The organism is Rheinheimera texasensis (assembly GCF_964031785.1).
GTDB lineage: Bacteria > Pseudomonadota > Gammaproteobacteria > Enterobacterales > Alteromonadaceae > Pararheinheimera > Pararheinheimera texasensis_A.
In genome coordinates, this window is the sequence record NZ_CAXIRE010000024.1 from 1 (window position 1) to 57,671 (window position 57,671).

At 50.3% G+C, this 57,671-nt stretch carries 53 protein-coding genes (1 of these 53 running past the window's edge); 40 read left to right on the forward strand and 13 right to left on the reverse strand.

From position 1 onward, the window contains the following. The 17 genes from ABNT34_RS18555 to rffA all read left to right on the forward strand — a co-directional run. The coding region (locus ABNT34_RS18555) for a flagellin (protein WP_348734322.1) at positions 1-220 on the forward strand (220 nt) is incomplete at its 5' end. 220 nt (positions 221-440) lie between these two features. After that, positions 441-1,271, forward strand: a complete 831-nt coding sequence (locus ABNT34_RS18560; RefSeq protein WP_348734324.1) for a flagellin — start codon at positions 441-443, stop codon at positions 1,269-1,271. A gap of 185 nt (positions 1,272-1,456) precedes the next feature. Beyond that, on the forward strand, positions 1,457-2,281 hold the full coding sequence (locus ABNT34_RS18565) for a flagellin (protein ID WP_348734326.1): 825 nt from the start codon (positions 1,457-1,459) through the stop codon (positions 2,279-2,281). A 483-nt stretch (positions 2,282-2,764) separates the two neighbouring features. Next, the gene (locus ABNT34_RS18570) at positions 2,765-3,589 is read left to right on the forward strand and encodes a flagellin (protein ID WP_348734327.1); all 825 of its coding nucleotides are present in this window, start codon (positions 2,765-2,767) and stop codon (positions 3,587-3,589) included. 73 nt (positions 3,590-3,662) lie between these two features. Next, a complete protein-coding gene (locus ABNT34_RS18575; protein WP_348734329.1) occupies positions 3,663-4,073 on the forward strand; it encodes a flagellar protein FlaG in 411 nt (136 codons plus the stop codon). Between the two features lie 18 nt (positions 4,074-4,091). Further along, positions 4,092-5,537, forward strand: coding sequence for a flagellar filament capping protein FliD (gene fliD / locus ABNT34_RS18580; protein WP_348734331.1), 1,446 nt, complete (start codon positions 4,092-4,094; stop codon positions 5,535-5,537). Between the two features lie 15 nt (positions 5,538-5,552). Continuing rightward, positions 5,553-5,993, forward strand: a complete 441-nt coding sequence (fliS, locus tag ABNT34_RS18585; protein ID WP_348734333.1) for a flagellar export chaperone FliS — start codon at positions 5,553-5,555, stop codon at positions 5,991-5,993. Then, a complete protein-coding gene (locus tag ABNT34_RS18590) occupies positions 5,990-6,280 on the forward strand; it encodes a hypothetical protein (protein WP_348734335.1) in 291 nt (96 codons plus the stop codon). The genes fliS and ABNT34_RS18590 overlap by 4 nt, the downstream gene beginning before the upstream one ends. Positions 6,281-6,371: 91 nt before the next feature. After that, complete coding sequence (locus tag ABNT34_RS18595; protein ID WP_348734337.1) at positions 6,372-7,328, forward strand: glycosyltransferase family 2 protein; 957 nt, start codon at positions 6,372-6,374, stop codon at positions 7,326-7,328. Beyond that, positions 7,288-8,478: a UDP-galactopyranose mutase gene (glf, locus tag ABNT34_RS18600; RefSeq protein WP_348734339.1), complete on the forward strand. Its 1,191-nt coding sequence runs from the start codon at positions 7,288-7,290 to the stop codon at positions 8,476-8,478. The genes ABNT34_RS18595 and glf overlap by 41 nt, the downstream gene beginning before the upstream one ends. Before the next feature lie 139 nt (positions 8,479-8,617). After that, positions 8,618-9,376: a class I SAM-dependent methyltransferase gene (locus ABNT34_RS18605; protein WP_348734341.1), complete on the forward strand. Its 759-nt coding sequence runs from the start codon at positions 8,618-8,620 to the stop codon at positions 9,374-9,376. A 76-nt stretch (positions 9,377-9,452) separates the two neighbouring features. Continuing rightward, the gene (locus ABNT34_RS18610) at positions 9,453-12,275 is read left to right on the forward strand and encodes a 6-hydroxymethylpterin diphosphokinase MptE-like protein (protein ID WP_348734343.1); all 2,823 of its coding nucleotides are present in this window, start codon (positions 9,453-9,455) and stop codon (positions 12,273-12,275) included. Positions 12,276-12,294: 19 nt separating this feature from the next. After that, on the forward strand, positions 12,295-14,109 hold the full coding sequence (gene asnB / locus ABNT34_RS18615) for an asparagine synthase (glutamine-hydrolyzing) (protein WP_348734345.1): 1,815 nt from the start codon (positions 12,295-12,297) through the stop codon (positions 14,107-14,109). A gap of 16 nt (positions 14,110-14,125) precedes the next feature. After that, entirely contained in the window at positions 14,126-15,718 is a 1,593-nt protein-coding gene (locus ABNT34_RS18620; protein ID WP_348734347.1) for a hypothetical protein, read from the forward strand. 13 nt (positions 15,719-15,731) lie between these two features. Beyond that, on the forward strand, positions 15,732-16,457 hold the full coding sequence (locus tag ABNT34_RS18625; protein WP_348734349.1) for a WbqC family protein: 726 nt from the start codon (positions 15,732-15,734) through the stop codon (positions 16,455-16,457). Then, entirely contained in the window at positions 16,444-17,397 is a 954-nt protein-coding gene (locus ABNT34_RS18630; RefSeq protein WP_348734351.1) for a radical SAM/SPASM domain-containing protein, read from the forward strand. Before ABNT34_RS18625 ends, ABNT34_RS18630 begins: the two co-directional genes overlap by 14 nt. A gap of 29 nt (positions 17,398-17,426) precedes the next feature. Further along, on the forward strand, positions 17,427-18,551 hold the full coding sequence (gene rffA / locus ABNT34_RS18635) for a dTDP-4-amino-4,6-dideoxygalactose transaminase (protein WP_348734778.1): 1,125 nt from the start codon (positions 17,427-17,429) through the stop codon (positions 18,549-18,551). A gap of 1 nt (position 18,552) precedes the next feature. On the opposite strand, the gene ABNT34_RS18640 is transcribed toward rffA, so the two are convergent. The 13 genes from ABNT34_RS18640 to pseB all read right to left on the reverse strand — a co-directional run bounded on the left by ABNT34_RS18640 (position 18,553) and on the right by pseB (position 34,004). Further along, positions 18,553-19,719, reverse strand: a complete 1,167-nt coding sequence (locus ABNT34_RS18640) for a class I SAM-dependent methyltransferase (RefSeq protein ID WP_348734779.1) — start codon at positions 19,717-19,719, stop codon at positions 18,553-18,555. Between the two features lie 4 nt (positions 19,720-19,723). Continuing rightward, positions 19,724-21,025, reverse strand: coding sequence for a glycosyltransferase (locus ABNT34_RS18645; protein ID WP_348734353.1), 1,302 nt, complete (start codon positions 21,023-21,025; stop codon positions 19,724-19,726). A gap of 319 nt (positions 21,026-21,344) precedes the next feature. Further along, positions 21,345-22,610, reverse strand: coding sequence for a glycosyltransferase (locus ABNT34_RS18650; protein WP_348734355.1), 1,266 nt, complete (start codon positions 22,608-22,610; stop codon positions 21,345-21,347). A 25-nt stretch (positions 22,611-22,635) separates the two neighbouring features. Beyond that, positions 22,636-24,927: an HAD family hydrolase gene (locus tag ABNT34_RS18655; protein ID WP_348734357.1), complete on the reverse strand. Its 2,292-nt coding sequence runs from the start codon at positions 24,925-24,927 to the stop codon at positions 22,636-22,638. Then, positions 24,920-26,320: a glycosyltransferase family 2 protein gene (locus ABNT34_RS18660; protein WP_348734359.1), complete on the reverse strand. Its 1,401-nt coding sequence runs from the start codon at positions 26,318-26,320 to the stop codon at positions 24,920-24,922. The genes ABNT34_RS18655 and ABNT34_RS18660 overlap by 8 nt, the downstream gene beginning before the upstream one ends. A gap of 292 nt (positions 26,321-26,612) precedes the next feature. After that, positions 26,613-28,043 carry an AMP-binding protein gene (locus tag ABNT34_RS18665; protein ID WP_348734361.1) on the reverse strand — a complete coding sequence of 477 codons (1,431 nt, stop codon included), beginning with the start codon at positions 28,041-28,043 and terminating at the stop codon, positions 26,613-26,615. Beyond that, a complete protein-coding gene (locus tag ABNT34_RS18670; protein ID WP_348734363.1) occupies positions 28,040-28,237 on the reverse strand; it encodes a hypothetical protein in 198 nt (65 codons plus the stop codon). Before ABNT34_RS18670 ends, ABNT34_RS18665 begins: the two co-directional genes overlap by 4 nt. Positions 28,238-28,366: 129 nt before the next feature. Further along, positions 28,367-28,936: a GNAT family N-acetyltransferase gene (locus ABNT34_RS18675; protein WP_348734365.1), complete on the reverse strand. Its 570-nt coding sequence runs from the start codon at positions 28,934-28,936 to the stop codon at positions 28,367-28,369. Further along, positions 28,933-29,994, reverse strand: a complete 1,062-nt coding sequence (pseI, locus tag ABNT34_RS18680) for a pseudaminic acid synthase (protein WP_348734367.1) — start codon at positions 29,992-29,994, stop codon at positions 28,933-28,935. The genes ABNT34_RS18675 and pseI overlap by 4 nt, the downstream gene beginning before the upstream one ends. Positions 29,995-30,028: 34 nt before the next feature. Beyond that, the gene (pseG, locus tag ABNT34_RS18685; protein WP_348734369.1) at positions 30,029-31,144 is read right to left on the reverse strand and encodes a UDP-2,4-diacetamido-2,4,6-trideoxy-beta-L-altropyranose hydrolase; all 1,116 of its coding nucleotides are present in this window, start codon (positions 31,142-31,144) and stop codon (positions 30,029-30,031) included. Continuing rightward, positions 31,144-31,848: a pseudaminic acid cytidylyltransferase gene (gene pseF / locus ABNT34_RS18690; protein WP_348734371.1), complete on the reverse strand. Its 705-nt coding sequence runs from the start codon at positions 31,846-31,848 to the stop codon at positions 31,144-31,146. Before pseF ends, pseG begins: the two co-directional genes overlap by 1 nt. A 3-nt stretch (positions 31,849-31,851) precedes the next feature. Continuing rightward, on the reverse strand, positions 31,852-33,006 hold the full coding sequence (gene pseC, locus ABNT34_RS18695; protein ID WP_348734373.1) for a UDP-4-amino-4,6-dideoxy-N-acetyl-beta-L-altrosamine transaminase: 1,155 nt from the start codon (positions 33,004-33,006) through the stop codon (positions 31,852-31,854). Then, positions 33,003-34,004 carry a UDP-N-acetylglucosamine 4,6-dehydratase (inverting) gene (gene pseB / locus ABNT34_RS18700; RefSeq protein WP_348734375.1) on the reverse strand — a complete coding sequence of 334 codons (1,002 nt, stop codon included), beginning with the start codon at positions 34,002-34,004 and terminating at the stop codon, positions 33,003-33,005. The genes pseC and pseB overlap by 4 nt, the downstream gene beginning before the upstream one ends. A gap of 233 nt (positions 34,005-34,237) precedes the next feature. On the opposite strand from pseB, the gene ABNT34_RS18705 reads away from it, so the two are divergent. The 23 genes from ABNT34_RS18705 to ABNT34_RS18815 form a co-directional block, all read left to right on the forward strand. Continuing rightward, a complete protein-coding gene (locus tag ABNT34_RS18705) occupies positions 34,238-35,038 on the forward strand; it encodes a flagellin (RefSeq protein ID WP_348734377.1) in 801 nt (266 codons plus the stop codon). A 131-nt stretch (positions 35,039-35,169) separates the two neighbouring features. Continuing rightward, entirely contained in the window at positions 35,170-36,639 is a 1,470-nt protein-coding gene (locus tag ABNT34_RS18710) for a sigma-54-dependent Fis family transcriptional regulator (RefSeq protein WP_348734378.1), read from the forward strand. 112 nt (positions 36,640-36,751) lie between these two features. Next, entirely contained in the window at positions 36,752-37,918 is a 1,167-nt protein-coding gene (locus tag ABNT34_RS18715; RefSeq protein ID WP_348734380.1) for an ATP-binding protein, read from the forward strand. After that, a complete protein-coding gene (locus tag ABNT34_RS18720) occupies positions 37,911-39,260 on the forward strand; it encodes a sigma-54 dependent transcriptional regulator (RefSeq protein WP_348734382.1) in 1,350 nt (449 codons plus the stop codon). Before ABNT34_RS18715 ends, ABNT34_RS18720 begins: the two co-directional genes overlap by 8 nt. A 281-nt stretch (positions 39,261-39,541) precedes the next feature. Continuing rightward, positions 39,542-39,877: a flagellar hook-basal body complex protein FliE gene (fliE, locus tag ABNT34_RS18725; RefSeq protein ID WP_348734384.1), complete on the forward strand. Its 336-nt coding sequence runs from the start codon at positions 39,542-39,544 to the stop codon at positions 39,875-39,877. 14 nt (positions 39,878-39,891) lie between these two features. Continuing rightward, positions 39,892-41,598 carry a flagellar basal-body MS-ring/collar protein FliF gene (gene fliF / locus ABNT34_RS18730; protein WP_348734386.1) on the forward strand — a complete coding sequence of 569 codons (1,707 nt, stop codon included), beginning with the start codon at positions 39,892-39,894 and terminating at the stop codon, positions 41,596-41,598. Further along, positions 41,591-42,628, forward strand: coding sequence for a flagellar motor switch protein FliG (gene fliG, locus ABNT34_RS18735; RefSeq protein ID WP_348734388.1), 1,038 nt, complete (start codon positions 41,591-41,593; stop codon positions 42,626-42,628). The genes fliF and fliG overlap by 8 nt, the downstream gene beginning before the upstream one ends. Positions 42,629-42,658: 30 nt before the next feature. Continuing rightward, the gene (gene fliH, locus ABNT34_RS18740) at positions 42,659-43,468 is read left to right on the forward strand and encodes a flagellar assembly protein FliH (protein ID WP_348734390.1); all 810 of its coding nucleotides are present in this window, start codon (positions 42,659-42,661) and stop codon (positions 43,466-43,468) included. Positions 43,469-43,489: 21 nt separating this feature from the next. Beyond that, complete coding sequence (gene fliI, locus ABNT34_RS18745; protein ID WP_348734392.1) at positions 43,490-44,839, forward strand: flagellar protein export ATPase FliI; 1,350 nt, start codon at positions 43,490-43,492, stop codon at positions 44,837-44,839. 2 nt (positions 44,840-44,841) lie between these two features. Continuing rightward, positions 44,842-45,294 (forward strand): flagellar export protein FliJ, encoded by a 453-nt coding sequence (gene fliJ / locus ABNT34_RS18750; protein ID WP_348734394.1) that lies wholly within the window; start codon positions 44,842-44,844, stop codon positions 45,292-45,294. 86 nt (positions 45,295-45,380) lie between these two features. Further along, entirely contained in the window at positions 45,381-47,321 is a 1,941-nt protein-coding gene (locus ABNT34_RS18755; protein WP_348734396.1) for a flagellar hook-length control protein FliK, read from the forward strand. Positions 47,322-47,425: 104 nt separating this feature from the next. Continuing rightward, positions 47,426-47,980 carry a flagellar basal body-associated protein FliL gene (fliL, locus tag ABNT34_RS18760; RefSeq protein ID WP_348734398.1) on the forward strand — a complete coding sequence of 185 codons (555 nt, stop codon included), beginning with the start codon at positions 47,426-47,428 and terminating at the stop codon, positions 47,978-47,980. A 27-nt stretch (positions 47,981-48,007) separates the two neighbouring features. Next, on the forward strand, positions 48,008-49,105 hold the full coding sequence (gene fliM, locus ABNT34_RS18765; RefSeq protein WP_348734400.1) for a flagellar motor switch protein FliM: 1,098 nt from the start codon (positions 48,008-48,010) through the stop codon (positions 49,103-49,105). After that, on the forward strand, positions 49,105-49,497 hold the full coding sequence (fliN, locus tag ABNT34_RS18770) for a flagellar motor switch protein FliN (RefSeq protein ID WP_348734402.1): 393 nt from the start codon (positions 49,105-49,107) through the stop codon (positions 49,495-49,497). Before fliM ends, fliN begins: the two co-directional genes overlap by 1 nt. A gap of 1 nt (position 49,498) precedes the next feature. After that, a complete protein-coding gene (fliO, locus tag ABNT34_RS18775; RefSeq protein WP_348734404.1) occupies positions 49,499-49,918 on the forward strand; it encodes a flagellar biosynthetic protein FliO in 420 nt (139 codons plus the stop codon). A 9-nt stretch (positions 49,919-49,927) separates the two neighbouring features. After that, entirely contained in the window at positions 49,928-50,671 is a 744-nt protein-coding gene (gene fliP, locus ABNT34_RS18780; protein ID WP_348734406.1) for a flagellar type III secretion system pore protein FliP, read from the forward strand. A gap of 1 nt (position 50,672) precedes the next feature. Continuing rightward, the gene (fliQ, locus tag ABNT34_RS18785; protein ID WP_348734408.1) at positions 50,673-50,942 is read left to right on the forward strand and encodes a flagellar biosynthesis protein FliQ; all 270 of its coding nucleotides are present in this window, start codon (positions 50,673-50,675) and stop codon (positions 50,940-50,942) included. A 1-nt stretch (position 50,943) separates the two neighbouring features. Next, positions 50,944-51,717 carry a flagellar biosynthetic protein FliR gene (gene fliR, locus ABNT34_RS18790; protein ID WP_348734410.1) on the forward strand — a complete coding sequence of 258 codons (774 nt, stop codon included), beginning with the start codon at positions 50,944-50,946 and terminating at the stop codon, positions 51,715-51,717. A gap of 12 nt (positions 51,718-51,729) precedes the next feature. Continuing rightward, positions 51,730-52,860: a flagellar biosynthesis protein FlhB gene (flhB, locus tag ABNT34_RS18795; protein ID WP_348734412.1), complete on the forward strand. Its 1,131-nt coding sequence runs from the start codon at positions 51,730-51,732 to the stop codon at positions 52,858-52,860. Positions 52,861-52,944: 84 nt separating this feature from the next. Continuing rightward, on the forward strand, positions 52,945-55,047 hold the full coding sequence (gene flhA / locus ABNT34_RS18800; protein ID WP_348734414.1) for a flagellar biosynthesis protein FlhA: 2,103 nt from the start codon (positions 52,945-52,947) through the stop codon (positions 55,045-55,047). An 11-nt stretch (positions 55,048-55,058) separates the two neighbouring features. Next, positions 55,059-56,486 carry a flagellar biosynthesis protein FlhF gene (gene flhF / locus ABNT34_RS18805; RefSeq protein WP_348734416.1) on the forward strand — a complete coding sequence of 476 codons (1,428 nt, stop codon included), beginning with the start codon at positions 55,059-55,061 and terminating at the stop codon, positions 56,484-56,486. 52 nt (positions 56,487-56,538) lie between these two features. Further along, positions 56,539-57,360, forward strand: coding sequence for a MinD/ParA family protein (locus ABNT34_RS18810; RefSeq protein WP_348734418.1), 822 nt, complete (start codon positions 56,539-56,541; stop codon positions 57,358-57,360). Beyond that, on the forward strand, positions 57,357-57,671 hold the 5' portion of the coding sequence (locus tag ABNT34_RS18815) for an RNA polymerase sigma factor FliA (RefSeq protein ID WP_348734419.1). 405 nt of this gene lie beyond the right edge of the window; the window shows 315 of its 720 coding nt (coding positions 1-315); it begins with the start codon at positions 57,357-57,359; its stop codon lies beyond the right edge, outside the window. Before ABNT34_RS18810 ends, ABNT34_RS18815 begins: the two co-directional genes overlap by 4 nt.

Consider the following 57,671-nt stretch of genomic DNA (forward strand, 5'->3'; position numbering starts at 1 on the left):
AGATTTGGGTGCGATTCAGAACCGCTTCCAGTCAACGATCCGGAACTTGTCGAATATCGTCGAAAACGTGTCATCAGCGCGCAGTCGGATCCGCGACACTGATTTTGCGAAAGAAACAGCAGAATTAACCCGTGCCCAGATTTTACAGCAGGCCAGCACAACCATTCTGGCGCAGTCGAATCAACGGCCACAATCAGCTTTATCCTTATTGCAAGGCTAATAAAAATAAGAACAATACTTTAAAGGTTTGATACAACTCCTGAGCTTTTGCTCATTGGCCATACAATATTGTATGGCCTTTTTTATTCATTACATTTTTAAATTAAAAAATTATTCAAAACAGCTAAAGAATATTTTTATTTCTCCGATAAATATAATGAGCGAGTTAAATAATATAAAGATGTCTCGCGTCATTAAATATAAGTTCAGGAGAAAGAACCATGGCATTATTTGTCAACACCAACGTATCGGCGTTAAACGCCCAACGTCAACTTATTAACTCTGGTAAGAACCTTGATGTTTCTTTCCAGCGTTTATCCTCTGGTTTCCGTATTAACAGTGCGGCTGATGACGCGGCAGGTCTGCAAATCAGTAACCGGTTAACCAGCCAAATTCAGGGTCTGGACCAGGCTATCCGCAACGCGAATGACGGTATTTCACTATCGCAGGTTGCCGAAGGTGCGATGGATGAAATTACCACAGCCCTGCAGCGTATTCGTGTGCTGTCGGTGCAATCGCAGAACGGTATCAATAGTTCTGGTGACCGTCTGGCTCTGCAAAAAGAAGTTTCTGCGTTAAAAACTGAAATCAGCCGTATCGCGACCACGACTCAGTTCGGGGGCGTGAAACTGCTGGACGGCAAATATTCTTCCACGTTCCTGGTGGGGGCGAATGCGGGTCAGAATATCAGCGTGAACATTTCCCGTCCCGGTGGTGGTTATGGAACTTCAGGTCTGAACCTGGCGAACTTATCGATTGCGACACTGGCTGGGGCTTCAGCTGCCCTGACGTCAATTGACAGTGCTATCACAGTGATCGACTCCAAACGGGCGGACCTCGGTGCTATTCAAAACCGTTTCCAGGCCACCATCCGCAACTTATCCAACATTGTGGAGAACGTCTCGTCTGCACGCAGTCGGATCAAAGATACCGATTTTGCCAAAGAAACCGCAGAACTGACCCGCTCGCAAATTCTGCAGCAGGCCAGTACCACGATTTTGTCACAGGCCAACCAGAGACCACAGTCAGCATTATCGCTGCTGCAGGGTTAAGGCTGAACTGAACCGGGGCGGTAGCGCCCCGCTGAATATCAAGCGGTCTGGAGTCTTCCAGCATTTATCGACCAGACCATGACAATGACTTATGACACTGCAGCCTGACCAGAGAACGGCGGCACCTGTCGAAGAAAAGAGGACGGCTTATATGGCTACGTATTACACAACCGGAGGATGACGCTATGTCATTATATGTAAACACTAACGTTTCAGCGTTAAATGCTCAGCGTCAGCTGATTAACTCAGGCAATTCACTGGACAGTTCGTTTAAACGTTTATCGTCAGGCTTTCGCATTAACAGTGCAGCTGACGATGCAGCGGGTTTGCAAATCAGCAACCGCTTAACCAGTCAGATCCAGGGTTTGGATCAGGCCATTCGAAACGCCAATGATGGTATTTCTCTGGCACAAACGGCTGAAGGTGCGATGGACGAAATTACCAACGGCTTGCAACGCATTCGTACGCTGGCGGTTCAATCCCAAAACGGGATTAACAACTCGGCTGACCGGGTAGCATTGCAAAAAGAAGTCTCCGCGCTGAAAACGGAAATCAGCCGGATCGCAACCACAACCCAGTTTGGTGGTGTGGCACTGTTAAATGGTAACTATTCATCCAAGTTTCTGGTGGGTGCAAATGCGAACCAAAATATCAGTGTCAATCTGTCAAGAGCAGGTGGTTTTGGTGCGTCAGGGTTAAATATCGGATCTTTGTCGATTGCGACTATTGCGAACGCCTCTGCTGCATTAGCCAGTATTGACAGTGCAATCAAAACAATCGACAGCAAGCGGGCGGATTTAGGTGCGTTGCAAAACCGCTTCCAGTCCACGATCCGTAACCTGAGTAATATCGTTGAAAACGTGTCATCTGCGCGTAGCCGGATCCGGGATACTGATTTCGCCAAAGAAACAGCTGAACTGACCCGCTCGCAGATCCTGCAACAGGCCAGTACTACTATCCTGTCACAGGCAAATCAGCGTCCACAATCTGCGTTATCGCTGCTGGGTTAATCCGGCAGCTAGCAGGAAACAGGATGCTTCAGGGACGAACGCCCCTGTCCGGTTACCGGGCAGGGGCGCTCTTATTTTAGCGCCATGCTAATTGTTCCGGCCTTTGGCCTGCCCAGTCTCCAGCACTCATTCCAACCTTCAGCCCATCCTCACTTAAGTCAATGCGGTCAGAACTGTTGACCTGACGGCAAACTTTTGCAAATCAGCGAAGCGTTAGACTCGGATGATGGCCGATAACTGCCGTTCTTGAAGATTTTTTGCTGAGAAGGCAAAAAAATGCATGATTTAAGCATTTGATAAATAAGTGAATTATTTTTATTTGATAAAAAAGGAAAAAAATTGCCTTTTTTTTCTAAAGTCCTGAAAGTTGTTGCCGATACCCCAGTTAAGCCAAATTGCAGTTTGGCGAAAATTGCGGGAATCCGCTTAATCAAGAAGTTGCTGACGGTTTGCAGACCTGACCCAACTTTTAAGGAGTGACTTATGGCTTTAGCAGTAAACACCAACGTCTCGGCGCTGAACGCGCAGCGCCAATTATTAACTTCAGGTACAGCTCTGGACACAGCCTATAAACGTCTGTCTTCAGGTTTCCGTATCAACAGCGCCGCGGACGATGCCGCAGGCTTGCAAATCAGTAACCGTTTAACTTCTCAGGTGAATGGTCTGAATCAGGCAATCAGTAACGCGAATGACGGTATCTCTGCCTCTCAGGTTGCTGAAGGTGCTTTGGATGAGATCACAACCTCTCTGCAGCGTATCCGTACACTGGCCGTTCAATCTCAAAACGGTATCAACAACTCTGCAGACCGCACAGCGCTGCAAAAAGAAGTGTCTGCGCTGAAAACAGAGATCAGCCGTATCGCACAAAACACCCAGTTTGGTGGTGTGGATATTCTGAAAGGCGGTTACTCTGCCAAATTCCTGGTTGGTGCAAACGCTGGTCAGACTATCAGTGTGAACCTGTCTCGTGCTGGTGGTTTCGGTGCGTCAGGTCTGAGCTTAGCCAGTTTATCAATTGCAACTGTCGGTGGCGCTTCAACTGCGCTAGCCACTATTGACAGCGCAATTAAGACTATCGACAGCAAACGTGCTGACCTCGGTGCTTTACAAAACCGCTTCCAGTCAACCATCCGTAACTTAAGTAACGTCGTAGAAAACGTATCCGCTGCACGTAGCCGGATCCGTGATACTGACTTCGCGAAAGAAACTGCGGAATTAACACGGGCACAGATTTTGCAACAAGCGAGTACAACAGTATTGGCGCAAGCTAACACTCGTCCGCAATCTGCATTATCTTTACTGGGTTAATTCTGATGTTGTCCGGTCGGGCGGAAACTTTATTTAAGTTACCGCCACGCCGGCCGATAAGAGGTGACAGATCATGAACTCAGTCGAACTGAACGTTGGTAGAAACCAACGGAATGTACAACCACCGCAAGGACTTGCTGTGGTCGACCAAGAGGTCAGGACTGCAACCCGACAGTCTCAGGAGGCAACAAAGCTACCTGCTGAGGATGCCGCGCAAACTAAAGCTCAGCCAGCACCGACGGCGGCAGAGCTTGGGGATGCGGTAGAAAGCATTAACCAGTTTGTGAATGCACAGATGCGTACACTGAATTTTTCAGTGGATGAGAACTCCGGAAAAGCTGTGGTAAAAGTCATCGACTTTGAAACCAAAGATGTGATCCGGCAGATCCCTGGCGAAGAAGTGCTGAAAATGGCAAGTGCAATCAAAAAGTTGCAAGATGATCTCGGGTCAGCAACAGGTTTGCTGATCAACAGTAAGGTGTAAATACAGCGAGGAGAAATCATGGCTATCCGTGCCCTAGGGTCGGCCTCTGGCTTAGATCTGGAAAGTTTGGTCACACAATTGGTGAAAGCTGAACGGATGACGAAAGAAGCCCGTTTAGATGACACTAAAAAAAGCCTGGATTCCTCCTTGTCTGGTTACGGCAAACTGAAATCTGCAATGTCTAAATTTCAGGATGCAGTCAAGGCGTTGAGTCTGGATAACCTCAACGCCCGTACTGCAACTGTCAAACAACCCACAGATACCAAAACATACCTGGAAGCGACGGCGAAAACTACAGCAGCTCCTGGTGTGTTTGATATGAAAGTCAAAACATTAGCTTCAGGCAGCAGAGTGGAAAGCGCTGACGCGGCGTACGCAAATGCCTCTGCTGTTGTCAGTACAACGGCGGGGGAGTTAACCTTCGGCGCCGGTGGTAAAAGCTTTAAGGTCAATGTCACCGCCAATATGACGCTCGACGAGCTGCGTCAGGCCATCAACAGTAATAAAGATAATTTTGGTGTCAGTGCCAACATTATCAATGCGGGTGGTGCGGTAGGGACCAAGTTGGTGCTGACCTCAAGCATTACCGGCGCTGCCAACGATTTAAGTATTACCAACAATAATGCTGCGCTGGATGCCATTTCCACTGTACCCAATAGTGGTGGAACAGCAGGATTAACTGTAACCAAAGCCGCTGCCAGTGCCGAAGTTATTATCGATGGCATCAGCACCTTTAGCAAAACCAATACCTTCACTAATGCGCTGCAGGATACTGAATTTACAGTACAAAATGTGACGCCGGACGGTAACAACGCAACTTTAACTATAGCTACTGACAAAAAAGGTACTGAAGATAAGCTGAAAGCCTTTATTGATACTTACAACGGTCTTGTCACTGAAGTCGAAGCGCTGACTAAAAATCGTGTGCTGGGTTCTGACGGCAAGACTGTCGTCAGTGAAGGTGGCGCGTTAAATAGTGATCCGACGGTCCGTAGCATGCTCAATATGGTAACTGGTGCACTAGGCAAAGCAGTGGGCTCTGCAGAGCCAGGCCTGAACAATCTCTACGCGATGGGTATTACCATGACCAACAATGGTCGGTTAGAGATTTCTTCTACTAAAATTGGCACTTCATCCGGTCGCGAGCGACTGGATGCGGCGCTGAAAGATAACTTTGATGGCATTGCCAAATTATTTGGCAACTCAGATGGCTTCAACACAACTATCACCAATTTGGTCACCCAGTTCACCCAAAAAGGCGGTTTACTGGAGAACAAAGAAACATCACTTAAAAACAGTCTGACAAAAAATACTAAAGATCGTGAAGCTTACACCCGATATATAGAAAGTTACGAGAACACATTGCGACAACGTTATGGCGCGCTGGACTCGCAGTTAGGTCAGTTGCAAAGCACGTCATCAATGTTAAGTTCGCAGCTGGCGTCTTTGTCCAGCATCCGATGATCACAGGAGTTTCAGATGAGTTACGGTATCAACGCATATAAATCGGTCGGTGTAAAAAACGACCTGGCGGTGGCAGATCCGCATCGAGTCATTCAACTGTTGATGCAGGGATCCTTGGAGAATATGGCCAAAGCCCGTGGTTGTATCGAACGGAAAGATTTTGTCGGCAAATCGCAGACTATGTCCAAAGCCATGAGCATTATCACCGCATTACAGCATTCGCTGGATATGGATGCAGGTGGCGAAGTGTCGCAGAATCTCTGGTCTTTATATGATTTTATGGTCAATCACCTGATGCTGGCCAGTCGCGAAAGCAGTGTTGAGAAAATCGATGACGTCATCGAAATCATGTTAAAAATCAAATCGGCCTGGGACCAAATCCCGGTCAGTGAACGTGAACTTGGCTTCCGGATGTTGGCCGACCGCGATTCCCGGCAAAATCTGGCGTCGGCATGAATAACCAGCTGACCAGCATTGCACAGCGTAAAGCGGTGATTGAAATGCTGCTGACCATCGAAGACTATGACCTCAGCGAGTTTGCGGATTCCTGGGCGCAATATCAGCAGGAACTGGAAGCGTTTTGTGCTAACGCGACCGCAGCTGACAAAGCTGTGCTGGAGGCTGAGCTGGCTTGGGTGCAGGCACGTCAACAGCAGGTCGCCGATGAGCGCCAACGGGTCGGCGGTGCATTACTCAATTTGCAAAACGGCCGAAAAGCTATTGATAGCTATGGTAATTTCTGACTAATTGTTGTCGCATTTCTGCTGACCGCTTATGCTGTAGCTTGTTGCGTGCTGAGGGCATGCTTAGCGTATTTTAATGCCGGAGTCACGCATGAAACTCAGTGTCATTATCCCCGCCTATAAATTTTCTGCTTATATCCATGAGTGTTTACTCAGCGTTTTAGCGCAGAAGACGACTTTTGATTTTGAAGTGCTGGTGTGTAATGACTGCTCGCCAGACAACACTCGTGATGTGATCCGTTATCTTGAACCAGCTTATCCGCAGTTAAAAGTACTGGATAATGTACAAAATACCGGTTTGACTGGCAGCATGGCGAACCTGCTGCGGGCGGCTCGTGGCGACTATATTGCTTATCTGGATGGCGACGATGTCGCACTGCCCGGCAAATTGCAGGCGCAGGTAGATTATCTGGACGCAAATCCCGGCTGCGCTATCAGTTATCACGAATCGGATATGTTTGATACTGTGACCGGGGCCCGCCTCAAGTGGTATTCCAAAGAGTTTTATAATGCCGGTTATATTCCACAACAAGCCGATATCAGCCATTTAATTCGCTATGGTACTTTCCTACAGGCGAGCAGCATTATGTTCCGCCGCCACGATTCATTGCTACAGGCATTGGATCACGGCAGTAAAGTCATTTGTGACTATCCCTGGCATATTATGAATGCCGGTTTTTTACAGGGCACACTTGACCTGATACCACAAGTACTCGGTCGTTATCGGGTGCACCCAAATAGTTTTTGTGCGATGACTCAGCAAAGTGCCGCGCGGCGCGTGCAGGTCACTGAGGAATTAGTCAGCGCTTGCCGGCTCGGTGAACGTTTTGGCGTGGACTCGGATGTAATTCAACTCGGTGTGAACCATCAATATTTTGCTGCCGCGTTGTTTTTCCTGAAAAATCTGGAAGATGATTTATTTTTGCAGATGATAGAACGTTCAGCCGGGCAGCCAATATGGTTCGACGGCCGACATCAGCAAGCGTTTGAGTTACGGGCAAATCCAGATGATGTCCGTCAATTTCTGTGGGGTGAGCATGCAGTATGACGCGATAGTTGTCGGCGCCGGTTTGTCCGGTGCTGTGATGGCTGAACAAATGGCCACAGTGCTGAACTGGCGGGTGTTGGTGCTGGACCAGCGGCCACATTTGGCTGGTAATTGCTTTGATGAACGCGATAAGTATGGCTGTCTCATCCACAAATATGGGCCGCATTTGTTTCATACCAACAAAAAGCCGGTCTGGGACTATTTGAGTCGTTTCACGACATGGCAGCCTTATGAACATAAAGTGCTGGCGAAAATCGGTGATTTACAAATCCCGCTGCCATTTAATTTGAACTCATTGTACCGCTTGTACCAACCAGAGCAGGCCAAGTTGCTGGAACAGCAATTAATAGAACGTTATGGTGTCGGTGCACGGGTGCCGATTCTGGATTTACGTCAATCCGGTGTTGCCGCTTTGCAGGAACTGGCCGACTGGATTTATGACAATATTTTTGTGCAGTACACCATGCGCCAGTGGGGCATCAGTGCAGAGCAGATAGATCCGGCGGTGTTATCCCGGGTGCCTGTGGTACTGAGTCGCGATGATCGATATTTCCACGATACTTATCAGGCGATGCCGCTTGGCGGTTATAGTCAAATGATTGGCGCTATGCTGGCGCACCCGAATATCGATGCCAAGACCGGTGTTGATGCGTTAACCCGGTTGACGCTGGCTGATGGCAAAGTCAGTTTCGACGGCGAGGTTTTTCCAGGCACTGTGATCTATACCGGTATGTTGGACCAATTGTTTGCTTATCAATGTGGTGATTTGCCATACCGTTCACTGCAGTTTGTGTTTCAAAGCTATGAATATCCGTATTACCAAACTGCAACGACGGTGAATTATCCGCTGGCGCCAGATTTGACCCGTATCACCGAATTCAAGCATATTCTGGGTGACACTGGTGCTGGCACTACCGTAGTGCTGGAGTATCCTCAGGACTACGACAAAAATGACCCGGCGAAGAATATTCCGTATTACCCGGTGTTTACCAGTGAAAACCAACAGCGATATCAGCAGTATCAGGCGTTAGCAGCTCAATATCCGCAGTTAGTGGTATTGGGCCGGCTTGCGGAGTACAAGTACTTTAATATGGATGATGCCGTTGCCAATGCACTTTCCATTTTCAGTGCCAAATTCCTGACAAGCTGAAGTTTTCTTAGTTGGCATAAAATTTGTTTAGATCATCTGCCAGACTACTAATTGCCCGTTCCTAGTCTTGATTTCTACAAAAGTCATCGGCAGTTAATCTCAAGCAGCACCAAACGCTCATTATAGAGGGGACGCTTTTATGTACTTATTTTTATCTAGTCGGCATCGGATGATGATTTCTATTCTGGACCAAATAAAATTAAATAATATCTGTGAGTTGGGAGTGCATCGCGGCGAATTTTCAGATTTTATGCTTCGCCATCTCGATTTTCAAAAGATGTTTCTGATTGATTCTTGGTCTGCAGAACAAGTTATGAAAACATATTGTAACTTTGAGTCAACTCCATATTATATCGAACCTTATGAATCTTTCTCTGAGTTCTTTGGCGGACCCACTACGCAGCAGAGCACATTCGACGCAACGCACAACTACACATTGGAAAGATTCAAAGGCAATGAAAAAATAGAAATAATAAAATCTGATTCATTTACAATTTTAGAAAAGTTTGATGATAAATCATTAGATCTAATATATATAGATGCAAATCACCAATATGAATATGTCTTAAGAGACTTGATGTATTGGTCAAATAAGGTTTCTGATGATGGATTTATCTTTTTAAATGACTGCTTGATATCTGATCTTGGCAGAAAACAAAATTTAGGGGTTTTACAGGCAGTGTTGACTTTTATGAAATACTCAGATTTTGTTCCTGTCGCTATGAATGGTCGCGATTGGGCTGATGTCGTCCTTATGAAAAGGACAAGCCGAAATTTGCAGAAAGTGACTGAAAATATCAAAAAGTATCCCAATCTGGTTGAAGTTCCAGATCATTTGTTTCCCCTGTTTACAATGAAGCAGGGACAAGATGGAAACTATCCGAGTTTTTCACTCTGACGGACAGAGGATCTGATTATTCTGAACTACACTCCCGTCTGTTCTCTGTGATATTTGTAGTGGGAATTTATTATAAATGTTGAAATTTATACAATATCAGTTGCTTGATGATCAAGATAAACAGCAAGAACTTGAGCAGAAGGTATCGAGTGATATTTCTCGTAATATAAAGAGTAATATCGCTGCGTTTAGAGATAACATACCGAACCTGGTTGATATTGTAAATGAGCATAAAGTACAACAATATTCCATTTTCTGTACAAAAACAGGTCAGCTTAATATTGTTGATTTTTCGAGTGGGCGTGCTTTTTACGGCAATGAGCCACAAGAAGAAGTTGCGCTGGAGTTTAGCCAGTATACCAAAAAAGCTAGCTATTTCAGTTTGAATAAGAAAGATGGTCTCTCCTGGAGGCACAAGCCTTTACCTGCCAAAGTTGATGTGCTGCTTGTTTTTGGCATGGGACTTGGCTATCACTTATCTGAACTGATCAACGGTTGCCGGATTAAATTCCTGGTCATTTATGAGCCTAATTTGGATATGCTGGTCGCTTCAGTGCAGGCACATGCCTGGGATTTGCTGCTGGAGAGTGCCAGAGCACTGGATACCCACATTTTTGTCCAAATCGGTTCTGATGCCTCATCAATAAACGAAGATTTGGGCGAGCTGTTACAAGTTATACCCGAGCTTGATGAGGTGTTTGTTTACAGACATCAATTTCACCCTGTAATGGATGACGTTATAAATTACCTGATGTCAAATTCCGGTGATTTACATTCACAGATTAAAACGAAACGCTATTTTGATGGATATACAGATAGTGCTGATTATGTGCCAGAGCATGCAAAAAATGTAAATAGTTATTATCAGGAAAAGTTATACAATAACGAAGAAGGCCTTTCTTTGTTTGAAAATAACATGGCTGCCCTCAGGTCATACTATCCAGAAATTTGGCAGAGCATGAACGAATATTCGCCAAAACGCTGGTTCCTTGTGGAAGACGATGATGGTCAGCCAAATCTGTACCACAAGGAAAGAAGAGCGCTCTTTTACGAAAATTTGGAAGCAGAATCACAAGAAATTGCTGATTATTTCACCGAGCATCCATTCAAAGATGATGTAGTTATTGGTATGAAATCTACCGGTAAGTTATATCAGCATCTGCATTTCAGTTGTGTTGAAGCGTTTAGTCGAAATATTCTTGACAAAACTGTCGTTAAAAAATGCAAGTTACCTCCCAAAATAAATTGTCAGATGACATTTGGTATGGCTCTGGGAAAACATGTTGAAAATATCTTGTCTCGGCACGATGTAGACAATCTATTCATTTGTGAGCCAAATCTTGATTTCTTTTATGCCAGTCTGTTTGTTGTTGATTACAGCAGTATATTCAAAAAGACTGATGAAAATAAAAGCCGATTGTATTTAAATCTTGGTGGCGACGGATCAACGTATTTTCATGATCTCATGTCTCAGTTTTATCAGGTGGGTGCCTATAAAATAGCCGATACCTACATGCTGTCAGGATACTATAATCAGAAGATGCAACGTTCAATATTTGAGCTGCGATCTGAGCTGAAGGTAGTGTTAGCGCTTGGTGAGTATTATGATCACGCAAGATTTGGCATTGCTCACACCTATAATAGTATTGCGATCGGTCATCGATTTATGAAGGAGCAGGGCATTGACAAGACGTCTAGTGCGTTTGATTTGCCTGTTTTCGTGATTGGCAATGGCCCAAGCTTAGATGAATGCTTAGAGCATATTTTACAGCATAGAAGCAAGGTAATAGTAGTCAGTTGCGGAACCGCTTTGAAAGCTCTGCATGCGAACGGGATTAAACCGGATTTTCATGCTGAAATCGAACAGAACCGAGCGACATATGATTGGGTTGAACAAGTAAATGACCCACAATATGTTGAAGATATTAGACTAGTTAGCGTAAATGGAATCCATCCAAATACCGCAGATCTTTTTAAGGAAACCTTACTCGCGTTTAAAGACGGTGAAGCGTCCTCATATATATTTAATACGCAGTTGAAACTAGATGGTTATGATTGTGCTTCACTATCTTATGCGTACCCCACAGTAACAAATCTGGTGTTGAACTATTTCACTCGCTGGGGATTTAAATATTTTTATTTGTTTGGCGTTGACCTTGGTTATGTTGATGTAAGCAAGCACCATTCATCGCATTCAGCCTATTACAAAGATGATGGTTCAGAAGTATATGACTATCAAGGTCTGCATGGTGGTGGATTGAATGTTGAGGGCAATTTTGCTCCAAGCGTTTTTTCTAAACCTGAGTTTTTAGTCTCCAAGAAGTTGCTTGAGCAAGCCATAGCAAGTAAGAATGGTGCAATTGAAGTCTATAATTGTAGTAACGGCGTTAAGCTGAAGGGCTCTTTTTCACTGCTTCCTGAAAATATTTTGATTCATGAAAATAAGGTAGACAAAGAGAGTGTTGTTTCCAAATTGATTGAACAGTCATTTTACATATTGAACCCTAGCATTGCTTTGAAAGTGTTTAGAAAGTTTGATCATGAAAAAATAAAGGCCAGTACGCAGGAATTATTGGGTATATTAGAACATGAAGTGAAAACAGAATCAGATGCAAGATTCATGCTCGAGAAACACTGGGATTTTTTCCGAGACCGGGCCATTTTGTGGGATGACATGACATTTTATATATTCCATGGAAGTTCTAACTATTTTGCCGCAGTGATGACAAAAATTGCTGCAAATTTAGTAGATGGTGATGAAGATATTTTGAAGGCATTTAATTTTGTCGTGACAACGTACAAAGATTTTATAATTGAAGCGATGGCCAGGTACATCGGTGGTCCGTTAGATTTTGATAGTGTGACTGTCAAAGAAATGTTCGATGGTTCTGTGAATTAATTCGTAGAGTGAGGGCTACATGTGTGCCATAGCCGGTATATTTAACATCAATAGTCCCTTGCCGGGTACCATTCTACTGAACGTTGTCAAAGAAATGACTTCGAAAATGATCCATCGTGGACCGGACGATGTTGGTTACTTTGTATCTACTGACGAAAGGTGTATCTTGGGACACCGTAGATTGAGCGTCATTGACACAAGTGTGAACGGTCGCCAGCCGATGTTGAGCATTGATGGAAGGCATTCGTTAGTATTCAATGGTGAGATTTATAATTATGATACGTTGCGGGCGGATTTAGAACATTCTGGTGTTTTTTTTCACACGCAGAGTGATACTGAAGTCTTATTAAATGGATTAGTTGTTCGCGGTACGGATTTTATTACTCATTTAGACGGAATGTTTGCATTTGCATTTTATGATGAAGTAAAAAAGAGCTTGCTGTTAGCAAGGGACGCTTTCGGTGAAAAACCTCTGTATTATACTTTTCAAAATGGCCTTTTTGCATTTGCTTCGGAACTAAAAGTATTAACATGTCTGCCCGGATTTGATCCGCTCATAACTCGTGGTCATATTGCTGCCTACCTGGCCTTTCAACATATTCCGGCGCCGAATACCATTTATGCCAAATGCTTCAAGGTCGAAGAGGGGAGTATGCTGCGAATTGGCAGCAGTGGAGTTTTAAACTGTTCTAAGTATTTTTTCTGGAACCCGGGTGATTTCCGCACTGACTCTATTGAAGAGCAGGCCGACCAGCTAGAACATTTGCTGGTTAAGTCCTTAAAGCGGCGCCTGGTCGCGGATGTACCGGTAGGCGCATTCTTGTCCGGAGGCGTTGATTCATCTACCGCTGTTGCACTGATTAAACGAAAAATTGGCAGGGAGATTAAAACATTTTCTCTAGGTTTTAATCATATGCCGTCAAGCGAGCATCTGGAAGCTGCGGAGATGGCTCGAGTTCTTGGAACAGAGCATTTCCAATTAATGATCGAACCTGCCGATTATCAATACCACATAAAAACAATTGCAGGGTTACTCGATGAACCTAACGCAGACAGTTCGTGCGTTCCGACTTATTTTCTTGCTCAGCTTGCAAGACAACATGTGACTGTTGCAATCACCGGTGACGGTGGTGACGAGATCTTTGGCGGCTACCCCAGATATCAAGAGGTCATTCAGCAGAGTCAGGGAAGAGAAACAGACATCGCGAATCGTAGCTGGCATGTCGGACGGGCGTACTACAGCCTGCTGTCTTTGTTGTTCCCAGATGCATATTTGCGTCGTCTTTTTGGGCAAGTACCTGATTTTTGTGCAGATCTGTTGTTAAGCCGTAGGCGAAGCATCGACATGGACCACAGACATGTTTTGCACCGGATGAGGCAAGCTGATGCCAATTGTTATCTTGCTGAAGTATTGGCAAAGGTTGATCGGATGAGTATGGCGCATAGTCTCGAATGCCGGACACCATATCTGAGTCCTGAAGTTGTACAATTTGCGGGTTCTTTACCAACTTCGTCATTATTGAACAATGATCGTGGCAAATATTTGTTACGCCAGGTAGGTTCTCGATATATTCCTCTAGATTGGCTGAATAGACCTAAAAAAGGCTTCGGCATCGACCCATTAATGGCTCAGGCATTATTTCCTTTGAAAGAAAGTATTCATCGCGAATCCCGCAATGGTTTTATTTTAGAAACTGTGTTTCGCGGAGAACGTATTGTTGATCTATTTCAGCATGTGCTGCCATCCTGGAGTCTTTATCATCTTTGGGCTGTTTGGTTATTGGAATTGTGGCTAAGAGAAAATCCATCTAGGTTTGATATTGATGAATACTAATTATAGTTGAGGGGCTATGGCCAACTATATCATTGTCGACACATCAATTGATGTCGGTGGAGCCGAGACATTTAACGCATTATTTGTTCGTTTTTTAGTCGCGCAGGAGGGTGCTGATGTTATTATTCTGACGGTAACAAACGGAATTATACGCAAAGCACTTTCCGATTTGTCTGGCAGAGTAGTGTATTTCGATGTACCAGAGGCAACTGAGTATAATGTAGATTTATTACACCGATCTGAGCTTGAAACGCTCGGCAACCGCATACTGAGTTTATATGCAGGTGATTTTTTTATTTTATCTAGCTATCTGATAAACGTCCAACTGACGAATTATATTTTTAATTCATCTACCCGAGTGAAAGTGCTTTCTGGAGTTTTACACCCTGAGGCCTGGAGCACTTGGCATCCTGATACAGGTTATGATGGACATCGTGCTTTTAAGCCAAGAGTGATCGATGATTATTGGTTTTTTCAGCGAGATTTATTCAACGCGCTGGATGCTACAAACTCGTTATGGTATCCGAATGATATATTTAGAAGGTATAACGAGTATTATTTTGATATAGAGCTTCACTGTAGATTTCTTGCAACTGTGCCTGTTAATTTGCCACAAGATGTGTTCAATTATCGCTGTAATTCGGAATCAAATCGCTTTAAATTACTCTGGATGGGGCGCTACGATTTTTTTAAAAATGAGTCTATTAAAAAGATTGTAGAGTCATTGAACATCTTGGCGAGTGATGAAATAGATATCGAGTTTCATCTGATAGGCTACGGCGATTTCGCTTATAGTTCTGAAATCAGTGCACTTCAGCAAAATACTTCATTCAGAATGATTCAGCACGGAAAGAAGAATGAGCAGGAAATTTTGCAGCTCATCCGTGACAATGGATTCGATGCTTATATTGCAATGGGCTCCTCCGCTTATTTTTTTGCTGCGCTTGGTTTACCAGTCATTGCGATTGACTCTGCAGTAAAAGGATATGGCCGCTTTGTTAAGGGCTGTTGGCTCGCGGACGCCGCTGATGAATTTGATGAAGGCTCATCATTATATCTGGACCTGATAGGACAAAAAACGGCGTTTCGCTCTGATTTACTGGAAATGTTTCGGCAGATTATGGCTGATAAAGCTCAGCTTGAAGTTCATGCCAAACGTTGTCTTGATTATGTCCGTGCGTTTCACAGCCCAGCCGTAATCTTGCCAAAGATCCAGGCATATATGCACAAAGCCGAATTTCATCAACGGATTGTTTATGAACCTGTCAATGTATTGCCGCAGTCTTTCCATTACCTGATAAAGTCGCAACAAAAATCAGTAAAAATTGCGGTTTTTGGTACTGGCGCCGGGGCCAGACGTTGGCTTCGTCTGGTCAACTGTCACAATGAACGCAATCCCGAAGCTGTGCAGGTCGATATAGTGCGCTATTTTGACAACAGTACTGCCAAACATGGCCAGTTGTATTTCGGTGTACCTATCTGCGCATTTGCTGCAGACCTTTGTAACGAAATAGATTTTATCGTACTGGCTTCTGATTATTGGGTTGAGATGCAGGAACAATTACTGTCAGCCGGTATTTCGCGCAATAAAATTTACCGGATTTATTAGAGTTGACACCGCGATGAAAAAAATTGCGATAGTTCAGTCAAATTATGTGCCCTGGTTGGGCTATTTTCAGTTGATTAAGAGCGTCGACGAATTTGTGTTTTTGGACGACGTACAGTACACGGTGCGTGATTGGCGAAACAGGAACAAGATTAAGACACAAACCGGATTGGAATGGCTGACTGTTCCGGTGGTGCATACCAGCCGCAGTCAAACCATTGCTGAAACGACTATTTCTGATAAGCAATGGACGGAAAAACACTGGCAGAAGATAAAGCAAAACTATTCTAAAGCAGTGTGTTGGCAGGAGATGTCTCCAGTTATCAAAGCTTTATTTGACGAAGTCGCTGCCTTTCCATCGTTGTCTGCAGTAAATCAACTGTTAATAAGCAGAATTTGTCAAATTTTAGCTATAGATACTCCGCTGATGGCCGATAGTGAAGTTATCGCTGAAGCTGGAACATATAGCGCATCTGAAAGATTACTTGAGTTGTGCCTGCAGCGAAAAGCTGATGTTTATGTAAGTGGACCAGCAGCTCAGGCCTACCTGGATGTTGAGTTGTTCACCCGGCATGGCATTAAGGTTGAATGGATGAGTTACGGTCCTTGGACTGCTTATTCACAATTACATGGCGATTTTACCCCAGCTGTAAGTGTGCTGGATATATTACTGGCGCTTGGACCTAATGCGTCTCAGTACCTGAATAGCGTTATGCGGGAGCAAAAACATGCCGCGATATGACTTTTATGATCGGCTCACAGCTGATTTCCCGTCGCAGATAGTGGTTGACACGACCGAGGTCTGCAATCTTAAGTGTGTGCATTGCCCTCATCCGGTATTTAAACTGTCGGAACACTACGGTGCACGGCATTTAGATCCTGAGTTAAATAAGAAACTGGTCGATGAAGTTGCCAAAGCGGGTCGGGACAGCTGCCAATACATTCGTTACACCAGTAATGGCGAACCGCTGATGCATCCGCAAGCACATGAAATGATTCAGTATGCGGTAGATCACAGTGGCACATTCGTGACATTGACGACAAACGGTACCATTTTAAACGAAAAGAAAATGGAGCAATTGATTGCGTCCGGGCTCCATATGATTGATGTCAGTATTGATGCCTTTACCGCAGAAACATACCAGAAAGTTCGCGGTGGCCGACTGGAACAGGTCGATCGCAATGTCAACCGGATGCTGGAACGTATCCGGCAGCTCGGTGCCCGGACTAAAGTTGTCGTCAGTTTTATCAATCAACCACTTAATCAGCATGAAGCATTAGATTTCAAAAAGTACTGGCTGGAATGCGGCGTCAACGAAGTGCTGATTCGCAATCTGCACACCGCTGCAGGGATGATGAACGCGAACCCGGGACAACAAGAGCCGGGACGCCGGCCCTGTGTTTATCCATGGGAACGCCTCGTATTAGATCCCAAAGGTTTCCTTGCTTTCTGTCCGGCAGATTGGGGCAATGGACCAACGGTTGGGGACTTCCGGGAGTTGAGTATCGTTGACGCCTGGCGTGGCGAGTTTATGCAGAAGTTACGTGAAGCTCATCTGAGTAATAATTTCAGTTGCCACGGGTTTTGTGGTCAATGCCCGGACTGGAAGTTGACTCAGTGGCCTGATACCGGTCGTGGTTATGCAAATTTGGTCGCTGATCTGAAGGTGGAAATGTCATGAAAACACCCGCTGAAAAAATTTTTTACAGTATGCCAACTCCTCTTTCTGCCACTTTAGGCAGCGACATTATTACCAGCCTTGGTACAGGCCCGTATAAGAAGCAATGTGAAAAATTTTTAAGCGATCATCTGGAAGGCAATAAAGTCTTACTGACGCCGTCCTGCAGCGCATCACTGGAAATGTGTGCTTTGGCTGTGAACCTGCAGCCAGGCGATGAAGTGATATTGCCGAGTTTTACTTTTGTGACTTCTGCCAGTGCATTTGCGCTGCGTGGTGCGCGTTTAGTGTTTGTTGATATCAGGCCGGATACGCTGAATATCGACGAAAACCTGCTGGAAGCTGCCATCACGGACAAGACCAAAGCTGTTGTCGTGGTCCACTATGCAGGTGTTGCCGCGGAAATGGATCGGATCCGCGATATCTGTAGCCATCGCAACATTGCGGTGATTGAAGATGCTGCACAAGGTATTGGAGCTTCTTATCGGGGCTCCCCGTTAGGCAGCATCGGTGATTTTGGTTGTTTTAGCTTCCATCATACGAAGAATATCCATGCCGGAGGCGAAGGCGGCGCTTTAGTTGTTAAAAACCAGTTGCTTTCGCAACGCGTTGAAATCCTTCAGGAAAAAGGCACGGACCGGTCAAAGTTCATTCGTGGTGAAATCGACAAATATACCTGGCAAGAATTGTCGTCGAGTTATGTGATGTCCGAAATTCAAGGCGCCTGCCTGGCGGATCAACTGCAGCGCATGCAGCAGATCAATGCGCTACGGATGACACTTTGGGAAAACTACTTTGCGGAATTAACCGGCATCGAACAGGCTGGATTGGTAACGCTGCCGAAAATCCCTGCTCATTGCCAGCATAACGCACATATTTTCTTCATGTTATTACCAGATACTGAAAGCCGGGAACAATTCGTTGCGCATATGCGCTCTCACAACATCGAAGCAACAACCCATTACGTGCCATTGCATTCGAGCCCGGCCGGTAAAAAGTATTCGACATTTTGTGGCAAAGATGTGCATACGACAGACATTGCCTCAAGGATTGTCCGGCTGCCGATTTACAACACCTTATCTGAACAGGCGCAATCCAGAGTCATCGATACCACTTTTAGTTATTTTAAAAAGTACAAGGCGCGTCGCAGCGCCTGATTTAAACATAACCCGCAAAATGTGCCCGGATCATCGGATAACTGTTAAACCAGGTGGTAATTCCCTGGTTGATCAATTGCATTGAAATTTCATCAATGGCAGCACTGGCAATAATAATCTGCCCTTGCGGATGCTGACTGAGCATGGTTTCCAGCGACATGACTGCGCTGTGCTGACTGCCCGCACTATTACTGATAAATCCGCAGATGTTATAACCGCAATCCTTCAGGTACGTCTGGATAATTTGGCCGCCCTGGCCAGCGCCAAAAATATAAATGGGCTGGTTTTTGTCTAAGCGCGCGAAATCGTGCTTAGTCCTTAAATCAATTACATTCAATATCAAGGGCTTCACTAAGGCCGGATGACTTGGCTTGGCAAACAGATATTCGGTAACGATTTCGCCCATTTTGGATTTATTGTATTGAAAGCCTAAACCGGACAATTGCTGTACCACATCAGCAAAGCGGGAATATTGCATCGGCCATCCGCCGAGCCAGTCCCGGACATCATGCATCATGTCCATGCCGCGATTCTCTTTATAGTTCACCCATTTCCTGAACAGAACTGGCAGGTTTGCCGGTGTTTTCGCCAGTTCGAAGCGCCATAGATACCAGATCTCATCCAGTCGTTTTCTTAGCGGACTATGGTCCAGATATTTTTGTTTTACCTCAAACCAAAATTCTGGTGATTCCGCCGACCAGTCTGAGTCATATAAGCCAAAATAGAAGCAGCCCCCCGGTTGTACGCATTGACTGGCAAGGTTGATAGCCGTTTCCATATCGCCGGTGTGATGTAACACGCCCCATGAGTAAACGAGGTCAAAATGGCCCAATGACGCCATAAACGCAGCGTCTAATACGGAGCCCTGTTGCACCGTCCAGTTCGCCGGACTTCCCGCCATCCGCCACAGTGCTTGTGTCGCGAGTACCGATTGATGGTCATAGTCAAAACTGACAATTTTCGCCGCACCAGCCAGAAATGCGGCATAGCTGTGTAACCCACTGCCAGAACCGATATCCAGAAAACTTTTTCCCGTCAGACTTTCTTGTCCACAAAACTGTACCAGATGCTGCTGAGCCTGCTGTAAACGTTCTTCGGATAGTTTTTTATCAATGAAACTTTGCCAGTTACGGCCAAATGCAAATCTCTTTTCCGGGGTCGTTGTCATCGGTTTATTTGCCTGTTGAAAGTGTCTGAGTTGTTTGGGGTTGCAGCAGGCTGAGCGTATGAGTCGCCAATTGTCTGCAGTTGCGTGTTGCTTTGATGTCCTGACTGACTTGCTGCATGAAGGTTTTATGTTGTGCTGGATATCGCAGATAGTCACGTAATTTTATATACATGGCATTTTCATCATTGACCGGAACCAGGCTGTCTGTCAGGAGTGGACTTAGTGCTTCAGCGGTACCGCCGGCATCGGTGCAGACGAGCGGCAGGCCGTATTGCTGCGCTTCTAAAATAACGTTGGGGAAACCTTCAATGTGGGAAGGCCCCAGTAAACAATCTGCCTGGGTTAAATAGGGGGCAGGTTCATCAATCTTACCCGGCATGATGATTCGATCTGTAATGCCCAGTAACGACACTAATTCGGTGAGCTCGCCGCGCATTTCGCCATCGCCAATCAGAATGACAAATAACGACGGAAATTCTGCAATGAGTTGCGCTGCGACCCGAATAAAACCATCGGGATTTTTCTCACGGGTAAAACGCATAATACCGAGCAGCAATAAAGATTCAGGCGGCAGCTGGTAAAGGTTTCTGATGTCAGTGTCAGATTCAATTTCGTTGTCAGCAACTGCGTTAGGTACTGCCTGTAATGTGTCTATGCCAAGCCATTGCTGGTAAGAGTCTGCGCCGAGTTTACTGTTGGTATAAAGGACGCTGTCGGGGATTTGTTGCAGAATAGCGCGATACCATGGCGACATTGCGGACAACGCACAACTTTGAAATTCTGTCGTGTATTGCTGCGCCAGCAGGTGAGGTTCAAGTGAGCGTCCCGACATCAGGACTGACGGGCAGCCTGCAACGTTAGCAGCGGCAGCAGCAGTGATGTTGCATTCGTCCAGATAGGCAATAAACAAAAACGGTTTGATAGTGCGAAGCAGACGCTGCAAAGCTAAAACGTTATGACTGCCTTTGGGTCTGAGCAAGCGGCAAAGCGGCTGTAGCCACTGTAATTCTGCAGCTGTTGGCGGCGATTGTTGCCAGAGGGTGCGGACTAAAGGGATAAATTCACGCTGCACGCCAGCGTCAGCCAGTTGCATTTGCCAGCCGGTGACACTTGTATGGTCCTGATTTTGACATATCAATGTCACTTCGTAACCAAGTTGACGCAGCCCAATCGCCAGTAAGACGATTTGCCGCTCCGCGCCGCCTTTGTCTAATGCACTGATAAACAGACATATATGATGGTTATCAGCGCCATAAAATGCTGTTTTATGTTGCGCCAGCCAAGTTTGGGCTTCGGCAAAAATCATTGCCTCTGACTGCGTATCTGCCCAAATCTGCGCTTGCATCACGGGCAGGTTTGCATAACTCTGAACTTGCCGTGTTATCGATTCGCCAAATAGAGCCATTTCAGGGTAAGCCCATATTTGATATTGATTGTCTGCCAGCTGCTGCAAAATTTCCGGCTTTACTACCGGAATGCCAAGGATTTCCTCGGTATTTGCAGCGCCAGTTCCATCGATAACAAATATCGGGCTGACAGCTGCACCATATAAATAATAAGGGGTATGACCCGAAAGCCCCCAGCCGATAATCTGTTCAGCCGGGTGATTTTGCTTCTTTTGATGACTATTGTTCATGATTATTTGCCTGAAGCTTTTGCCAGCGCCCGATGCACCGCTGGTACACATCCAGATGAGTGCTGCTCAGCTGCGTGTGGTTATGTTGTCGCTGAATATACTGCCGCGGAGTCGTCAGCAATACCGGCGGGGTTTTAAAAAAATCCTCGATCCTGGCGGCGAGTTGCTCAGGATTTTTACCGGTAACGAGCCATTGCGGGCAGATCGGCGACAAGACTTCGGCAAGACCGCCAACATCAAAGGCAATCACCGGCAGGTTCGTTGCCAGTGCTTCAAGTACCTGTAGTGGCTGGTTGTCCGCAATACTTGGATAGACCATTAAATCGGCGGCGGCGTAGATATCGTTCATCCGCTCCGCAGTGTCGATAAAACCAGTGAAACGCGGATTTAATGCGGCGTATTGCGACTGTATTTGCGACGACTCTTTGCCAACCAGTAGCAGATTAAACTGAAGGCCGCCGTGTTTGAGTTGTTGCAGCGCCTGCAACCCTAACGTGATGCCTTTGTAGGGATTATCCAACTGGGCCGCTCCCAAAAGGATCGTGGGTAGCGCCGGGTCGAGGTTTAACTGGCTTTGCAACAACGCTTTTTGTTGAATCGTCTGTGGTGCAAAAAGCGCCGTATCTACAGTGTTTGCCAGCAAATAAGCTGGTTTTAACTGCGGAACTGCCGCATGCAGACGTTCTGCCAGCCACGTTGAAGGCGCCGCCAGTTGTAGCAACGGTTCTTTTAATGTACGCCGGTTCAACCGCCATTTCAGCGCTGAATAATCAAAACGGCTATCGAGCGGTGGCAGTCCGTGTTGCGGGCATTCGCCACAACCTTTGGTATAGCGGGTGCAATCCATCGGTTGGATGCAACCGCCGGTAAAGGCTGAACAATCGTGTAAGGTCCATAACACCGGCATTCGTTTGGCCAGATAACGCACTGATAACGGCGAAGCGGCGAAGGAAATATCGTGAATATGCACCAGATCAAAATTGGCCGGCAGGTTTTGCCAGAATAGATTGGGCAGCTCAAATGGGATCACATCAGGCGCAAACCAGCTTTTAACGGCGCGGCTCCAGCGATAAAACTTACGTTGGAAACGCTCACCGTATAATCGTCTGACTCTGCTGTCATAACCCGATTTGCTCCAGCTGACCCAATGCACCACTTCGTGGCCGTCGGCCAGCAGCGTCAGGCGCAGGTCTTCTGCCATTTTACTGGCACCGCCACCGGAATGATCCGCTTTTGAAATAAGCGCTATCCGCATCTGAACTTCCCCTGATCCATTGGCGTTATTCCTGTCCCAGCACCATGATAGACAGCGGCCCGGTGATCCCGAGCGCCTCTGCTGTGGCATGAATTTGTGCCGCCATTTGCTGTCTGAATGCGTAGGAAGTCACAACAAAATGCCGCGCGCCGGCATGCAACGCCTGTTGCAAGGAAATGACCTGCCACTGCTCAAAGCGGTATGGGCCGAGCGTCTCGGCTTTTTGGTCAATCAGGTATTCAATTGCTTCGTTGCTGTACCCTGGTTGCTGTTGGAACTGGCGGAAAAAGTCACCGACACCACAGATGGAATATTTTCGCCAGCCAGCGCGTTGTAATTGCTCGAGTAAAGTTCTGCTACGCCGCGCGGTTAAGTTGCTGACTTCGCCAAATAAGCGACCGGCCAGCTCCGGGTCCGCCAGTCGGAGTAAAGCTGCGGGCCAATGCAGTTGCTGGCTTTGCCACAGCGGGTCCAATTGCCAGTTCAGCCAGGCCTGTGGCACTGTAACTTCGCGAACTGTGTTGATTTGCTTTGCATCCAGTACCGGGTAGCGCAGCTGCGCGCCGAAATTATCTTCCTGTAACAGCTGCTGATAGAGTACCGCTTCTGCCAGTTGTGGTTTGTTGATAAAACGCTGCAGTATGGTTGCCGCGACACTGTCATCCAAATCGTGGTGCTGATAGCCACGGGCAAAGGCCAGCACGCCTTGGCGAAAGGCCGCGGTTTGTGCTGAATTTAAGGCAGCAGGGCCACATTGCGGTGTACCGTCGGCGCTATAACTGAGCGTGCTGCCGGTGGCGCCCACCAGCCAGGGTTCAAACGCTTTTTCAGCACGGGCTAATTGCTGACAAAGAGCCGGATGCTGACGCAGAAAACTGCTGTAAGCGATTTTCTGGTGATATTTCAGACTGCGGTCGCTGTGATAAAACAGCAGATTCAAGGCAAAATCCTGCTGCAGAATTTGACTGAGTAAACGGTGACAGGTGCCGCCATGGCCTAAGTCCAGCAGCTCAATTTTGCTGGCTTCTGGCAATTGCAGACTTTGCCAATACTGTTGAAAGGCCTGCTGCTGCTGATAAACACTCTGTTTCAGCCGCTCCTGATGTTGTTTTGCCAGACAAACTAAATGTTGCCACAGCGTTTGCTGCTGTATTAAAACCTGGTCGGTCTCGGCCAGCAGTTGTTGTTGGTAGTGGGTAAATTCATCTGGCAAGGTCAGCTGTAAGTCATCACACAGCGATTGAACGCTGTAGCCTTTTTGCTCCCGTAATAACAGCAGCAGTTGCGCCAGCCAGTCAGATTTTTCCGTGTTCAGACTTGGCCAATAGAGGGCTTTGCGTGAGACATAAATGGGAATGACCCGCGGAGCCTCAGGAAACAGTGGAGCACGGCAGTTCAGCACGTCGGCAAACAATAAGCCTTCGCGCAGCATGCATAAAATCACTTCACAGTGCGCCCGCTGCGCCTGTTGCAACTGCCAGTCAGCAAATGCCGTCAGCACCGGGCCCCAGATAGCAGCACCCAGACTATATGCGGTTTGCCGATCTTTAGTCTCCGCGTCATCTGGTGCTAGCCACCAGTCTGGCGGAATACTCTGCAGCCGGCGCTGTAAGTAAAAATCTGCATTTTGTGCTTGCAGATGTTCCATGGTCTGTAAGCTGGCGAAATCTATCCGCGGTGAATACCAGGCGGCATTGAGCCCGGAAGCCCTGGCATTAACCACATCGGCCTGCCAATGGTCGCCGATATGCAGCCAGGATTGCGGGTCGATATTTAGCTGTTGCTGCAGAAAACTGTATGCGCGGCCATCGTGTTTCGCGACGCCGGTATCACTGGAGACATAAAGCGGCAGCGACAGTAAAAACGGCTGCTGCTGAAACAGGTATTGGCGGATTTGCTGCGCATTGAGGTACATGTCGGATAGCAACACCACCTGGATACCCGCTTGTTGCAGCTGCTGCAGCGCTGCGATTAATGCGCGGTTGGGGACACACAGTTGTTGTTCAGTCTGCAGTTCGGCACTGGCATAAGCCTGCTGTTGTTCAACGTCACCCGGCATGCCGGCCAGGATTTGTTGCAGGCTGATTTCACCGGCACCATGTTGCTGGCGGCAGGTCAGTTCGGCCTGGATGCGCAGCGGGGCATAGTCGTCTGCAGTACAACCGAGTGGTAATTGATGGGTCTGTTCCAACAGTTGGCCGGCATGCCTAAATGCATCCGTTGGCGCACCGCATCGACGCAGCAGCAAAGTGTCGAATACATCGACACTGATAAAACGAAATTGCTGTGACTGGCACCAGGTAACAAACTCATCCATAACTGCATTGGTCCTGTTGAACGGTGGCCAACATGCCAGTGACTGCTTGGCTTTGCTGATAACGTTGGCGAGCCGTTTCAAACCGTTCTTGCCAGACTGGCTGCATAATTTGCCGGAACATCCCCTGAAAACGCTGATACTGCTGTAAGAAGGCCGGCAGGTTTTGATCTGCAACTAAGTGACCGTATGGATCTGCATGATAGAGGTTCGGCATCGCATTTGGCGCAGGGCGCGCAGTGCTGATGTGGCGGTGTACTATTATTCGGGGCGCGTTTGCTGGTACTGCCGACGCAGCGATTTGTGGCAAGTCCTGCAACGCTTCGGCAAGCGATTCAGGGCCATCAGGTTGGATCAGCACGCACTGCACCTGCTGAGTGTTCAGATAGCGGATAAACGGCTGAATCAGTTCCGGTTGCTCGGTGTTCACAATGTAAACCGGCTCTGTACCAGCAAATTGATTGAATAATGAATCTTGCTCGCGCGGCAGCACATGCCCGTCCTGGCGGAACAATTGGTCAGACATCACATCTTCGTAGGCAAACAGCAGGCTCAGCGCCAGATTTGGTGTTTGTTTTAACTGACAGAAGAACAGGGTATTGCAGCAACGCTCGGCCCAGTGGCTGATAAATGCTGCGAGGCGGTCTTCTGGTAAATGCTTCAGAAAAAACAATACCCTGTTGCGTTCAAAATAATAGGAGGCAAAAGTTGTGGCCAGATTCTGCGCGCCCATTTTGTGATAAACCCGCGCCTGACTGATAGCGTGAATTTCATAACCCGCTTGTTTGACGCGCCAGCACCAGTCCATGTCGTCCCAGTAGATAAAATGGCGGCGGTCAAAGCTGCCGACTTGCTGCAAAACTTCCAATCGAGTCATCAGGCAGCAGGCTGGTACGTAATCGCAGACTGTCACTGCAGGAAAGGCGGGGCTATCCGCTGCGCCTTTGTGTTCGACCCGCACTGAAAAGTTTTCCCAGTCGATATAACTGCCAAGTTCCTGTAAATATTGTGGATTATCCATGCTGAGGATTTTACTGCCAACCACACCGACCGCCGGATTTTGCTGTAAATATGCAAATAGCGAAATTAAGGTTTCACTCTCCAGTCTGATGTCGTTATCTAACAAGGCAATATGGCTGAATTGTTGGTCGGAAGCATATTCCATGCCTCGGGCAAAGCCACCGCTGCCACCTTCATTTTGTTGATTTTCCAGCAAGACGACTTGAGGAAACTCCTGCTTAACAAGCGTGACGGATTCATCAGTAGATGCGTTGTCAACGACGATGACTTGATGTTCAAACGAAAGGCCGGTGGAGGCAAACACGGACTCAAGACACTGCCGCAAGTATGCGGCTTTGTTGAAATTACAAATGACAATAGCAAGGCGAATATGCATGTTTAATTCCTACAGCACCAGTGTTTACTGGTGCAAAATGCCTGCAGTGTGCGAGACGCGTGTCGGATGGGCGGCATCCATTCAGACTCTGCAGACATGTTCAAAAACTATGCCTTTACTATCGGCCATGGCAGCACAAACTGAAATTTGGCTGGGGAAATTCATTGCTCAAGCGCAAACCAGAATTCTGGTATGGCCGGCCTCTGGCAGATTTTGCAGCAGGCGGTACTTTGTTTTGTGCCGTTCAGCCAAAAGGACGCATCTTTAGGAACTACGCCAGTTGTAACAGACATCAATGCGAACTCCCGCCTGGGCCTTCGGTGACACTCTCACCGCTTGCGATGCGCAGCAAGGCCTGATAATGCACTTTGCCATTACTGGTATAGGGAATATCCCTAACTAACAGTACCTTAAACAAACTGGGATGGAGCAGCAGGCTTTGCTGCAAATAAGCACTGACATGGGCTGCGGCGCTGGATTCGGCATTGGCGTCTATCACGGCAACCACTAAAAAGTCATCGCGACCGGTGCAGACCGTTTGCCAGTGTTCACGCTGCAGCAGTTGTTCGAGCTGGTCGAGTTGCAGGCGTTTGCCCTGTAGTTTCAGCATCCGTTTTAACCGGCCAGTGATTTTAAACAGGCCGTTTGGTAAGCGGATAGCCAGGTCACCGGTCGCCAGTTCGCTGAGTTTGTCGGTTGCACGCAAATCGCCGGAGTTTTGCGCATAACCCAGCATCACATTCGGCCCCTGATAGCAGAGTTCGCCTTCGGTATCGGCCTCTGCAATGAGGTCGCGGTTTTGTACTTCGCGCAACATTAAATTGCCGCCAGGGATAGCTTCGCCAATGCAATCGGCGTGATCAGCCAGATATTCAGGCCGCAGCCAGGCAATACGGGCTGTCGCTTCAGTCTGTCCGTACATCAGATACACCGGCAGTTGCTTTTGTGCCGACAGTTGCTGGACATAAAATCGTAAGTCGTCATCTAACGGGCAGCCGGCCTGTGTCAGATAACGCAGCGCTGGCAAAGGTAAACGCTCAAACCGCAAGGTTTTTAACATCTTATAGCTAAAAGCGACACCGGCCAGACTGGTGACAGCAAAATCGCGCATCTGCTGCCAGAACTCTTTATTGACCACAGAATAGTCGCTTAACAGCACAGTCGCGCCACAGAGCAAGTGGCTGTTGATGACGGAAAGCCCATAGGAATAGTGCATCGGCAGTGCCGTGATCGCGACATCAGACATCTGAATTGGCAGATAACGCGAAATGGCCAGCGCATTGCTGTGCAAATTGTCCAGCGACAACATCACACTTTTCGGATCGCCGGTGCTGCCGGAAGTACTGAGTAATAATGCCAGATCTGCTCTGGCGCGAAAGGCACTGGCGCTGACCCGCCGCATCGTGCCTAAATCATCAATCAGCACGGCAATTTCGAGCTGGCGGACCAATAAATCCAGCTGGCTTTGCGGCAGGTTAGGGTCCAGTAACAACAAAGGCCGCTGATGGCGCAAACAGCACAGATAGGCGACTATCGTCGTCAGATTGTTGCGACACTGTAAAGCGCAGACTTGTTGCGGCCAGACATCAAACTGGACAAAACGCTGCGCATAATGATCGGCCAGCTGCGCCAGTTTGCTGTAACTGATGCGGGTGCCATCTGCCAGCAGTAAAGCGGTTTGTTCGCCAAAGCGTTCCAGATTCTTGGCGAAGTGCAGGCTCATAACACCAGACCACCGTCGACGGCAATGACCTGGCCTGTGACATACTGTGCGGTGTCTGCACATAAAAAGCCCACCACAACGCCCAGGTACTTAGCAATGCCTGACTGACAACATAAAAAAGTGGCGTTAACATCCAGCTGACGTTGCGTCTCCAGACTGCTGGTTTTGGTTGGTGTCAGGGGACTGTCTGACATGATATTGGTGCTGATGATGAGCGTAATGGGGCCCGATGCCGGACTGTTCATGCAAAGGCCTGTTGCAGTTTGTGGTGGTTGCTTTGCTGTAATTCCTGATGTTGCATGCGCATCTCCAAAGGGTGGCTGTTAACGGGCAAAGCGGGCAAAGCGGCTGGCTGCGACGGTAAATCCGGCCAGGTCCAGCTGCATCTGCTGCAAAACAACCGGGCCTGCGGCAGTGCTGAAAGTTTGCTGCACTGTGCTCTGATAACCCAGCTGCTGGTTAAAACGCAGGGCTGCGCTATTGTCCAGTTTGACATGTGCCAGCAGTGTCGTACAGCCAAGCGTTTGAAAGCAATACTGATTGAGCGCAAGCGCCGGAAAAAACGCCAGCATAGAGCCCCGAAAACGCGGGTCTGCCAGATAAAATCCGCTTTCCAGCACTTTACTGCCAACAACAGGCTGGCCCTCAGGCTGTTTCAGGTTGCAGGCGCCGACAGGTTCATTTTTGTAGCGGATGACAAAATGTTGCTGACTGGCATCTACTTGAATGCGGTTAAACCAGCGTTGTTGGTCGGTGTCACTGATCTGGCGCTGGTCCAGCATCTGGGCACTGATATCCGGCTGATTGCGCCATTGCCGCAGCAAGGCTAAATCACCAGCAGTGACCGGCGTTAGTACCACGCCATAAGCTGTAATTGGTTCTACCGGCGTCATGCCAATAAATCCCAGCTTAGTGCTGTGCCACGGGGCACGTCGGTTTTGACGGTTTTGCCCAGTATCATGGGCAGGTATTTGGGCGCAAGGCCAAGGCCGGGGCGGATAGAACGCACATTGTCAGCGCTCAGCACGTCGCCGGCTTTTAAATCCGCCGCAATATACAACGAGCGGCGATGGCGGCGCGAGGCTACTTCTTTGGCGGTGACGCCATAATGTACGGCGCCGAGCGCCAGCTGCGCGCGGCGGGTTTCGTCGACCAGCATCTTTAATTCTGCTGGTTCGAGCGAAAACTCGGCATCGACGCCACCTTCGCTGCGATCCAGCACAAAGTGTTTTTCAATCACAGTCGCGCCTAAAGCGACGGCGGCGACCGCAACACCAATGCCGGTGCAGTGGTCGGATAAACCAGCCTGACACTGAAAAAGTTCGGCTAAATGCGGGATAGTGCGCAGGTTGGCGTCAACCGGTTCGGCCGGATAATTGCTGGTGCATTTAAGCAGGATCAAATCTTTGCAACCGTGGGCCTTAAGTACTTCGACGGCTTCTGCCAGCTCGCTCTGGCTTGCCATGCCAGTGGACATGATCACCGGTTTGCCGGTGCGCGCAACGGCGGCGAGCAGGGCATGGTCAGTGTTTTCGAATGAGGCAATTTTGTAGCAGGGCACCTGCAAAGTTTCGAGAAAATCTACCGCGGTCAAATCGAAGGGCGTACTAAACGCCACCATGCCCAGCGCTTTAGCGCGCTCGAAAATAGGCGCATGCCAGTCCCATGGCGTATTAGCGATTTGGTAAAGCTTATACAGGCTTTGGCCGAACCAGAGACTGTCCGGGTTATCGATAAAAAAATCACCGCTGTCGATGTCGAGGGTCATGGTATCTGCGGTGTAGGTTTGCAATTTAATCGCATGAGCGCCAGCGGCTGCAGCGGCGTCGACCATGGCTAAGGCTTTGTCCAGCGACTGGTCATGGTTGCCGGAAAGCTCGGCGATAATAAAAGGGACTTGCCCGGCACCCAGCTGGTAAGAGCCCAGTTGAATATTCGCAGCTTTGGTCATGTCCGGTGCTCCGTATGTTGATGCTGTGTTGTTGTCAGAGGGTTGTGCCTTGTTCCAGCAGGGTAATAAGCGTTGGTACACCACCGCCGGCGGGTACCAGTTGACTGGCTGCCGCAGACATTTGACGGCGGCGCTGCGGCTCTGCCAACAAACTGTCGACTGCTGACGCCAGGCTATTGCTGCTCAAGGTTTTGGCGTTCCCTAAATCCAGACAAGCGTCAAGGCTTGCCATATACGCGGTGGTCGCCAGTTGATTGTCCGCCAGCGCCACAACCACTGCGGGCAGGCCCAGACAGGCCCGCTCCCAGTGCGTGGCGCCGCCGGCGCCAATCATTAAATCCGCAGCTGCCATCAGCCCGGCCATCCCTGGCGTCTGTATGTGCAGGGTCAGACGCCGGTCCTGTGCACAAAGTTGCTGCAACAACAGACGGTGCGGGTTGGCCTGACCAATCACGATATCGGCCAGCCAATGCGATTCCTGAAGTTGTTGCAATGCATTAATTGCGACTTTGCTTAAATTGTCGCCATCAGTACCGCCAAAAAATATCAGCAGCCGGGCTGGCTGTTGCGCGCTGAACTGCGTTGGGAACTGTCGGTTGGTTGGGTGACAAGCCGCGAATTCCGGCCGTAATAACGCCCATTGTGGCCCGAGCAAAGCCCGGCATTGTCTTGGCAGCAAGCCGTCGTAACGGTTGTTGAGGTCAGGCAACAGGTTTTGGTCCAGCAGCAGGTCGCAGTCATAGTGCCGGTTGGCTAAATCGTCGATATGTAAAATAGCCCGGCAGCCTGGTCGCATGGCCGCACAGAATTCTGCGCCAAGACCATAGTGATCGACAACCAGCCAGTCAAAGCCTTGACCGGCGAGCTCTGGCTGCAGGGCAATTGCCTGCAAAAGCGCAGCGGCATCTTCCGCTTCGGTGGCACCGAGCCAGGCGGCATAACCGTGTTCTGGCGGCGTGGCTAACTCAGGGAGAGCCAAAGTGGCAAAACCTTCTGCTTCGAGTAAACCCAGCAGGTGGCCAGGGTGCTGGCGGCAGGCAAACCAAATCAAATGGCCCTGTGCACGCAGCGCGCGGGCGAGCGTCAGGCAGCGCATCAGGTGGCCGGAGCCAATGGTCAGGGAAGCGTCAGTGCGAAACAGCAGCCGCATCAGCGACTCCGGTTTTGTTGAAACAATAGTTGCTGTAACAGCTCTGCCCGTTGCCAGTCGGCTTCAGTATCGATGTCCTGCACCCGGTGTTGTGGCAGTTCCTGCAAAAAGCTATGTGGGGCAAACATTGGTAAACCATCCAGCCAATGCTGTGCCTGTCCTAGGTAAAACTGGCCGGCATCGTGGAAAGTCTCAGGTAAATCCTGTGAGCGTTTCGGGATTGCATCCGGTTGCACCGGTTCAATCTGGCCTTGGTTATTCCGATACAGCGCACGCTGGATCGGGAAACTGAAACGACAACCGGAGAAGACAAATTTCAGCTGCGTATTGTCGGCAAGGGCCGCAGCCGCTTGTTGCAGATCGGCGGCTAATAACAGCGGCGCTGTGGCATAAATGCACCCGACCAGCGACGGCGCTTGTTGCTGCTCACGTAGCCACCGGATGGCATGACAAATCACCGGGCCTGTGCCGGTAAAATCATCGGCCAGTGTAGCGGGGCGGATAAAAGGCACTTCAGCGCCGGCGGCGCGGGCCACTGCAGCGATTTCTTCGTCATCGGTCGAAACCAGCACCCGGTCAAACACTTTGCTTTGCAGGGCTGCGTCCACCGACCAGGCCAACATAGGTTTGCCGTTAAACAGCCGGATGTTTTTGCGCGGGATCCGTTTGCTGCCGCCACGGGCCGGAATAATCGCAATCTTCATGGTCTAGCTCTGCTCCAGCGCCTGCCGCAGGGCGCTGGCCACTTGTTGTTGCTGTGCTGCTGTGATGCCGGCAAACAGCGGCAGGCTGATGATCTGACTGTAAAACTGTTCGGCTTGCGGATATTGGCCCCAATGAAAGCCAAGCTGTTGATAATAGGGCTGAGTATGAATAGGGATGTAATGCACATTCACGCCAATGCCGGCCGCCCGCAATTGCTCAAACACGCGGCGCCGCAGCTGTGGTTGCTGAAGCCGGACAATATACAGGTGCCAGGCCGAAATGCCGTCCTGAGCCGGCGCCGGCAGTTCAACCGGCAAATCTTGCAGGAGCGTCTGATACAACTCAGTTGCGGCTATCCGCTGATGCACAAATTGCGGCAGGCGATCGAGCTGGCTTAATCCCAGCGCCGCATGTAAATCAGTCATCCGGTAGTTGTAACCAAGTTCAGTCTGCTGATAGTACCAGGGGCCATGACTTGGCTCTGTCATCTCAGCTTCATTGCGGGTGATGCCATGACTGCGTAAGGATTGCAGGGTACCGGCTAATCGCGCGTCATTGCAAAGCGCCATGCCGCCTTCCGCCGAGGTAATAATTTTCACCGGATGAAAACTAAACACACAAATGTCGCTGTATTGACAACAACCAACCGGGCGCTGCTGATACAAAGCACCAATAGCGTGTGAGGCATCTTCGATAATCCGGATGCCGTACGGCCGACATAATGCTGCGATTTGTTGCATGTCGCAGCTGTGGCCTGCCAGGTGCACTGGGATCACCGCTTTGGGCAAACGATTATTGGCCGCGGCCTGCAGCAATTTCAGTTGCAACGCTTTTACATCCAGCAAGCCGCTGCTGGCGTCGACATCAACAAAATCGACATCGGCCCCACAATAACGCGCGCAATTGGCGGAAGCGACAAAGCTGATCGGGCTGGTCCAGACCAGATCACCGGGGCCTATGCCCAATGCCAGGCAAGCCAGATGTAAGGCTGAAGTCGCGCTGTTCATCGCCACGGCAAAATTCACTTCACAACGGCGGGCTACGGCATGTTCAAAGGCGGGAACTTTCGGGCCCTGAGTCAGAAAGTCAGACTGCAGGGTCTCAACAACTGCGGCAATATCGTTTGCGTCAATTTGCTGACGCCCGTACGGGATCATGCCATCGCATCCTGATTAAAGCGGTTAATTTCATCCACAGTTAAAAACCACGGGTTTTTGTCTGACACATATTCAGTGCCGGGTGCCACTTTGCGGCCACGTTCTTTCAGCGCATTAATCGTAAAATCATTGCTGCGGTTGGAAAATAGAATCGACGGCGCTATGACAAAGTGGTCATCATATTCGTAAGTGTTGTACGACATATCCCCTGGACACATCATTTCATGCAGTTTTTCGCCCGGGCGGATACCGACGTCTTTCAGTGGCAAACCCGGCGCAATAGCTTGGGCTAAATCGACGATGCGGATGGATGGGATCTTCGGTACAAAAATTTCGCCACCGAGCATGCGCTCAAAGTTCTTCAACACAAAATCAACGCCTTGCTGAAGGCTTATCCAAAATCTGGTCATCTCCGGGTGGGTGATCGGGATATGATCGGCGCCGCTATCGCGGAGCTTTTCGAAAAACGGCACTACGGAACCGCGTGAACCCACGACATTGCCATAACGCACCACGGAAAAACGCGGTTTACTGCCACCGGAGATATTGTTCGCCGCAATAAATAATTTGTCAGACGCCAGCTTGGTTGCGCCATAGAGGTTCACCGGGTTGGCGGCTTTGTCCGTCGACAGGGCAATCACTTTTTCGACGTTGTTTTCGATCGCCGCATTAATCACATGCTCGGCACCATTGATATTGGTTTTGATACATTCCATCGGATTGTATTCGGCGGCGGGAACTTGTTTCAGCGCGGCGGCATGAATAACGAAATCGACGCCACGCATAGCGCGGATCAGACGCTCCTGGTCGCGCACATCACCAATCATGTAGCGCATACAAGGCGCATTAAAGCGTTGCTGCATCTCGTATTGTTTCAGCTCGTCACGGGAGTAAATGATGATTTTGTTTGGCTTGTAACGCTTCAGCAGCGTTTCGGTGTATTTATGGCCAAAAGAGCCGGTACCACCGGTAATAAAAATATTTTTGCCGTTAAACATATCAACTCCCTGCCCGCGCTTTGCCGACGCGGCTTCGTCTGTTGTCAGCGTCTGATGTCAGAACCATAGCATAATTTATTCCAGTATTAAAAAATGCTTGTGATTAAGCACCTTAGCGTCACCCGCCTGTCATCCTGATGTCGGCGGTCAAAAATCAGGCAATGAATGCTTTGCCTGTCGGCTCAAACAGGGCGTACAATCAGAAACAGGCCTTGTCATATCCGGAGCGCAACATGAATATCAATGGTCAGTTTAATGCCACAGACTTGTTATCAGACCGCTTGCAGCGCAGTAACGATGACAAACTGAAACAACTGGCATCGGCGAAACGGATTAACTCTGCTGCAGATGACGCGGCTGGACTACAAATCGCCAACCGGCTCAGTGCACAAAATAGCGGCACGCGTCAGACCGAACAGAATTTGTATGACGGATTGTCGATGGCCACGCTGGCAGATCAGTCGCTGCAAGGCATCAGCGATGGTCTGAATGAAATTGGCAGATTGGCGACGCAGGCGGGTAGTGGCATTTTGTCGGCTGATGACAAAGCTGCCCTACAAAAACAAGTGGATGCGATTAGTGCCGGCATCAAAGACCAAATCGCCAATACCGAATTTGGCGGCACTAAATTGTTCAGCAGCAACGGCAGCATTGCACTTGGCGGCGAAAAAAGTCAGTTCAGTTTGCAGACCACAGATTTAGCCAAACAACTGACAGATGGTGGTGTTTTTGCCATTGACCTGCGCAGTGCCGATGGTGTGGCAAAAGCATTGGAGACAGTGCAAGCCAATAGCCGGCAGATTGATAACCAACGTACCGACATCGGTGCGACGGCCAATGCGATGTCGGCCTCAGCCCGTAATCTGTCGAATCAGAATGTCAGTGAACAGGCCGCCATCAGCCGCATCGCTGATTTGGATTACGCCAAAGCCAGCACGGAGCGGGTGCAGGGGCAGATTCGTGAACAGGCTGGGATTGCAGTAGCGGCGCAAAGCCGGATCCAGTCGGAACAGGCCCTGCAATTACTCAGTTAATCTTCAAATTACCAGCAGAAACGCTGTTTTTTTGACGCCAGCGCTATTTAAGTGTCAAAAAACCAGCGTTTGTTGCTTGCAAGGGCGTCAAGCCTTTGCAACAATAAGAAAAAAGCTGGCAGTTCGACCATATGAACCCACAATTATTTATTTTGGATCAACAGGATAGTCGGGCACAGCGCCTGAGCGTGATCCTGAACTTTATCCATGAGCCACATGCTATTCTGACTGAAGAACAGCTGACGACGACGCTCAATGCCGATCCAAAAGCTGTGGTGCTGCTCGGCGCTTTGACCTCACAGCAACATGAACAAATTCTGCAGCAATATCCGGCCTGTGCCTTTTTGTTATTAGGCGAAACCTTAAAGCCATTGCTCAAACACGCCAATGCCGTTGGTTTACTGACCGAACCTTTTGCCTATGCGTCTTTAACGCAGCAGCTGCGCGATTGTCAGGAATATCACCGTTTATTACCTGGTCAGCGTCAACATGATTTGCAGCATCGCTTTGTCGGCATGGTCGGCACCAGCCCGGTGATGCAACAGGTGCGCTTTTTAATCCAGCAAGTCGCCAAGACGGATGCCAACGTGCTGATCCTCGGTGAATCCGGCACTGGTAAAGAAGTGGTGGCCCGCAATATCCATGTGTTGTCGCATCGTTGTGACGGGCCTTTTGTACCGATCAATTGCGGCGCCATTCCGGCGGAATTATTGGAAAGCGAATTATTCGGTCACGAAAAAGGCGCTTTTACCGGCGCAATCTCCACCCGCAAAGGCCGCTTTGAGCTGGCGCAGGGCGGCACTATTTTCCTCGATGAAATCGGCGATATGCCGCTGCCGATGCAGGTTAAACTGCTGCGCGTGCTGCAGGAGCGCAGCTACGAGCGGGTCGGCGGCAGTCAGCCAATCCGCGCTGATGTGCGGATCATCGCCGCGACGCACCGTCAGCTGGAAGGCATGATTGAAGATGGGCGCTTCCGCGAAGATTTATATTACCGTTTAAATGTGTTCCCGATTGATACGCCGGCGCTGAAAGAGCGGGCTGACGATCTGCCGCTGTTATTAACCGAGTTACTGCAACGGCTGGAACTGCAGGGCCAGTCCGGCGTTAAGTTCACCGAACGCGCGATTGAGAGCCTGAAGTTACATCCCTGGCCTGGGAACGTGCGGGAACTGGGTAATCTGGTCGAACGCCTGACCATTATGTTTCCAAATCAGGTCGTTGATGTAGCGGATTTGCCGCAAAAATACCGGCATATAGATGTCGAGACCTATGTGCCGCATTACCCGGAAGCATTATTGGAACGCGACGCCATCAATGAACTGTTTCAATTTGGCGGTGATGACGAAGACAGCACTGACGATAGCGGGTTCCAAACACCGGGCACCGATGAGCTTGGTCTGTTGCCGGATGCGGGCATGGATCTGAAACAGTTCCTGGCTGATTTAGAAGTGAGTCTGATTAATCAGGCGCTGGAACGTCACGACTTTGTCGTGGCGCGCGCGGCGGATATTTTATGTTTACGCCGCACCACGCTGGTAGAAAAAATGCGCAAATACAACCTGATGCGCGACGAAGCCGATGCGGCCGAAAACGACTGACTGCCAAAAAATTGGCAAGATAATTTCTTATAAGTTACTGAAATTCAATATAAAACATGATGGCATGATTTCTGCTTAGTCAGGGTGTGTTCAAAACCCTGACGGTGAAATTATGCTCACTTCCCCGCAAGCTGTACTGAAAAAGACGCCTGCGCCCGCGTTGTCGATGTCGCCATTGGCTGTGTCGCCCGGACTGGCGCCCGTTGCCGCGCCCGTGGTGATGGCTGACGCTGAACGTCAGGAACTACAACGTCTGCAACATCTGCTGCAAGTGCTGCCAAATGGCATCGTCGTGCTGGACCAGCGTGGTTATGTGATGCAGGCCAATCCGGTTGCTGTGGCTATGCTGGGCGAACCTCTGCATGGCCAGCGCTGGCTGGATGTGATTAACCGCAGTTTTCGCCCGCGTAATGATGATGGTCTGGAAGTATCGCTGCATGATGGCCGGCGCGTCCAGCTCGCCATCAGCCCGCTCGAACCTTTAGCAGGGCAGTTGATAGTGCTGACCGATCTGACCGAAACCCGGCAGTTACAAAGCCGCCTGTCGCATCTGCAGCGTTTATCTTCCTTAGGCAAAATGATGGCGTCGCTGGCACATCAAATCCGCACGCCGTTATCGGGCGCTTTGCTGTATGCGCGTAATTTGCGGAATCAAAAATTAGAGCCGGCAGCACGTGAGCAATTCAGCCAGAAATTATTAAACCGCCTGACTGATTTAGAGCAGCAGGTCAATGACTTATTACTCTTTGCCCGCGCCGGCCGCGAGCAGCAGGCGCAGCCGCTGTCGATGCAGCAACTGCTCAGCGAAGTGTTTGCCGCTGTAGAGCCGCTGGTGTTACAGCAGCAGGGTACCGTGCTGGTTGAGCTGCCAGATCCGGATGTGATGGTGCTTGGCAACCATACGGCTTTAGCCGGCGCACTGAGTAATCTGGTGCATAACGCGCTGGAACACGCCGGGCCCGGAGCCCGCATTCAGCTGTCCGCCATTGCCAGTGCTGACGAGCGTCAGGTGGTGCTGGCGGTCGAAGACGAAGGGCCTGGTGTACCTGAGCATCTGCGTCAGCAAATTTTTGAACCATTTTATACCACCCGTAGTAACGGCACCGGCCTCGGTCTGGCGGTCGTGCAGGCAGTGGCAACGTCACATAGTGGCCTCGCCCGTTGCCTGCAAAGCGCAGCAGGTGGCGCGCGTTTTGAATTAGTCTTGCCGGTTTGTCCGGCAACTGTTGGCACCCCCTATGGCGGTGCAAGCTCAATCAAGGAGTTCAGTCATGCATAAGCCTAAAATTCTGGTCGTAGAAGACGATGCCGGCTTACAGGAGGCGCTGGCTGACACGCTGAGCCTGGCGCAATATGATGTGATCCTGGCCGGTAACGCCGAGCAGGCGCTGCAACAGCTCAAACAGCATAAAATCCGTCTGGTGGTCAGCGACGTGCAGATGGGCGCCATTTCCGGCCTGGAGTTGCTGAAATCAATCAAGCTGAATTACCCGCAACTGCCGGTATTGATGATGACGGCATATGCCACCGTCAACGATGCTGTGACTGCCATTCGGTTAGGTGCGGTGGATTACCTGGCAAAACCTTTTTCGCCGGAAGTGCTGGTCAATATGGTCAGTCGCTACGTCAGTCCGGAAGAACAAATGGCGTTTGAGCCTATCGTCGCCGCTGTCAGCAGTCTGCAGCTGGTGAAGCTGGCGGCCAAAGTGGCGAAATCCGACGCCAATGTCATGGTGCTCGGACCAAGCGGTTCTGGTAAAGAAGTGCTGGCGCGTTACATTCATCAACAATCAGGCCGGCAAGATGGGCCTTTTGTGGCGATTAACTGTGCGGCTATTCCGGAAAATATGCTGGAATCGACCCTGTTTGGTTATGAAAAAGGCGCTTTCACCGGCGCCATCGCGGCTTGCCCCGGCAAGTTTGAACAAGCACAGCAAGGCACCATCCTTTTGGATGAAATCAGTGAAATGGATCTGAATCTGCAGGCAAAATTGCTGCGGGTGCTGCAGGAGCGTGAAGTCGAACGGCTTGGCAGTCGCAAAACCATCAAGCTGGATGTGCGGGTCATTGCCACCAGCAACCGTGATCTGCGCCAGGCGGTGGCGCAGGGCACATTTCGTGAAGACTTGTTTTACCGGCTCAATGTATTTCCACTGACCTGGCCGGCGCTGCGTGAACGGCCGGAAGATATCCTGCCGCTGGCGGTGCATTTGATGGAACGGCATTGTCAGCAACAGGGCGCTGCGGTCCCTGAGCTGAACGCTGCGGCGAAACGGAAATTGTTTTCGCATGACTGGCCCGGCAACGTACGGGAGCTGGATAATGTGATCCAGCGGGCATTGATAGTCCATGCTGACGCCGTGATCACCGAAGACGATATTCTGCTGGAGCCGGGCAGCGCAGCCAGCCATCGCGCTGAGCCTGTGCTGGTCAGTAACGATCCTGAACTCAGTGTATTTAAATCCGGGGTGTACGAACAGGAACACCGGCTGATCCTGGAAACGATGAAAGCCTGCGCCAACCGGCGCAAAGATGTGGCAGAAAAGCTCGGCATCAGTGCCAGGACTTTGCGCTACAAACTGGCCCGGATGCGTGAATCAGGCATTATTGTGTCGTTTTGACCGGGCTTGCCGGCAACAGCGCAAACTAGTTTGCTGCGCTGTTGCCGCAACATCATTCCCACTGGGCCTTTGAGGCTGCTCCGTCCCCGAAACTACCGTTGTTTCTGCTTGTCAGGCCTGTCCGTAGACATCATTGTGACCAATTTATCGGTACCAAATTACCGTTGTGCCGGTTTTTTGACTATCAAAATTCACTGTAAGCTGTTGATTAATATCAAGAATAAACTGGCACAACTTGTGCTTAAGTTGGTTATATCAATAGCTTTACAGGCGACAGCATCATGGATATCAAAGGCGCAGGGCTCTATCAGGAAATGCAGGCATTTGCCCGGCAGGCCCGGAATGTGTCTGCTGACATGCAGATTGGTCCAGCTCAGGTCGACAATACCAGCCAAAGCGATTTTTCCCAGTTGTTCAAGCAAGCACTGAGCACAGTCAACGGCTTACAGCAAAACAGCAATGAGCTGGCAACGGCTGTTGAATTAGGCGATCCGAAAGTGTCGCTGGCGCAGGCGATGATCGCCGGCCAAAAAGCATCGGTCGCTTTTGAAGCCACAGTGCAGGTGCGCAATAAGCTGGTCGAAGCCTACAAAGAAGTCATGGCCATGCCGGTGTGATGGGAGCAATCTAAATGGCTGAATCAACAGAATTAACCTTAAGCTCAAACGATTTTAATCAACCGGTGGACAGCAGCACGCCAGTGGAGCAAAAGTCCGGTTTTATCGGCTCTATGGGTGGTATGGATATAGTCCGGCAAGTAGCCCTGATTATTGCCCTGACTATCTGTATCGCCATTGCCATCCTCATCATCATGTGGGCACGCGAACCAGACATGCGTCCGCTTGGCACTTTTGAAACCACTGAGCTTATCAGTCATCTGGACCATCTGGATGCGCAAAAAATCGAATACAAACTGGAAGGCAACACCATTCTGGTGCCCGGTGATAAGTACCAGGACATCAAACTGGGGTTAAATCGTGCCGGTCTGGAAAAAGCAACCAGCAGCGGTGATGAGATCCTGATGCAGGACAGTGGCTTTGGCGTCAGTCAGCGGCTGGAAATGGAACGGCTGAAACATAGCCGCGAGCAACAGTTAGCCCGCACAATCGAAGAATTCCAAAGTGTTGCCCGCGCCCGGGTGCTGCTGGCTATTCCAAAAGAAAACATTTTTGCCCGGGTGGAAAAACAGCCGTCCGCGACTGTGATGATCACCGCCAAAGGCGGCAAAGCCATTAAAGACAGTGAAGTCGACGCCATTGTGGATTTAGTGGCATCGGCGGTACAAGGGCTGGAACCTTCGAAGGTGACAGTCACTGACCAAAATGGCCGCTTACTGAATAGTGGCTCACAGGACGCAGCTTCTGCGCGTTCACGCCGTGAATATGAAATTGAATTAAAACGTGAAGATGAATATCGCCAGAAAATTGACTCAATCTTAATTCCAATCCTCGGGATGGACAATTACACCGCGCAAGTCGATTTACAGATGGATTTCACCGCCACTGAACAGACACAAAAGCGCTACAACCCGGATTTACCGGCAGTCCGCAGCGAGATGACGTCGGAAGAAAACAGCGTCGGCGGCGGTGCTATGGGGATCCCGGGCGCTTTATCCAATCAGCCACCACTGGATTCGAATATTCCGGAAAAAGCCAACAACGGTGAAACGCCGGTGGTGCCTGGCCGCAACAGTAAAGAAGTGACGCGGAACTATGAACTGGATACCACTATCAGCCACAGCACGCAACAAAGCGGGGTGATCCGCCGTATCAGCGTGTCAGTGGCAGTGGATTATAAGTTAGGTGAAGGCACGGCCGAGGCGCCGGCCAAGCCGGAAGCCCGCACTCAGGCTGAGCTGCAGAACATCCGGCGTTTATTGCAGGGCGGTGTTGGTTTTGATGTGCAACGTGGCGACACCATCGAAGTGGTATCAGTGCCCTTTACCCGTGAAGCTGTGGTGACCACTGCTGAGCAACCAATCTACGAACAAGAATGGTTTATGCGCGTCATTCGCCTGGCGCTGGCGGCGCTGGTGATCATTGTGCTGATCCTGGCGATTGTGCGGCCAATGCTGAAGAAACTGATCTACCCTGAAGATACCTCTGAGACTTATGACGAAATGTCGCTGTCGCGTGGTGTGGACCTCGGTGATGACACCATCGACTTACTGAGTAAAGAGTTCGATGCGAAATCTGTTGGTTTCGCTGCAGATGGCACCTTGATGCTGCCTGATCTGCATGGTGATGAAGACTTATTAAAAGCGGTGCGGGCGCTGGTTGCCAATGAGCCTGAACTTTCCTCTCTGGTCGTGAAAAACTGGTTGGCTGAAGATGAGTAACGTAGAAACCACACAAAAGCCGGCGTTTGACGTCGGTAAACTGGATGGCGTGGAAAAAGCCGCCATCCTGCTGCTGAGCTTGTCGGAAGAAGATGCGGCGCAGATCTTAAAGCACCTGGAGCCGAAGCAGGTGCAGAAAGTCGGTATGGCGATGGCATCGATTGAGGACCTGAATCAGGCCAAAATCTCAGCGGTGCACCGGCTTTTTATTGAACAAATTCAAAACTTCAGCACCATCGGCTTCCAGAGCGAAGACTTTATCCGCCGCGCCTTAACTGCAGCACTGGGTGAAGAAAAAGCCTCGAACCTGATTGACCAGATCATTTTGGGCGGTGGTGCCAAAGGCTTGGATTCACTGAAATGGATGGACTCGAAGCAGGTGGCCAACATCATCCGCAACGAACACCCGCAGATCCAGACTATTGTGCTGTCTTATCTGGAACCGGAACAGTCCGCCGAGATTTTGTCGCAGTTCCCAGAAAAAGTCCGCTTGGACCTCACGATGCGTATCGCCAACCTGGAAGAAGTGCAACCAGCCGCCTTGCAGGAATTAAACGAGATCATGGAGAAGCAGTTCGCCGGCCAGGCCGGTGCACAAGCCGCGAAAATGGGTGGCCTCAAAGCAGCAGCCGACATCATGAACTACCTCGACACCAACGTCGAAGGCCAGCTGATGGATTCTATCCGCGAACACGACGAAGAAATGGCACAGCAAATCCAAGATTTGATGTTTGTGTTCGAGAACTTACTGGAAGTCGACGACCGGGCTATTCAGGCCATTCTGCGCGAAGTGCAGCAGGATGTGCTGATGAAGGCGCTCAAAGGCGCCGACGACAACCTGAAAGAGAAGATCCTGAAAAATATGTCAAAACGGGCGGCAGAGATGCTGGCCGACGACCTCGAAGCGATGGGGCCGGTGCGGGTCAGCGAAGTCGAAACGGCACAGAAAGAAATTCTGTCCACTGCGCGGCGTCTGGCCGATGCCGGCGAAATTATGCTCGGCGGCGGTGGCGGTGAAGACTTCCTGTAATCAACCCAAGCGGGTAGTTTGGAGTAGCAAATGAGCCTGAACGATTTTATCAAGCACCGGCCTTTTGAGCCGGATGCTGAAGTGCTGGAATTGCTGCGGAATTGGCCAGCGCCGGATTTTCAGGCGACTTTGCAGAAAAAGACACAAAAAACCAACGCGTTGTATAAAACGCCGCCTCAGCCTGGGCAAAAACTGGTCGCACGCCTGCCGGAAGAAGAAGAGATTAAGCCGCTGACCGCGGAAGATATCGAACAAATCCGTCAGGCTGCCTACGACGAAGGCTTAGGCCAGGGCAAAGAAGAAGGTTTTAGTCAGGGTTATGCCGAAGGCCGCGAGCAGGGTTATCAGGATGGCTTGCAGCAAGGTCAGGCCGAAGGCCGTAAAACCGGTCTTGCCGAAGGCGAAGGCCTGATCCGCGAGCAACTGGCGCAGCTGCAATTACTGCTTGATCAGCTGCAACAGCCGCTGCAACAAGTGGATCAGCGGGTTGAACAGAGCCTGCTGGAATTAACAGTCGCGATGGCGCAGGCAGTCATTGCGGTGGAAGTCAAAACCAACCCGCAGGTGATTTTACAAACCGTGCGTCAGGCGATTGACGCGCTGCCGCTGAAAGCCAGCCAGCTGCAAATCCGGCTGCATCCGGAAGATTTGGCGGTGATCCAACAACATTACAGCGCCGACGATTTGGCTGAGCGGCAGTGGCAGCTGCGCGCTGAGCCCGTGTTGGAACGCGGCGATATCCGCATTGATGCCGGTGATTCTTCAGTCGAACGCAACTTAAAACAGCGCCTGCAACACAGCCTGGAACACTTCCTGCAATCCAACATTCAGACTGATTAATTGCCGTGAAGTGTCAAAAGCATGACATTTGAATCCAAAGCTACAGCCCTCGCCGGGCGTCTGCTGCAACAGCAGCAGTATATCCGGCAAAACCGCCCGGTCGTTGCCGGTCGTCTGGTGCGGGTGGTCGGGCTGACACTTGAAGCCACCGGCCTTAGCGCAGCTATTGGCCAAACCTGCAGTGTTGATACTTTTGACGGCGAGTTGCTGGCGGAAGTGGTAGGTTTTGCTCAGGACCGCATTTTCCTGATGCCAAAAGATGACATTACCGGCGTGATCCCCGGCGCGCGTGTCACACCGCTCAGTGATCACCTCGGCGTACCGCTGACCATGGCGCTGCTCGGCCGGGTCATTGATGGTGCCGGCAATCCGCTCGATGGCAAAGGCCCGGTGCGCGCCACCGAATTTGCCCGGCAAAAGAAAAATCCAATCAATCCACTGAATCGCCGGCCAGTAAAACAACCGCTGGATGTTGGTGTGCGCGCCATCAACAGCATCATCACCGTCGGTAAAGGTCAGCGAATGGGCCTGTTTGCCGGTTCCGGTGTCGGTAAATCGGTATTGCTTGGCATGATGACACGTGGCACGGCCGCCGATGTGATTGTGGTCGGTCTGGTCGGTGAACGGGGCCGTGAAGTCAAAGAATTTATCGACGAAATTTTAGGCGACGAAGGCCGCAAACGTTCAGTGGTGGTGGCGGCTCCTGCCGATGTGTCGCCTTTGATGCGGCTGAAAGGTTGTGAAACCGCGGTGCAAATTGCCGAGTACTTCCGCGATCAGGGCCTGGACGTATTGTTGTTGCTCGACTCCGTCACCCGGTATGCCCAGGCGCAGCGGGAAATCGCGCTGGCGGTTGGCGAGCCACCGGCCACCAAAGGTTACCCGCCATCAGTATTCGCCAAATTACCGGCACTGGTGGAACGCGCCGGTAACGGCGGGGAAGGCCAGGGCTCGATCACGGCATTTTATACCGTGTTGTCGGAAGGCGACGACCTGCAAGATCCTATTGCTGATGCGGCCCGCGCTATCCTCGACGGCCACATCGTTTTATCCCGCCAGCTGGCGGACAGCGGCCATTTCCCGGCCATTGATATTGAACGCTCGATCAGCCGGGTGATGCCGGCGGTGACCAGTATGGAACACCAGAAACTGGCACGGGCGGTCAAACAGCTCTACGCCAGTTTCAGCCAGAGCAAAGATTTAATTTCCATCGGCGCTTATGTCAAAGGCTCAGATCCGATGCTGGACCAGGCCATCAGCCTGATGCCCAAAATTAACCGTTTCCTGCAACAGGGCATGACTGACGTAGTGCCTTATGATGAATGTCTGGCAGGGCTGAATACCTTATTACCTGCGAACCGGAGCTTTTAAGTATGGCGCTGAAACAACTGCAATTATTAGTACAGGTCCAAAAAGAAAAAGAAGAAAAGCTGCTGGCTAATTTTGTGCAGGCGCAACAGTTTCTGCAGACCTGCAATGACCGTTATCAGGGCCTGGCCGACTATCGGACCGACTATATCCGCCAGACCCAACAGCGCGGCGCTGAAGGCGTGCAAAGCCGCCAGTTTAACCAATATCTGAATTTTATTACCAAGCTGGACCAGGCGCTGGAGCAGCAAAACCTGCAAATCCAGCAGGCGCAGCGCGTCGTTGATATGCGCCGAACCGCCTGGCTCACGATGCAGAAAAAACGCAAAGCGATTGAACTACTCATCGACAAAGAACTGGCCGCAAGTCAGCAACGGCAAAACCGCCTGGAGCAAAAGCTGCTGGACGAAATAGCTACCCAGCAGTTTTTCCGCCGTCTGCAACAGCAAGGCGTCTGATTTCAGCCAGTCTGGCGTGAAATTTGTATAAGTTCGTAAAAGTAATAAACCGAATAAAGTCCGCGCACCACGCGGCCGGAGACAAGATGATGAACCTCAGTATCAATCTGACTTTGGGCAGTCCAGGCGCTGAGTCGGTACTGAATACCGCGCCGGCCCCGGAAGACGGCGTCGTCGACAGCTTTAGTCTGAAGCTGGCAGATGAACTGAGTGAACAGGAATTAACCCCACCGATCCGGGTGGAGGACACCAGAGCGGTAGACCCAGCCTTGCTGGAAGCGATTGCCGCGCGGCAGAAGCTTGCCGCAGATAGCGAAGCGGCCAGCGCAAAAGATGGCCGGGTCTGGCTGGATGACCCTTTAGCCGGTTTACCGGTCGCAACAGAAAACGAAGCTGAGCTCACAGAGACAGTGACCGAAGATAAACCCTGGTTCGACATCATCGAAAAAGCCAAAAGCTACGGCCCGGCATTACAAGCCAATAAAGCTAGCAGCGCTGATAATACTGATTCAGCCCCGGTTGCAGACCATATAGTTCTGACAGATGTGGGCAAGACAGAGACGCCGCCGGTCTCAGCTGAAGCTTTGAGCGCTGCTCTGGCAGCAGCCACTGCCACTGATGCGACTAAAGCCCAGCCCACTGCAGACACTGGCAGCGCAGTAACTGAGGTAGCGGCAGTTGACTCCAACGCAGCGCCGCAGGTCGGGCAAACTACTTCATTGGCAACTGAGCAGGCTTTATTGAGCGCAGAGGAACTGACAGCCGCTGGTTTAACTACTCCGGATCTGATTGAGCAGAACCAGGCCGCCGCAGTGACAACGAGTGCGGTGGCGTCGAGCGCGACTGATGAAAAGGTTGGTAACGAAATTGCGGTCGCACCGGGAGCCCCTCAGCGCGCTGTGACAACCGAAGCTGCGATAACACAAAACAAATCAACAACAAAGTCTGAACATCCGCAGACTGAGCAGAGCAGTGCTGTGAAGGTTTCAGGTAAAACAGCCGCTGTGCACGAGCCGGTCAATGAGTCATCTGATGCTGAGTCTGGCCCTGTGGTGTCGACTGGTGTTTTGACAGAGTCGCCGGCAGAGCAGGCTGCAAAACAGGCGCAGGCCCCGCAATCCTCTTTGACCCAACAACCGGCTAAGGCCACGGCTCAACAGTCTGCTGTCGCCTTGCATGAGAATGCTGAAGTGGTCGAGCGTACTGAACCTGAATTACCAGCTGCGATGATGGTGCAAGCGCAGGCTGCACCTGCGAATAGCAATCGCGCCACTGCTGCCGCGGGGAGCCTGGATAAAGCGCCTGCGGCCAATGCTTTTGCTGAGCATTTAAAAACAGTGAATCAGACACAGCAGCAACAGCAGCAAGCCGGTGCCGAGCAACAGACTGGTCAGGGGCAGGCAAAAGCGACCGCCGACGTGATGCTGGCCACCCAGCCAGCGCAACCTGCGGCAACGACTCTGGCCTTTGGCCAGCAGCTGCAACAACTGCAGCAGGCCCAGCCACTGACTGAGCACACGGCAGGTGCGACTGCATTGACACAGCCGGTAACTCACAGTACTGGCACCGCACATACACCCTTGATGTCAAACCGGGCTGCCGAAACCACCAGCTGGCAAGCGCCACTGGCACTGACTGAACCTGCGGCGGCGCAACAGCTGAAAGACCGGGTGATGGTACAAATTCAGCACAAATTACAAACGGCAGAAGTGCAGCTGCATCCCGAAGATATGGGGTCGATGCAAATTAAGCTGAATCTGCAACAAGACCAATTAAGTGTGCAGTTTGTGGTGCAACAAGGCGCGGCCAAAGAAGCGCTGGAACAGCAGATGCCAAAATTGCGCGAATTATTGGAGCAACAGGGTATTGCTTTAACTGAAGGTCAGGTTGAGCAGCGCCAGTCTGGCGGACAACAAGAACAGCGTCAGGCCCGCTCTGGCCCATCCGGTGGCAATGAGGCGGATCTGGCAGCAGTGCAGACTGTGCAGATGAAGGTTTCTGACCGGATGGTGGATTTTTATGCGTGATTGCTGGTCTGGTGCAGACAAAACCGGCAGATCCGCCGATGTTGATTGCCTTTGTCCCGTAACGAAGTAAATAATAACAAAATTAACGGAGACGGAGTCCAGTCATGGCGGCGGAAAAAGAACTCGAAATTGCTGATGGTGGCAATAAAAAGAAAAAAATGATCATCATCGCAGCGGCAGCAGTAGTGCTGCTTGGCGGCGGTGGCGCGGCTTTTATGATGATGGGCGGTGATCCGCCACCAGCGGCCGAAGCGCCAGCTGAAGGTGCTCCGGCAGCAGATGGTGCGGCAGCGCCGGCTGCGGATGGTGCTGCACCGGCTGCAGGTGGGGCTGAAGTGGGTTCGGCCTTGTATGTCGGGATGCCAAGACCATTTGTATTTAACGTTGCCGGCGCGAGCCGGGACCGTTTAGTACAAATCAAGGCGCAATTGCTGGTACGCGGTTCGCAGAATGAAGAAACGGCCAAACAGCATATCCCGTTGATTGAAAGTACCATGCTGCGCACTTTCAGTAAGGCCAATGCCGATGAGCTGGTCACTGCAGCCGGCAAAGAAACGATTAAAGCGGCAGCATTAAAAGATGTACAGGAAGCGTTAAAAGGTGTGGCAGGGTCTCCGGTAGTTGAAGAAATCCTGTTTACCGGTTTTGTCATGCAGTAAAGCCGGTTTGAACCGGAGGGCAACAGATTGACTGATTTATTATCCCAGGACGAGATTGACGCGCTACTTCATGGTGTTGATGACGTCGAAGAAGAAGAGATAGAAGAAAGTTCCGGTCCGGGCGGTCGACGCTCGGCGATGGAATACGACTTCTCTTCACAGGATCGGATTGTCCGGGGCCGGATGCCGACTTTGGAGATGGTCAACGAGCGTTTTGCCCGCCATATGCGCATCAGTCTGTTCAACATGATGCGCCGCACCGCTGAAGTGTCGATTAACGGCGTGCAGATGATCAAATTTGGCGAATATGTGCATACTCTGTTCGTGCCAACCAGTCTGAATATGGTGCGCTTCCGTCCACTCAAAGGTACTGGCCTGATTACGATGGAAGCGCGGTTGGTGTTTATTCTGGTGGATAACTTCTTTGGTGGCGATGGTCGTTACCACGCTAAAATCGAAGGCCGTGAATTTACTCCGACCGAACGACGCATCATCCAGATGCTGCTGAAATTAATTTTTGAAGACTATAAAGAAGCCTGGGCGCCGGTAATGGACGTGTCCTTTGAATATCTGGACAGCGAAGTGAACCCGGCGATGGCGAACATTGTCAGCCCGACGGAAGTGGTGGTGATCAGTTCTTTCCACATTGAACTCGATGGTGGTGGCGGTGATTTCCATGTCGCTTTGCCTTATTCAATGCTGGAGCCTATCCGCGAACTGCTTGACGCCGGTGTGCAAAGCGATAAAGAAGACACTGACTTGCGCTGGAGTAAGGCGCTGCGTGACGAAATCATGGATGTCAAAGTCAATCTGACCACCAAAATGATGGATGTTGATCTGACGCTGGAGCAGGTGATGAACCTCAAAGCCGGCGACATCATTCCGGTCGAAATTCCGGAAACCATCACAGTGCTGATTGAAGACTTGCCGACCTATCGCGCCAAAATGGGTAAATCCCGTGACAATGTGGCACTGAAAATTGTCGAAAAAATCAAAAGACCTGAATCGGTTAAATCTGAACTGCATGTGTTTACCAAAGGCGGTCGCCGCTTAGACAGCGATGCAGATATCAGTGAACTGGAAGCCGATTTGATCCTGAATGAACGTAGTGAGGAAAGATGGTAATGGCTGACGACAAAGACACGATGGACGAATGGGCCGCCGCCCTGGCCGAAGCCGAAGGCAGTGCCGATGGCGTCGAAACGGCCGAACTGGACGAGTTGCATGAAGAACATGCGCCATTATCTGGTGATGAGCGGCGCAAACTCGATACGATCCTGGATATTCCGGTCACCATTTCGATGGAAGTCGGCCGCGCCAAAATCAGCATCCGCAATTTGTTACAGCTGAACCAGGGCTCTGTGGTTGAACTGGAGCGGGTCGCCGGTGAGCCGCTCGATGTGCTGGTCAATGGCACTTTGATCGCGCACGGTGAAGTGGTTGTGGTCAACGACAAGTTCGGTATCCGCCTGACGGATGTCATTAGTCAAATTGAACGTATTAAGAAGTTGCGCTGAGATGCGAGGCTGGTTGTCGCTGTTTTCCGCTCTGCCAGCCAGCGCTATAGCGCAAGTGGCGACGCAAGGCGCTGCTCAGGCCGAGGCGGCGACGCAGCCGCTGCGCCAGAGTGCCAATTTACCCGGCCTTGGGCAGATCGTCATTTCTTTGGCGCTGGTGGTTGGCGCTATTGTTGTGCTGGCATTGCTGTATAAAAAATTGCAGCTGAAAATGCCGGGCTCCAAACATTTTAAGGTGGTCGCGACGTTACCGGTTGGCCAAAAAGAACGCCTCTTAGTTGTTGAAATACAAGGAAAACAACGGGTGATTGGCGTGACGCCACACAGCGTCAATTTCCTGTTTGACCTGGAAAATCCACTCCCAGAAGAAAAGTTGGCATCAGACTTTCATACGCAGTTACAGTCGTTCCTGAAAAAGTAATCTGCTGTTATGTTCCGAATTCTTTTGATGCTGCTGGTGCTGCTAAGCCCGGCAGTGCTTGCTGACAATAGCGGCCTGTCGGCGCTGCAAATCACCACTAACCCTGATGGTAGTCAGGAATACAGTGTGACCTTACAAGTGCTGGCGATGATGACGGCGCTGAGTTTTCTGCCGGCCGCCCTCATCATGATGACCAGCTTCACGCGGATTATCATCGTACTGGCTATCCTGCGCCAGGCCATGGGTCTGATGTCGAGCCCGTCCAACCAGGTGCTGGTCGGCATCACTTTATTTCTGACATTCTTCATCATGGCGCCGACTTTTAAACAAGTGAATGACACCGCCATTCAGCCATATTTAAAAGAAGACATCACCTCAGTGCAGGCGCTGGATGCGGCCATTAAGCCGATGAAAGCTTTTATGCTGCACCAGACCCGGATCAAAGATTTAGAGACCTTTGCCGAAATCGCCGGCCACCCAAAAGTGGCCAATAACCAGGATTATCCAATTACTATCGTGATCCCGGCTTTTGTGACCTCAGAGCTGAAAACAGCCTTTCAGATTGGATTTATGATTTTTATTCCGTTTTTAATCATCGATTTGGTGGTCGCGTCCGTGTTGATGGCGATGGGGATGATGATGTTGTCACCGATGATTATTTCACTGCCGTTTAAGCTGATGATGTTTGTGCTGGTGGACGGCTGGTTACTCGTCATGGGCACACTTGCCAACAGTTATGGGATAGGAGTCTGACATGACGCCGGAAACCTTTGTTGATATCCTCAATGACGCTTTGTATCTGGTTATTTTACTGGTCAGTATCATCATCATGCCATCGCTGGTGGTGGGTTTGATGGTGTCGATTTTCCAGGCGGCGACGTCCATCAACGAACAGACTTTAAGCTTTTTACCGCGGCTGATTGTGACCTTGCTGGCACTGATTTACGGCGGTCACTGGATGACACAAACACTGATGGATTACACCACTGGGTTGTTTTTGTCGATCCCGAGCCTGGTGAGCTGAGATGGAATATCCGCTTTCCGTGCTGATGCAGGGCATCGCGGACTTTTTGCTGCCGCTGTGCCGGATTGGCGCTATGTTTGCGCTGATGACCGGCATTGGCGCGAAAACAGTACCCAACCGCATCAAAATCGGTTTAGCAGTGATGTTTACGCTGGTAGTGATGCCGGTGATCCCGCCGGTGAAAGATACCAATCTGATGTCAGCGTTCACCGTGATCCAGGTGATGCAGCAGTTGCTGATCGGCACTGCGATGGGCTTTATCTCGATGATTTTTATCAACGCCTTTGTGCAGGCCGGTCAAATCCTGGCGACCCAGACTGGCCTTGGTTTTTCCTCGTTAGTGGACCCTGCGAGCGGGATCAGTATTCCGACTATTGGTCAGTTTTATCTGATTTTGGCGACGCTGATGTTCTGGGTGTATGACGGTCATCTGATTATGTTTCAGATGATTGTGTTTAGTTTTGAATCACTGCCCATCAATGGGCAGTGGTGGGATGTCGACAACTATCTGACGATTGCCGAATTCGGCGGCTGGATCTTTGCAACTTCGCTGGCGATCACCTTAGCACCGGTGACCGCGATGTTACTGGTCAATCTGGCTTTTGGCGTGATGACACGCGCGGCGCCGCAGCTGAATATTTTCTCCATCGGTTTTCCGGTCACGATGATCGCTGGTTTGTTAATTCTGTGGCTGACGATGAACACTTTTATGTTCCATTTTAATCTGCAATGGCAGCACGGCATCGAAGTCACGTGCAAGCTCATTGGTTGCTGACGGAGGACTGCCATGGCTGCCGACAGCGATATGGAAAAGACCGAAGACCCCACGGGTAAGAAACTCAGTGACGCGGCGGAAAAGGGCAATATAGCCAGGTCACAGGACCTGGCCACAGCGATGGTATTAATCGGCAGTAGTCTTGGCATTCTGATGTATGGTCAAGAGCTGGCTGAGGCAACGTTGCAGGTGTGTCGGCGTTTGCTGAGTCTGAATCTGAAAGACGTGCAGGACCCGACTATGATGAGCGCAGCGGCACACGCGGCGCTTATTGCGGTGACACCGGCATTTCTGAAGCTGTGTCTGGTGATCTTAATCGCCGGTTTTGTCGGTAATACCATTCTTGGCGGTTATAACTTCACCTGGTATGGCGCCAGTTTCCGGCCGGACAAACTGAGTCCGATGGCTGGTATCAAACGGATGTTCAGTATCAATTCGGTGATTGAGCTGTTCAAAGGCGTGCTGAAAGTCTCTGTGGTGGCCGGTTGCGCTTATTCGCTGCTCAAAGTGTTTTTTGGCGACATCATGGCCTTGTCGCTGATGACCAGCCCGGATGACATTGCGGCTGCGCTTCATTTGCTGTGCTGGATGTTTTTTGGCCTCTGCGCCAGTACGTTAATCATTGCGGCTATTGATGCGCCTTATCAGAAATGGCGCCATATCCAGCAGATGAAAATGACCAAACAAGAGGTCAAAGACGAATACAAAAACTCTGAAGGTAACCCGGAAATCAAAGGCCGGATCCGCGGGTTGCAAATCCAGATGTCACGCCGGCGGATGATGCAGGCGGTGCCGACTGCCGATGTGGTTGTCACCAACCCGACCCATTATGCGGTGGCGCTGAAATACGAGCACGGTAAACAACGGGCACCTGTGGTGGTGGCCAAAGGCGTTGACGAAATGGCGATGTATATCCGCCAAATCGCCGAAGCGAACAAAGTGCCGATTATCCGCTCGCCGGCACTGGCCCGCTCGGTGTATCACACCACGGAACTGGATCATCCAATTCCGGAGCAGCTGTTCTCTGCTGTGGCCCAGGTCCTGGCTTATGTCTATCAGCTCAAAGTCTATCGGCGTGGGAAAGGCCAAAAACCGAAACCACTGGCCAAAGATTTACCAATCCCGGAAGGTTTCCGTCATTAATCGGGTTTTGTCCGGCTTCGCATTGCGCTGATGGAACGAATTTTGCCTTCATTGACTGAATGTCAATTTTCCGGCGGAATTCCGATGCAGCTAGCCAATGTCCTGACACGATTTGATCGTTCGCAATTACAACATCTGAAAGGAACCGGCACGCCGTTGCTCATCCTGGCTGCACTGGCCATGATTGTGCTGCCGTTACCGCCGCTGCTGCTCGATATCCTGTTCTCTTTTAACATTGCACTGGCACTGGTGGTGTTACTGGTCACTATCTACGTCAGAAAACCACTGGATTTTGCGATTTTCCCTTCGGTGATTCTGGTTGCCACCATTCTGCGCCTGGCATTAAACGTTGCCAGTACCCGGATAGTGCTACTGGAAGGTCACACCGGCCCTGATGCGGCCGGTGCGGTGATTGAAGCTTTCGGTCACGTCGTGATCGGCGGTAACTACGCGGTCGGTATTGTCGTCTTTGCCATTTTGATCATCATCAACTTCGTCGTCGTCACAAAAGGTGCTGGCCGAATCGCGGAAGTCACAGCCCGTTTCACCCTGGACGCAATGCCAGGTAAACAAATGGCGATTGATGCAGACTTAAACTCAGGCTTTATTGACCAGGACCAGGCGCGGAAACGCCGGGAAGAAGTCACGGCCGAAGCTGATTTCTATGGTTCGATGGACGGTGCGACCAAGTTTGTAAAAGGGGACGCGGTTGCTGGTCTGATCATTTTATTTGTTGGCCTGATTGGCGGCATTTTTATCGGCACCTTACAGCATGACCTGCCATTTGGGGACGCGCTGGAAGTCTATACGCTGCTGACGATTGGTGATGGCTTAGTGGCGCAAATCCCGGGCTTATTGCTGTCAATCGGCACCGCTATTATTGTGACCCGGCAAAATAAAGAGGCTGACCTTGGCGAACAAATGAGTGGTCAGCTCGGTAATCTGAAAGTGTTAATTGTCTCTGCCATGTTGCTGACCATTATGGGCATAGTGCCCGGCATGCCACATCTGGCGTTTTTAAGTCTGGCTGCCTTGTTAGGCGGCACCGCTTATCTTATCCATAAACGCAGTCAGGCGCCTGCCACGACTGCCGGTCAGTCGAGATCAGAGTTGGTACCAGCTGCGGATTTAGCACCACAAAAAGAGATTGGCTGGGACGATGTGCATCCGGTCGATGTCATTGGTCTTGAAGTAGGCTACCGCTTGATCCCGCTGGTGGATAAGGCACAGGGCGGCGAATTACTGGCACGGATTAAAGGCGTGCGGAAAAAACTGTCGCAGGAACTTGGATTTCTTATTCCGGCGGTGCATATCCGCGACAATCTTGACCTGGAACCCAACACTTATCGCGTGACCTTGATGGGCGTCAATACCGGGCAGTCAGAGCTTCGGCATGATAACGAGCTGGCCATTAACCCGGGTCAGGTGTTTGGCAGTCTGAAAGGTATTCCAACCAAAGATCCGGCCTTTGGTCTGGAAGCGGTCTGGATCCCACGTAATCAGCGGGAACATGCACAAACACTGGGTTACACCGTGGTGGATGCGGCGACAGTGGTGGCGACCCATCTCAGTCAGATCCTGACCAATAACGCTGCCAGTTTGCTTGGTCATGAAGAAGTGCAGAATCTGCTGGATATGCTGGCAAAAACCTCACCGAAGCTGGCGGAGGCTTTAGTGCCCGATACCTTGCCACTGCGCTCTGTGGTCAAAGTGCTGCAGAATTTATTGCATGAAGGTGTGCCAATCCGCGATATGCGCACAATTGCCCAGACGTTGGTGGATACCGGTGCCCGCAGTCAGGACATTGATGTGCTGACTGCATCGTGCCGTATTGCGCTGCGCCGGCTGATCGTGCAGGAAGTGGCAGCCGGCGCTCTGGAAATTCCGGTGATGACTTTTGCTCCTGAGCTGGAACAGATGTTACATCAGTCGATGCAGGCGGCAGGCAGTGACGGCGCCGGCATTGAACCAGGCCTGGCGGAACGCATTCAGCAGTCACTGCGTGATGCGTCACAACAACAGGAACTGGCGGGAGAACCGGCAGTGTTGTTGACGTCCGGTATTTTACGCAGCGTGATGGCACGATTCGTGAAATACACCATTCCAGGATTGCGGGTATTGTCGTATCAGGAAATTCCGGATGACAAACAGGTTCGCATCGTCAGTGTGGTTGGCCAGGCGGGTTAGGAGTTTAAACGATGAAAATTAAGCGCTTTGTAGCAAAAGATATGCGCACTGCATTGGCAGAAGTGAAAGAGTTTTTAGGCCCTGAAGCCATTATTTTATCGAATAAAAAGGTGGCCGGTGGTATTGAACTGGTCGCTGCCGTTGACCCGGAAGCCGCGCCAGCGAAGGCTCCGGCGCCAGAACCACAGGCTAAGCCAACAGTAAATGTTGCAGGCAGCACCCTGAATATCCGCGTGGACGACGATGAACCTGAGCAGGACGTGCCGGCGGATTCGTTACGTGCGCTGCTGGCGCGACAAATGATTAAACAGCAAAAAGCCCACGTCGAACCTGCTGGCGGCAGTGACAGAAAATTGACTGCAAAAGCTGTAGCCGAACCCATTCAGTCCCCGTTGTTGCAAAAAACCAAAGCAGCCCCGGCGCCAGAGCGTCAAAATCCCGCCATGTCATCATCGATGATGGCGGATCTGAATAAACTGCAGCAGCAAAATATGCAATTGATGCAACAGCAGTTTGACACTATGCGTCAGGAAATGACCTCAATGAAGCAACTGCTGCAGCATCAGGTTTCCGGCCTGATGTGGCAGGACCTGGCGCGACGCGAGCCAGTGCGGGCGCTGGTCATTGAAAAGCTGCAGCAACTGGGCTTAAGCGAAGCCATGGCTGACCAGCTTGCGTGCTTTATGCCAGAAGATATTGCTGATGGGGAAGCCTGGGACTGTGCCCTTGAATTACTGGCGGGTCAGCTCACCACAACTAACGACGATTTAATGCGCCGCGGTGGTATCGTCGCGTTAGTTGGGCCAACCGGAGTCGGCAAAACCACGACAGTAGCGAAACTGGCGGCACAGTTTGCCCGTTTGCATGGCGCCGACCAGGTCGCGCTCATCACAACAGACACTTTCCGGATTGGCGCTTTTGAACAATTGGCCACTTTTGGCCGCATTATCGGTTGTCCGGTGAAACAGGCTAAAGATCATGAAGAATTGGCGATTCTGTTAACTCAGTTACAGCAGCGTAAACTGATTCTGATCGATACGGCTGGTATGAGCCAGCGCGATGTACGACTTGCCGAAAAACTGTCTGCTCTGATGCATAATTCGCGTGTCAAAATAAGAAGTTATCTGGTATTGTCTGCGACCTCACAAGCCCGCGTGATGCAGGAAACTGTGGAACACTTCAAACGAATTTCGCTGTCGGGTTGTATTTTCACAAAACTTGATGAATGCTTAAGCTTGGGTGAGATTATCAACATCGCAATTCAAAATGCTTTACCAGTCAGTTATTTGACCAACGGTCAACGAGTGCCTGAAGATATTGAAGCTGCGCAGGCGAAAGCCATGATCGACCAGGCTGAGCAGTTACGTCTGGCACACGCCAGTGCAGGACATCAGTGGTATCAGGATGTAACAGCCCGGGCGGATGGAACCTATGCATAATCATGAATTAATGTATGATCAAGCCAGCGGCCTGAGAAGAATGAAACAGCAGATGGTAAAAGTAATCGCAGTGACAGGTGGAAAAGGTGGCGTGGGTAAAACCAACGTCACACTAAACCTCGCCATGGCGATGGCCCAGATGGGTAAAAAGGTGCTGGTACTGGACGCAGATTTGGGACTCGCCAACTGCGACGTGATGCTGGGCCTCAGAGTTGAAAAGAATTTATTTCATGTCTTGTCCGGCGAAGCTGAGCTGGACGATATCCTGATTGAAGGCCCGTTCGGCATTAAAATTGTGCCGGCAACCTCTGGCACGCAGTCGATGACTGAATTGAGCCCGGCTGAGCATGCCGGCCTTATCAGAGCGTTCAGTGAGTTACGTACCGCTTTTGATGTGTTGCTGGTCGATACCGCTGCTGGTATCTCAGACATGGTGCTGAGCTTTTCCCGTGCCTCGCAGGATGTGTTAGTCGTTGTCTGCGATGAGCCTTCGTCGATCACTGATGCCTATGCGCTGATGAAAATTCTGAGTCGCGAGCATGCGGTGCAGCGCTTTAAGATTGTCGCGAATATGGTGCGCAGTCTGAAAGAAGGGCAGGAGTTGTTTGCAAAACTGAGCCGGGTGACCGACCGCTTCCTCGATGTTACGCTTGAGCTGGTTGCGACCATTCCATTTGACGAAAACGTACGTAAAGCTGCCCGCAAACAAAAAGCATTCGTTGACGCTTTTCCGAAATCGCCGGCGTCGCTGGCCGTCAAAACTCTGGCAACCCGGGCTGTACAATGGCCGGTTCCACCCAGTGCCTCCGGACATCTTGAATTTTTCCTTGAGCAACTCGTACAGCCGCAGTCAGAACGGCGGGGGGTGATGTGAATAGTCGTTTAGCTGCATATGGCGGAAATAATCAGCTGCAGTTGCTGGTTGAAAAGCATGCTCCTCTGGTTAAACGTATTGCATATCACCTGTTGGCCCGGTTGCCGGCCAGTGTACAGGTCGATGATTTAATTCAGTCAGGCATGATTGGCCTGATTGAAGCTGCGAAGAATTTCGACAGTACTAAAGGGGCCAGCTTTGAGACTTTCGCCGGTATTCGCATCAGGGGCTCGATGCTGGATGAAATCCGTCGCGGTGACTGGACACCACGCTCCGTGCACCGTAATTCCCGTTTGATTGCTGAAACAATA

What these genes read in the sequence shown, in the direction of transcription:
- fliS (WP_348734333.1), top strand. Translation starts at nt 5,553, where the DNA reads ATGAGTTACGGTATCAACGCATATAAATCGGTCGGTGTAAAAAACGAC.
- glf (WP_348734339.1), top strand. Translation starts at nt 7,288, where the DNA reads ATGATGTCCGTCAATTTCTGTGGGGTGAGCATGCAGTATGACGCGATA.
- rffA (WP_348734778.1), top strand. Translation starts at nt 17,427, where the DNA reads ATGCCAACTCCTCTTTCTGCCACTTTAGGCAGCGACATTATTACCAGC.
- fliR (WP_348734410.1), top strand. Translation starts at nt 50,944, where the DNA reads ATGGAATATCCGCTTTCCGTGCTGATGCAGGGCATCGCGGACTTTTTG.
- ABNT34_RS18710 (WP_348734378.1), top strand. Translation starts at nt 35,170, where the DNA reads ATGAACCCACAATTATTTATTTTGGATCAACAGGATAGTCGGGCACAG.
- ABNT34_RS18705 (WP_348734377.1), top strand. Translation starts at nt 34,238, where the DNA reads ATGAATATCAATGGTCAGTTTAATGCCACAGACTTGTTATCAGACCGC.
- ABNT34_RS18810 (WP_348734418.1), top strand. Translation starts at nt 56,539, where the DNA reads ATGGTAAAAGTAATCGCAGTGACAGGTGGAAAAGGTGGCGTGGGTAAA.
- fliN (WP_348734402.1), top strand. Translation starts at nt 49,105, where the DNA reads ATGGCTGACGACAAAGACACGATGGACGAATGGGCCGCCGCCCTGGCC.
- ABNT34_RS18630 (WP_348734351.1), top strand. Translation starts at nt 16,444, where the DNA reads ATGCCGCGATATGACTTTTATGATCGGCTCACAGCTGATTTCCCGTCG.
- ABNT34_RS18645 (WP_348734353.1), bottom strand. Translation starts at nt 21,025, where the DNA reads ATGATTTTTGCCGAAGCCCAAACTTGGCTGGCGCAACATAAAACAGCA.
- ABNT34_RS18620 (WP_348734347.1), top strand. Translation starts at nt 14,126, where the DNA reads ATGGCCAACTATATCATTGTCGACACATCAATTGATGTCGGTGGAGCC.
- flhA (WP_348734414.1), top strand. Translation starts at nt 52,945, where the DNA reads ATGCAGCTAGCCAATGTCCTGACACGATTTGATCGTTCGCAATTACAA.
- ABNT34_RS18625 (WP_348734349.1), top strand. Translation starts at nt 15,732, where the DNA reads ATGAAAAAAATTGCGATAGTTCAGTCAAATTATGTGCCCTGGTTGGGC.
- fliP (WP_348734406.1), top strand. Translation starts at nt 49,928, where the DNA reads ATGTTCCGAATTCTTTTGATGCTGCTGGTGCTGCTAAGCCCGGCAGTG.
- fliD (WP_348734331.1), top strand. Translation starts at nt 4,092, where the DNA reads ATGGCTATCCGTGCCCTAGGGTCGGCCTCTGGCTTAGATCTGGAAAGT.
- flhF (WP_348734416.1), top strand. Translation starts at nt 55,059, where the DNA reads ATGAAAATTAAGCGCTTTGTAGCAAAAGATATGCGCACTGCATTGGCA.
- ABNT34_RS18660 (WP_348734359.1), bottom strand. Translation starts at nt 26,320, where the DNA reads ATGCATATTCGCCTTGCTATTGTCATTTGTAATTTCAACAAAGCCGCA.
- ABNT34_RS18570 (WP_348734327.1), top strand. Translation starts at nt 2,765, where the DNA reads ATGGCTTTAGCAGTAAACACCAACGTCTCGGCGCTGAACGCGCAGCGC.
- fliE (WP_348734384.1), top strand. Translation starts at nt 39,542, where the DNA reads ATGGATATCAAAGGCGCAGGGCTCTATCAGGAAATGCAGGCATTTGCC.
- pseI (WP_348734367.1), bottom strand. Translation starts at nt 29,994, where the DNA reads ATGACCAAAGCTGCGAATATTCAACTGGGCTCTTACCAGCTGGGTGCC.
- ABNT34_RS18605 (WP_348734341.1), top strand. Translation starts at nt 8,618, where the DNA reads ATGTACTTATTTTTATCTAGTCGGCATCGGATGATGATTTCTATTCTG.
- fliO (WP_348734404.1), top strand. Translation starts at nt 49,499, where the DNA reads ATGCGAGGCTGGTTGTCGCTGTTTTCCGCTCTGCCAGCCAGCGCTATA.
- ABNT34_RS18715 (WP_348734380.1), top strand. Translation starts at nt 36,752, where the DNA reads ATGCTCACTTCCCCGCAAGCTGTACTGAAAAAGACGCCTGCGCCCGCG.
- flhB (WP_348734412.1), top strand. Translation starts at nt 51,730, where the DNA reads ATGGCTGCCGACAGCGATATGGAAAAGACCGAAGACCCCACGGGTAAG.
- ABNT34_RS18675 (WP_348734365.1), bottom strand. Translation starts at nt 28,936, where the DNA reads ATGACGCCGGTAGAACCAATTACAGCTTATGGCGTGGTACTAACGCCG.
- ABNT34_RS18610 (WP_348734343.1), top strand. Translation starts at nt 9,453, where the DNA reads ATGTTGAAATTTATACAATATCAGTTGCTTGATGATCAAGATAAACAG.
- ABNT34_RS18650 (WP_348734355.1), bottom strand. Translation starts at nt 22,610, where the DNA reads ATGCGGATAGCGCTTATTTCAAAAGCGGATCATTCCGGTGGCGGTGCC.
- fliQ (WP_348734408.1), top strand. Translation starts at nt 50,673, where the DNA reads ATGACGCCGGAAACCTTTGTTGATATCCTCAATGACGCTTTGTATCTG.
- ABNT34_RS18595 (WP_348734337.1), top strand. Translation starts at nt 6,372, where the DNA reads ATGAAACTCAGTGTCATTATCCCCGCCTATAAATTTTCTGCTTATATC.
- ABNT34_RS18575 (WP_348734329.1), top strand. Translation starts at nt 3,663, where the DNA reads ATGAACTCAGTCGAACTGAACGTTGGTAGAAACCAACGGAATGTACAA.
- fliJ (WP_348734394.1), top strand. Translation starts at nt 44,842, where the DNA reads ATGGCGCTGAAACAACTGCAATTATTAGTACAGGTCCAAAAAGAAAAA.
- pseB (WP_348734375.1), bottom strand. Translation starts at nt 34,004, where the DNA reads ATGTTTAACGGCAAAAATATTTTTATTACCGGTGGTACCGGCTCTTTT.
- pseC (WP_348734373.1), bottom strand. Translation starts at nt 33,006, where the DNA reads ATGATCCCGTACGGGCGTCAGCAAATTGACGCAAACGATATTGCCGCA.
- ABNT34_RS18755 (WP_348734396.1), top strand. Translation starts at nt 45,381, where the DNA reads ATGATGAACCTCAGTATCAATCTGACTTTGGGCAGTCCAGGCGCTGAG.
- ABNT34_RS18560 (WP_348734324.1), top strand. Translation starts at nt 441, where the DNA reads ATGGCATTATTTGTCAACACCAACGTATCGGCGTTAAACGCCCAACGT.
- asnB (WP_348734345.1), top strand. Translation starts at nt 12,295, where the DNA reads ATGTGTGCCATAGCCGGTATATTTAACATCAATAGTCCCTTGCCGGGT.
- pseG (WP_348734369.1), bottom strand. Translation starts at nt 31,144, where the DNA reads ATGCGGCTGCTGTTTCGCACTGACGCTTCCCTGACCATTGGCTCCGGC.
- ABNT34_RS18665 (WP_348734361.1), bottom strand. Translation starts at nt 28,043, where the DNA reads ATGAGCCTGCACTTCGCCAAGAATCTGGAACGCTTTGGCGAACAAACC.
- ABNT34_RS18565 (WP_348734326.1), top strand. Translation starts at nt 1,457, where the DNA reads ATGTCATTATATGTAAACACTAACGTTTCAGCGTTAAATGCTCAGCGT.
- ABNT34_RS18720 (WP_348734382.1), top strand. Translation starts at nt 37,911, where the DNA reads ATGCATAAGCCTAAAATTCTGGTCGTAGAAGACGATGCCGGCTTACAG.
- ABNT34_RS18670 (WP_348734363.1), bottom strand. Translation starts at nt 28,237, where the DNA reads ATGTCAGACAGTCCCCTGACACCAACCAAAACCAGCAGTCTGGAGACG.
- ABNT34_RS18640 (WP_348734779.1), bottom strand. Translation starts at nt 19,719, where the DNA reads ATGACAACGACCCCGGAAAAGAGATTTGCATTTGGCCGTAACTGGCAA.
- ABNT34_RS18590 (WP_348734335.1), top strand. Translation starts at nt 5,990, where the DNA reads ATGAATAACCAGCTGACCAGCATTGCACAGCGTAAAGCGGTGATTGAA.
- fliL (WP_348734398.1), top strand. Translation starts at nt 47,426, where the DNA reads ATGGCGGCGGAAAAAGAACTCGAAATTGCTGATGGTGGCAATAAAAAG.
- fliI (WP_348734392.1), top strand. Translation starts at nt 43,490, where the DNA reads ATGACATTTGAATCCAAAGCTACAGCCCTCGCCGGGCGTCTGCTGCAA.
- fliG (WP_348734388.1), top strand. Translation starts at nt 41,591, where the DNA reads ATGAGTAACGTAGAAACCACACAAAAGCCGGCGTTTGACGTCGGTAAA.
- fliF (WP_348734386.1), top strand. Translation starts at nt 39,892, where the DNA reads ATGGCTGAATCAACAGAATTAACCTTAAGCTCAAACGATTTTAATCAA.
- pseF (WP_348734371.1), bottom strand. Translation starts at nt 31,848, where the DNA reads ATGAAGATTGCGATTATTCCGGCCCGTGGCGGCAGCAAACGGATCCCG.
- fliH (WP_348734390.1), top strand. Translation starts at nt 42,659, where the DNA reads ATGAGCCTGAACGATTTTATCAAGCACCGGCCTTTTGAGCCGGATGCT.
- ABNT34_RS18655 (WP_348734357.1), bottom strand. Translation starts at nt 24,927, where the DNA reads ATGGATGAGTTTGTTACCTGGTGCCAGTCACAGCAATTTCGTTTTATC.